We start from the raw sequence: 57,671 nt of genomic DNA, 5'->3' as shown, positions 1-57,671 counted from the left end.
TGGGCCGCCCCGTCGCCAGCCACGCGGGCTTCGCCTATTCCGAAGCCATGGTCGCCCACAAGGCCGAGGCGCCGACCTGGACCTATGACGAGCTGGACCAGTTCCTGACCGCGCCGGGGCGCCATGTCCCGGGCACCAAGATGTCCTTCGCCGGCATCCGCGACACCCAGACGCGCATCAATCTGATCGCCTGGCTGCGTTCGCAGGGTTCGGGCGGCGTGGCCGTGCCAGCGCCCGATCCGGCCCGCCAGCCGGGCGCGGCTCCGGCCGAGGACGCCGCCGGGACGCCCGAAGGCGCGGGGACGGAGGCCGGCGGTCCGGTCGACGACATGGGCCAGCAGGTTCCGGCCACCGGCGCGGCCGGTCAGCCCACGACCCAGGCGACCATGCCGGGACAGCCCGACTCGGACACTACCCAGACGAACAACACCGCCCGCTGATCGCCCGCGGTCGAGTACAGGACGGGCGCCCGCCGGTGCGGGCGCCCGTTTTCTATTGGTGGATGGTCTCGCCGTGCTGGGTGTAGTCCAGCCCCTCGATCTCTTCTTCCTTCGCGACGCGCAGGCCGGTGGTGAACCGGCAGGCCATCAGGCACAGGAAGGTCCCCGCGCCGCTCCAGGCGATGACGGCGACGAGGCCGATGGCCTGGTTGAGGAGGCTGGCGTTCGCGCCGGCCGGGTTGATGGCGGCGGTGGCGAAGACGCCGGTCAGCAGGGCGCCGACGATTCCCCCGACGCCGTGCAGTCCGAAGGCGTCGAGGCTGTCGTCGTATTTCAGGGCGCGCTTGAGCCAGACCGCGCCGGCGTAGCAGGCCGGGCCTGACAGCAGGCCGATGACGAAGGCGCCCTTCGGATCGACCAGGCCGGCGGCGGGAGTGACGCCCACCAAGCCGGCGACGAGGCCGGACAGCAGGCCGAGCAGGGTCGGCCGCCTGTGATCGATCCACTCGACGGCGGTCCAGCCGATCGCCGCCGCCGCGGCGGCGAGCAGGGTGTTGAAGGCGGCGACGGCGGCGATCCCGTCGGCGGCCCAGGCCGACCCGGCGTTGAAGCCGAGCCAGCCGACCAGCAGCAGGCCGGCGCCGATGGCGGTGAGGGCGAGGTTGTGCGGCGCCATGTTGTCGCGGCCGAAGCCGTGGCGGGGCCCGAGCACCAGCGCCGCTACCAGGCCCGCGACGCCCGCGCTGACGTGCACGACGGCCCCGCCGGCGAAGTCGAGCACCCCGAGCGACCCCAGCCAGCCGCCGCCCCAGACCTGATGGCAGATCGGCACATAGACCAGCAGGTGCCACAGGACGAAGAACAGGATCGAGGCCGGGAATTTGATCCGCTCGGCGAAGGCGCCGGCGATCAGGGCGGGCGTGATGACGGCGAAGGTCAGCTGGTAGGCGATCCACAGGAACTCGGGCAGGCCGGGCGCCAGTGCATGGGCGGTCGAGGGGGTGACGCCGTTGAGGAAGGCCGCCTCCAGCCCGCCGATGAAGCCGCTGGCGGCGCCGCCGTCGCCGAAGGACAGGCTGTAGCCGACCGCGAACCAGAGCACGGTGACGATGGCGAAGGCGGCCGTGGCGTGGGCGATGGTGGCGATGACGTTCTTGCGCCGGACCATGCCGCCGTAGAACAGGGCCAGCCCGGGCAGGGTCATCAGCAGGACCAGCGCCGTCGAGGCCAGGATCCAGGCCGTCGAGGCCTCGTTCAGTTCGAGCGGAGCCTGGTGGGACAGAAGGGCGGCGGGCAGTCGGGTCATGGGCGGCGTCCGGGTTCCGGGATCAGAAGGCTCGGCCCGAACCCGCGTTCGATGCCGCGGATACAGAGAGGACCCTATCGCAGCGCAGCAGGCAATTCATTTCGTGTGCGGCGCAATAACTTGCTGTGACGCTGCGTCATCAGGCCCTCGCCGCACTCCAGCCGCACGATTTCCCCTGAAGATTTTTGCATGCGCGAGACGCTACGGTTCGAGGATTACAGAACAGCAATGATTCGCCGCCTTGCCAGCGGGGGTTGAGTGCGTACCACTGTCGGCCGGCGCGGGAGCGCGCCATGTCCTCAGGGGGTTATTCCATGCGCACAGCCCGTTTCGCCTTGCTCGGAGGAGTGGCCTCGGCCGTCCTTCTGGCCACCGCCGCCTATGCCCAGGTCCCCGCGGCCGATATCGCCGCGGCGCCCGCCGCCGCCGCCGCGCAGTCGCGCGAACAGCTGGCCCCGCTGCCGGACGTGGACATCCCCTTCACCAAATTCACGCTGAACAACGGCCTGACCGTCATCGTCCACGAGGACCACAAGGCGCCGATCGTGGCGGTGAACATCTGGTACCACGTCGGCTCCAAGAACGAGCCGCAGGGCCGTTCGGGCTTCGCCCACCTGTTCGAGCACCTGATGTTCAACGGGTCGGAGAACTACAACACCGACTTCTTCAAGGGCACCGAGCTTCTGGGCGCCACCGACCAGAACGGCACCACCAACACCGACCGCACCAACTATTTCCAGAACGTCCCAACCTCGGCCCTGGATTCGATCCTGTGGCTGGAGAGCGACCGCATGGGCCACCTGCTCGGCGCGATCGACCAGGCCCGCCTCGACGAGCAGCGCGGCGTCGTCCAGAACGAGAAGCGGCAGGGCGAGAACCAGCCCTATGGCCGGGTGTGGAACGCGATCACGGCCGCGACCTATCCCGACGATCACCCGTACGGGCATACGGTGATCGGCTCGATGGACGACCTGAACGCCGCCGACCTGCCGACCGTGCAGCAGTGGTTCCGCGACTATTACGGCCCGGCCAACGCCACCATCGTGCTGGCCGGCGACATCACGCCCGAACAGGCGCGCGAGAAGGTCGAGCGCTATTTCGGCGATATTCCGCCCGGACCTCCGGTGACCCAGCCGGTGCAGATGATCGCCCGCATGACCGGCGAGCAGCGCGAGGTCATGTACGACCGGGTCGGACAGCCCCGGCTTTACAAGGTGTGGAACACTCCGCCGGCCGGCTCGGCCGACTCCGACTACCTCGGCATGCTGGCCCAGGTTCTGAGCTCGGGGCGCAATTCGCGCCTCTACAAACGGCTGGTGTTCGACGACCAGATCGCCACCCAGGTGGCGGCGTTCAACTCCGAGAGCGAGATCGGCAGCCAGTTCCTGGTCATGGTCACCGCCAAGCCGGGCCAGGATCTGGAGCGGATCGAGGAGATCGTCGACGAGGAGATGGCGCGCCTGCTGCGCGACGGGCCGACGGCGGGCGAACTGGAGCGGGCGCGCACCAGCGTCGGCGCCGGCTTCATCCGGGGCACGGAGCGGATCGGCGGGTTCGGCGGCAAGTCCGACATCCTCGCCGAAAGCCAGGTCTTCCACGGCGATCCCGGCGCCTGGCGTGAATCCTACCAGCGCATCGTCGCGGCGCGTCCGGCGGACCTGACCAAGGTCGGCCGCGACTGGCTGACCGACGGCAGCTATTCCCTCGAGGTCCTGCCCTTCCCCGATTATGCGGCCCAGGCCACCGGCGTCGACCGCAGCGCGGGTGTGCCGACGCCCGGCCAGGCCCCGCAGGCGGTCTTCCCGACCATCGAGCGGGCGCAGCTGTCGAACGGGCTGAAGATCATGTTCGTGCGGCGCGAGAGCGTGCCGACGGTGAGCATGAACCTGATTCTCGACGCCGGGGCGGTGGTCGATCCGGACGCCAAGGCGGGGCTCGCCCAGCTGACGCCGCAGGTGATGACCAACGGCACAGACGACCTGGACGCGCTCGAGATCAGCGACCGGCTGCAACTGCTCGGCGCCACCCTGGGCGCGGGTTCGGGTTCGAACTCGACCAATGTCTCGATGACCGCCCTGACCTCGCGTCTGGATCCGTCCCTCGATCTCTACGCCGACGTGATCCTCAACCCCGCCTTCCGGGCCGAGGATTTCGAACGCGCGCGCACCCAGCAGCTGGCGGGCATCCAGCAGGCCGACCGCAATCCGGGCGCCATCGCCCGGCGCGTGCTGAACCGCGAGATGTACGGCCCGGCCAACCCTTACGGCCGCCCGACTTCGGGGACGGCGGAGACGGTCGGCTCGCTGACGCCGGCCGACGCCGAGGCCTGGCACGACGCCTGGTTCCGGCCCGACAACGCCACCCTGGTGGTGGTCGGCGACACGACCCTGGCCGAGCTGACGCCGAAGCTGGAGCGGGCCTTCGCCGAATGGCGGGCGCCGGCGGATCCGATGCCGGCCAAGCCGGGACCCGCCGACGCCCAGGAGCCGACCGCCCGGCCGCGCATCCTGATCGTTGACCGCGCCGGACCGCAGTCGACCATCCTGGCCGGCCGGGCCGTGCCTGCCTTCGATCCGACCACGGAGGCGGCGATCGACACGATGAACACCGCGCTGGGCGGCGCCTTCACCAGCCGGATCAACATGAACCTGCGCGAGGACAAGGGCTGGTCCTACGGGGCCGGCGGCGGCGTGCCGTACGGCCGGGGCGAGCGGATCTATTCCGTCAGCGCCGGCGTCCAGTCGGACAAGACGGCCGAGAGCCTGGCCGAGCTGCGGCGTGAGCTGACCGAGGTGGTCGGGTCGCGTCCGCTGACCGACGTCGAGATCCAGGCGGCTCGCGCCAACATGGTCCAGGGCATGGCCGGCAACTGGGAAACCAACGCCTCGATCGCCGGCGAGCTTCAGAACATGGTCGTCTGGGGCGTGCCGGAAAACTATTACGACACCTACGCCGAGCGGGTTTCGGCCATGGACGCGGCGCGGGCGACGGAGGCCGCCCGGGCGATCGTGGGCGAGGGGCCGACCACCTGGGTCGTGGTCGGCGACCGGGCGACGATCGAGCCGAAGATCCGGGCGCTGGGCTACGGCGACGTACAGGTCGTCGACATCCACGGCCGCCCGGTCGAGTAGGCCGTCCGGTCCGGGACGAAGAGGGGCGGGGCCGGCGACGGCGCCGCCCTTTTTCGTGGCTCAGACCCGGTAGAAGTCGCGGTACCAGTCGACGAAGCGGCGCACGCCGACGTCGATCGGGGTCGACTGGCTGTAGCCCAGGGCGGCCTGGGTCTCGGTGATGTCGGCCTCGGTGCGGGCCACGTCGCCGTCCTGGACCGGCATCAGGTTGAGCTCGGCCTTGCGGCCCAGCGCCTCCTCCAGCACCCGGATGTAGCGCATCAGCGGCTCGCGGCGGCCCGCCCCGAGGTTGAGGATGCGCCAGGGGGCGACGCCGGAGGTCGACGGATCGGGATGCCGTGCGTCCCAGGCCGGGTCGACCCTTGCGGGCGTGTCGAGGGCGGCGAGAACGCCGCCGACGATGTCGTCGATGTAGGTGAAGTCGCGCTCCATCTCGCCGTGTCCGTAGACGTCGATCGGGCGGCCCTCGAGGATGGCTTTCGTGAACTTGAACAGCGCCATGTCCGGGCGGCCCCACGGTCCGTAGACGGTGAAGAAGCGCAGGCCGGTCGAGGGGAAGCCGAACAGGTGGGAATAGGAGTGCGCCATCGCCTCGTTGGCGATCTTGGTGGCGGCGTAGACGGTCAGCGGATGGGCGACGCCCTGTTTGACCGAGAAGGGCAGGGCGCCGTTGGCCCCGAAGGCCGAGCTGGTCGAGGCGAAGACCAGATGTTCGGCCTGCACCGCCCGGGCGCCCTCGAGGATGGTCAGGAAGCCCACGACGTTGGAGTCGATGTAGCTCTCGGGGTGTTCGAGGCTGTAGCGCACGCCGGCCTGGGCCCCGAGGTGGACGATGCGGCGCGGCGCGTGCTGGGCGAACAGGGCGGCCATGCCGGGGCGGTCGGCGAGGTCGAGGGTGTGGTGGACGTAGTTCGGTTCGGCCTGCAGCCGCTCCAGCCGGGCCTGTTTGAGGGCCGGGTCGTAGTAGCTGTTCAGGTTGTCGACGCCGATCACCGTCTCGCCGCGCGCCAGCAGGCGTTGCGCGGTGTGGAAGCCGATGAAGCCGGCCGAGCCGGTGACGAGGACGGGGCCGTGGGTCATCCGTCCTCGTTACCGCCGGTGACGCCGAACCGCCAGCGTCAGCGCGCGTACCGCGCCTCGACGGGGGCGTAGCGGTCCCAGATGGCGCGGTCGGCGAGGGAGCGGAGCAGCTTGATGTATTCGGCGTGGGTCCAGGCCAGGGGGGTGGCGGAGTTGGTGCCCTCGCCGGGCCGGTAGTCGTGGGCGGTCGGGTGGCCGACGCCGTCCCAGGCCTGTTCCGGCAGCAGCAGGCCGCCGTTGGCGAAGGACTCCATGCCGCGGACATACGTCTGGCGGATGCCGTTCAGCTGGGCCTGCGTCCAGCCGGCGTCGGCGGAGGGGTGCTGCAGGGCGGCGGCCAGTTCGTAGTGGCCGCGCTCGCCGGTGAAGAAGGGCCACAGCCGCCCGCGTTGCCCGGGGTGCATCTCGCCGCCGACGCCGTAGTTGCCGCCCGTGTCGGTCTGTTCGCCGTAGCCGTCGTTGCCGTAGCGGCGGAAGGCGGGGACGCCGTCGATGTCGTAGCGGACCCGGAACCGGTCCTCGCGGGTCTGGTCGTCGTATTCGGGCAGGCTGGCGAGGATGGAGGGGGCGTCGGGGGCGCGGACGCCGTAGCGGACCAGTTCGAGGAAGCCGCCGTCGACGATCCTGTCTTCCGCATGGGCGGGCTGGCCGTTGTTCTCGCCGATCGGGGCCTTGTCGTTGGGGTTCTCGTTGCGGGTGATGCGGATGAAATAGTCGCCGTCGCCCCATTCGCCGCTGGTCGTGAACATCCGCGTCTCGACCCTGGAGGCGTAGTCGTCGGCGGCGGCCTGGTAGCGGGCGGCGGAGGGCGCGTCGCCCGAGGTGCGGGCGATGTCGGCGGCGACGGTCAGGCCGGTGATGACGGCGGCGGTGGTCGAGGGGGAATAGCCCTCCTGCTCCTCCCAGCGCTCCTGCTGGGTCCAGGGCGGGGTGATCCGGCGATCGTTCCAGAGCAGGCCGATGGTCCCGCCGTCGACGAGGAAGTCGGCGGCCGGCTTGATCATCTCGCCGTACATGCGGCTCATCTCGGCGTCGGGGACGAGTCCGGCCTTCCACAGCTTCCAGCCCAGCATGATAGGCATGGCGGTCTGGTCGAGCTGGACTCCGACCCATTCGATCTCGCCGTCGACGTGGGTCTTCTGCAGGAACCAGCCGGTGGCCCCGGTATTGCCCGGGGTGTCGGCGTCGACCTGGACCTGCGGCAGGTAGCGGAAGGCGGCCAAGGGGGTCTCCTCGTCGCCGAGGGCCAGCAGGGCCATGGCCACCTGGTAGAAGTCGCGCGGCCAGACGGCCTTGTAGCCGGTCGAGGGATTGGTCGCGTCGACGGTGTCGCCCCACGGGTTCGACAGGGAGGCGATCAGGGCGCCGGCGTGGGTGCGGTCCTCCTGCACCTTGAGCATCAGGGCGGAGGCGTAGGCCAGCTTGCCGCCGTCAGTGGACTGTTCGGCGAGGCGGGGGAGCTGGTCGAGGGAGGCGATGTAGTCCTCCCAGCCAATCCGGTCGCCCTCGCCGTTGAAGCGGGCGAGGACTTCGTCGAGGCCGGTCACGAAGGGCCGGGTCGCCTCGCGCACCGCGCCGGGTTCGCTGTCCCCGAAGCCGATGACGAAATCGCGCGACAGGGCCTGCCCGGCGCGGATCGTTGGCAGCGCTCCGGTCAGCATGATGTTGCCGCCCTCGGGGCCGGTGGAGTCATAGACGTGGTCCAGACGGCCATCGGCGAGGTCGGTCAGGCCATCGGAGACGCCGACGAAGCCGACGCTCTGGGCCTCGAAGGCGGCGCTGGCCCAGAGGGCGAGATGGACGTCGCCTTCCGCCGCGTGCAGCACGCTGTAGCTCGTTGAACCGTCCGGCGTCGGTTGGGTCAGAGGCGCGGTCGAATGCCAGCCCCGGTCGCCAACGCCTGTGTTGGCCATGTGCGGTTCGAGCAGCAGGTAGGGCGTGACGTCGCCGCGCAAGGCCCGGATGGTGGCGCGCACCACAAGCGCCTGATCGTCGGGACTGACGTAGATTCGCTTCTCGATCTCGTAACGACCGGCCTTGTCGGTCGTGATCACCCGGTATGCGGGCGACAGCGGGCGGCCGGCGGCGTCGACATGCAGGTATTCGGTGCGGCTGGTAGTGTCGGCCCCTTCGACCGACAGGCCGCCATCGGTGACGACGGCGAAGCGCAGCTGCTTGATCTGGGCCTCGTGGATCAGGCCGTACATGGTCTCGGTCAGGACGCCGTCGGCGATCGAGAACCAGACACGGGAGACGTCGCCGGTCTGGCCGCCGTCGCGGTACTGGCCATCGACATAGGCTTCATAGGACGCGCCCGCGCCGGTCTTGGCGGCGTTGACCCAGGTCGGTTTGTCGCCGGGGGCGCCGGGGGCGACCTGGGCCGCGGCAGGCAGGGCGAGGGCGGCGAGGGCCGCGCCGATCAGCAGGCGGGGGAGGATGCGCATCGGAGACTCTCGTCAGACTGAAGGGCGGAGGAGGAAGGTGAGAGGCACGTCCAGGCGGGCGTTCCAGCTCTTCTCGTTGTGGTCGGCCCCGGGGAAGACCAGCGAGCGGAAGCGGTCGGGGCCCCAGCCGGCGGCGCGGATCGTCTCGTCGATGCGGGTCTGGAACTCGGCGTAGAAGGCGTCGAGCGTCTCGTCGCCGCGGTCGAAATAGAGACGGTGGCCGCCGGCCCGCGGCAGGCCCTCGCGGATGACGCCCGCCCAGGCCGCGACCAGCCTCTCGCGCCATGGGACCAGCAGGGCCGGATCATCGAGTCCCTCGATCTTCAGGGGCCAATGAGTGGAGACGCAGCCCGCCGCGCCGAAGACGAGCGGATACCGCATCAGGGCGTAGAGCGAGATCAGGCCGCCCATGCTGCTGCCCATGATGGCCGTGTCGTCGCGGCCCGGGCGGGTGCGGTAGGTGCGGTCGATGAAGGGTTTCAGCTCCTCGACGAGGAAGCGGAGGTAGCCGCCGGACAGGGGTTCGCCGCCGTAGATGGACTGGACGTCGGCGCGCATGTCGTCGGGAAGGGCGCGGATCAGGTCGGCGGGCACGTATTCGCGCAGGCGCAGCGGGGTGTTGTGGACGCCGACGACGATGGGGGTGCGGATCTGGCCGCTGGCGGAAAGGCGGGCGATGTGTTCGTCGACGCCCCACTCCGAGCCATAGGCGGCGCGTGATCCGTCGAACAGGTTCTGGCCGTCGTGCATGTAGAGGACAGGCCAGCGGTGCGTCGGGTTTTCGTCGTAGCCGGGCGGCAGCCAGACGGTGACGTCGCGCGGCTGGACGTGCGCCGAGGGCATGGCCGGATGCTCGACGAGACGGCCGTGGGTCGGGGCTTGGGCGCGGGCCGCGGAGGCCAGCGGCAGGGCGGCGAACCCGGCCAGCACCGCGCGGCGGTGGAACCCCTCCACCGCTTCGCGGTCCCCCTCCCCACTGGCGTGGGGAGGAGACATCACGTCCCCTCCTTCGGCACCAGCAGGCTGGCGCCGGCGGCGATCAGGAAGCTGACGGCGCCGAGCACCAGCGCCCAGATCGCGTCGCCGCCGAACACGCCCTTGAGGATGGCCCCGAGGATGGTGGCGGCGACCAGCTGGGGCACGACGATGAAGATGTTGAAGATGCCCATGTAGACGCCCATTTTCCGGCCCGGCACGGCGTTGGCGAGGATGGCGTAGGGCATCGACACGATGCTGGCCCAGGCGAAGCCGACGCCGATCATCGGCAGCCATAGCAGGGCCGGATCGCGGATCAGGAAGACGCCGAGGAAGCCCGCCGCGCCGAGCGTCAGGTTGACGGCATGGGCCCCTCGCAGACCGGTCCTCCGCGCCAGCACCGGAATCAGGAAGGCGGCGAGGGCGGCGACGCCGTTGTAGACGCCCATCAGCACCCCGACCCAGTTGGCGCCCTCGCCATAGCCGGCGGAGGTGGGGTCCGGCGAAGCGTAATGCACGGCCGTCACCGCCGGGGTCAGGTAGATCCACATGGCGAAGAGGGCGAACCAGCTGAAGAACTGGACCACGGCCAGACCCTGCATCGTCTTCGGCATGGCGAAGATGTCGCCCAGTATCTCGGTCAGGGTGTTGGAGCGTCCGGCCGCCGCCAGGGCGCCGGCGGCCATCTGCATCAGGCCGAAGGCGACGATGAAGCCGGCGAGGACATAGAGCTCCTTCTGCAGGCCGAGCAGGTTGACCGCGCTTACGCCGAGCACGCCCGCCAGAGCCCAGATCAGCCCGCCCGTGTACCAGGCCCGCTGCGAACGGGCGGGGGCGGGGGCGTGGCCCACGTCGCGCGCGGCCTCGAACGCCTCGATCTGTTCGGGACTGTATTCGCGGGTGGTGAAGACGGTCCAGAGGACGGCGGCCAGCAGGGCGGCGGCGCCGACGTAGAAGGAGATGCGCACCGCCATCGGCACCACCCCCTCGGCCGCGGTGGCGGCGACATCGAACCACTCGGTCAGGATCCATGGCAGGCACGAGGCGAACACCGCCCCGGCGCCGATGAAGAAGCTCTGCATCGCATAGCCGGTGGTGCGCTGCTCCTCGGGCAGGTTGTCGCCGACGAAGGCGCGGAACGGCTCCATGGTGATGTTGATCGAGGCGTCCATGATCCAGAGCATCGACGCCGCCATCCACAGATACGGACTGTGCGGCATGACCAGCAGGGCGAGGGTGGTCAGGATGGCGCCGACGAGGAAATACGGCCGGCGGCGCCCCAGCGGTCCCCATGTCCGATCGCTGAAGTGGCCGACGATGGGCTGGACCAGCAGGCCGGTCAGGGGCGCCGCGATCCACAGGATGGCGAGGCTGTCGACCTCGGCACCGAGGGTCTGGAAGATGCGGCTGGTGTTGGCGTTCTGCAGCCCGAAGCCGATCTGGATGCCGAAGAAGCCGACGCACATGTTCCAGATCGCCCAGCCGCTGAGGCGTGGACGGGCGGAGGCGACGGCGTTCACCGCGTCGGGCGTGACGGTGGTCAACGGCGGCTCCTTCCGAGAGGCACGAAGCGGATGGCCTGGCCGCCGCCGGGGGCGAGGCGCAGGTCCAGCACGTCGGCGGCGGTGACCTCGCGCTGCTCGATGACGATGGCCTCGCGGTTGGTCTTCCAGTGGGCGTCCGGGGCGTCGCGGTAGATCTCGGCGCGGTAGCGGCGGCCGGCCTCGAGGAAGGTCAGCGGCTCGGAGAAGGAGCGCGGCGACTCGTCGGTGATGGAGCCGAGGAACCATTCGTCGGAGTTGCGGTCCTTGCGCACGATGGTGACGTAGTCGCCGACCTCGCCGTTCAGCACGCGGGTCTCGGCCCAGTCGACGGCGACGTCCTTGATGAACTGGAACGGGCCGGGGTTGCGCTCATAGTTTTCGAGCAGGTCGGCGGCCATCTGGATCGGACTGTAGATCGTCACATAGAGGGCCAGCTGCTTGGCCCAGGTGGTGGCGATGCCGTCGGGGCTGCGCGTGGTCATGCCGAAGATGCCGGGCGTGTAGTCCATCGGCCCGGCCAGCAGCCGGGTGAAGACCAGATTGACCTCGTGCTCCGGCGGGTTGCCGGGCTGGCCCCAGGCGCTGAACTCGGTGCCCCGCGCGCCCTCGCGGCTGATCATGTTCGGATAGGTCCGGCGCAGGCCGGTGTCCTTGAACGGTTCGTGGGCGTTGATCGCGACCTGGTATTTCGCCGCCGTCTCGATCACCCGCATGTGGTGGCGGGCCATCTCCTGGCTCTCGTGCCAGGCCAGGTGCGCCTGGCCGTCGGGGCCGGTGACGCGGGCGCCGCCGGCGTCGGCGACATAGCCGGTCTTCACCGAATGCCAGCCGAACCGCTGCATCTGGGCGAAGGCGGCGTCGAGCTGCTTCTCATAGTGGAAGCCGTTGCCGCCGGTTTCGTGGTGGCCGATGATCTCCACGCCCTTCTGGCGGGCGTAGGCGGCGATCCGCTCGATGTCGTAGTCGGGATAGGGCTGGGTGAAGCTGTAGTTCCAGCCGGTCCCGAACCATTCGCCGTCCCAGCCGACGTTCCAGCCCTCGACCAGCACGCCGCCGAAACCGTGCTCGGCCGCGAAGTCGATGTGCTTGAGGGTGTTCTCGGTGGTCGCGCCGTGCTTCGGACCCGAGTTCCAGGTCTTCAGGTCGAGGTGCATCTCCCACCAGATGCCGACGTATTTCATCGGCTTGAACCAGCTGACGTCACCCAGCCTGTTGGGCTCGTTGAGGTTCAGGATGAGACTGGATTCGACCAGGTCGCCCGCCCTGTCGGCGATCTGGATGGTGCGCCACGGGGTGGCGAACGGGGCCTCGCGGACAACGGCGGCGTTGGTCAGGCCGGGGGTCAGCATGGCGGTGAAGCGGCCGCCCTCGGCGCGGCGCAGGTTCATGCCGGCGTAGTCGATCGTCGCCGCCTCGTGGATCGACAGGTGCAGGCCGTCGTCCAGCTTCATGGTCAGCGGCGTCTGTGCCACGCCGACGGCGGAGATCGGCGTGCGGTTGTAGAGATATTCCTCGCGGTTCCACTCGAAGGCCGGGATCCACCAGGCCGTGCCCGGCGAGGCGACGGTGAACTCGGTCAGTTCGGCGCCGATGTTGAGCGTCTTCAGATTGGGCTGGTCGGGGAATTCGTAGCGGAAGCCGAGGCCGTCGTCGTACAGGCGGAAGACCACGTCCATGCGGCGCTCGAGGCCCCACTTCTCGGCCAGGTGGACGCGGAACTCGGTGTAGTGGTTGCGGATGAAACGGCGCTCGCCCCACGGCTGCTCCCAGGTGTCGTCATGCTCGGTCGGGGCGTCGGCGGCGACAGCGAAATTGCGCTCCAGCTTGGCCGCGTCGGTGAGCAGGAAGCCGAGCCGCGAGGGGACGATGACCTGCCGGCCGAGCCGGGAGACGCTGTATTCCGGGCGGCCCTCGCCGGTGACGCCGACCTCGACCGTGATCACCCGGCCGGGCGAGGAGGCGCTGACCCGGCCGTTCGATCCGGCGGGCGCCTGGGCCACCTCCTGCGCCTTCGCCGCGACCGGCACGGCCGCGAGAACGGTGGTGGAGGACAGGAGGGATCGGCGGGTCAGCATCGGGGTACGCTCCGGATAACAGGGCTTGCCAAGCAGGCTTGGCGTGGCGCAGATAACGCAAGGTTTGCAGCAAAATTTGCAGCAGGGCCATCAGCAGGAAACCAGACGTGAGCCGCCGCAATACCCGCCTCGAGGATCTCGCCACTCTGGCGGGGGTCTCGATCTCGACCGCCTCGCGGGCGCTGAACGACAGCCCGGCGGTGAACGCCCGGACCAAGCAGCTGATCTGGAAGCTGGCGCGCGAGCACGACTATCCGTTCCGGCGCTACATGCCGGCCGGTCCGATCGGCGCCGACGGCGTGATCGCCCTGGTGACGCCGCGGCCGCAGGGGCGCGAGGGGCGGCTGAGCGACCCGTTCTTTCTCGAACTGCTGGCCGGGGTCGGGGAGGCGGCGCGCGAGCGCGGCTGCGACGTGATCATGAGCCATTTCTCGCCGACCAGTTACGACGACCTGTCGGCGGCGATGAACACGAGCCGCGCCGATGGCGTCATCTTCCTGGGCCAGAGCACCCTGCACCAGAGCCTGAACCGGCTGGCCGAGACGGAGGGACGGTTCGTGGTCTGGGGCGCGCAGATGCCCGACCAGGCCTATTGCTCGGTGGGATCGGACAATCTGGCCGGCGGCCGGCGCGCCACCCTGCATCTGGCGCGGCTGGGGCGGAAGCGGATCGTCTTCCTCGGGGACCTGGATCCGCCAGAGGCCATGCAGCGCCATCGCGGCTATCTGGAAGCCCTGTCGAAGTCCGGCATCGAGGTCGACCCCGACCTGATCATGGAGGCGCATTTCGAGGTCGAGTCCGCCGAGGCCTCGGTCGACAGCCTGATCCGCCGCGGCGTGGCCTTCGACGGCGTGGTCTGCGCCTCGGACCAGATCGCCCTGGGCGCGGTGCGGGCCCTGCTGCACGCCGGGCTGCGGGTGCCGGAGGACGTCTCGGTGATCGGCTTCGACAATGTGCCGTTCAGCCGCTATGCGCGCCCGGCCCTGAGCACCATCGCCCAGGACACGATGAAGGCCGGCCGGCTGCTGGTCTCCAAGCTGCTCGACAACCCCGGCGACTCCGTTGGCCGGTCGGAGCGGATCCCGACCGACCTGATCGTGCGCGAGAGCTGCGGGGGCTGAGGTCATCCGGTCGCTTCGGCCAGAACCAGGCCGGCCATCGGCGGCAGGACGCCACCCGAGCCTGCCGCGAGGTTGACCGTCTCGACGACGCGCCAGCCGGCCGGCGCCGTCCAGTCCACCGCCTGCTCCGCCAGATTGAACACGCACAGCAGGCGCTCCCCGGCCAGGACGCGCTCGAAGCAGAGCAGTCCCGGGGCGCTGTCCACCAGCCGCATGTCGCCGCGGGTCAGGGCCGGGTGCGCCTTGCGCACGGCGACGAGGCGGCGGGTGAGGTTGAGCATGGAGGCGGGGTCCGCCTCCTGACGATCGACGGCGAGCGCGACGTGCCGCGGATCGACGGGCAGCCACGGTTCGGCGGTCGAGAAGCCCGCGTGGGGCCGGTCCGCCGACCACGGCACCGGCGTGCGGGCGCCGTCCCGACCCAGCGTCTGGGGCCAGTTGGCGATGGCTTCGGGATCGACGAGCCGGTCAAACGGGACATCGGCCTGGGGCAGGGCCAACTCCTCGCCCTGGTAGATGAAGACATTGCCGCGCAGGCACATCAGCAACAGCATGGCCATGCCGGCGAAGGCGGTGAGGTCGCGGCCGCCCGCCCAGCGCGAAATGGCCCGCGGCGCGTCGTGGTTGGAGAAGGTCCATGACGGCCAGCCCTGGCCGTCGCGCCCGTGCCAGGCCTCGGCTCCTTCGCGGACCAGCTGGTCGTTCAGGGCCGGGGCGTAGAGGTAGAGGAAGCCGTAGGCGCTGTTCAGATGGTCGTCGCCGGCGGTGAAGGCCTGCATCTCCCGCTCGGCGTGATCGCCGCCGACCTCGGCCACGGTGAAGCGGCCGCCGTAGCTGTCGGTGAGGGCGCGAACGCGTTTGAGGAAGTCGGCGATCTGCGGTTGGGACTGGTTGAACACCTTGTCCTGGAAGTCGAACGGCCGGGTCCGCTTGCCGCCGGGGGGCAGGGGCGGATTGTCCCGCAGCAGCGGGTCGTGCATCGAGAAATTGATGGCGTCGAAGCGGAAGCCGTCCACGCCCCGGTCGAGCCAGAACCTGGCCACGTCCAGCAGGGCGTCCTGCACCGCCGGCAGATGCAGGTTCAGCTGGGGCTGCTCGGGCAGGAAGTTGTGCATGTAGTACTGGGCGCGCCGGGCGTCCCAGGTCCAGGCCGGGCCGCCGAACACCGACTGCCAGTTCGACGGCGGCGTGCCGTCCGGCTTGGCGTCGGCCCAGACATACCAGTCGGCCTTGGGGTTGGTGCGCGACTGGCGGCTCTCGCGGAACCAGGCGTGCTGGTCCGAGGTGTGGGCGAAGACCAGGTCGGTGATGATGCGCAGGCCCAGCCGGTGCGCCTTGGCGATCAGGGCGTCGAAATCGGCCAGGTCGCCGAAGATCGGATCCACGTCGCAATAGTCGGCGACGTCATAGCCGAAATCCTTCATCGGCGAGGTGAAGAAGGGCGACAGCCAGACCGCGTCGACGCCCAGCGAGGCGATGTGGTCGAGGTGATCGGTGATCCCTTTCAGGTCGCCGACGCCGTCGCCGTTCGAGTCGGCGAAGCTGCGCGGATAGACCTGATAGACCACGGCGCCGCGCCACCATTCGGCGGCGTCGGCGCGGGCCTGCGGGGACTCGAGACTCTGAACGGACAAGCTCAACCTTCGGATACGCAGACGATATAGCCCAGGGCGGGCAGGGAGACGGAGACGGCGCCGGGCGCGGCGGCTCGGGAAGGGCACCGGCCGAGCAGGGCGCGCCAGCCGGAGGACCCGGTTTCGACCGGGACGTTGACGTCGCGCGCTTCGGTTGAGGTGTTGAACACCACCAGCGTCTCGCCGTCATCATCAAGTCTGGAGATGGCCAGGATGCCTGGAGTCTGGTCGGCGATGCGGACCGCGACCCGGCCGCGCCGTAGCCGGACGTCGGCGGCGCGGACCCGGGTCATCTCCGCGATGCGGCGGTACATGTCGGCATTGGTGTCGAACGGGCCGGCGGCCCGGCCGATGCGCCGGTCGTCGGCGTAGGAGGGGGTCCGGGTCTCGAACATGTCCTGGCGCGAGCGTCGGTCGTCGCCATCGCCCGTGAAGCCCTGCTCGTCGCCATAGTAGATGACCGGCACGCCACGGCCGAGCACGACCATGGCATGGGCAAGGGCCGAGCGGTCGAGCAATTCGGCGTCGGAGATGTCGGGCAAGGCGTTGAGGATCAGGTGGCCGATCCGGCCCATGTCGTGGTTGCCGGTGAAGGTCGGGAGGCGGCGGGCGGTCTCCACGCCCCCGGCGTAGATGGCGTCCTCCATCAGCAGATAGCCCATGGCGTCGGGGCGCCGAACGCCGGTGACCATGTCCTGCACCGTGCGCTGGTAGGCGAAGTCCAGCACCGTGGGCAGGCCGTCGACGACCGTGTGCATGGCGGCGGCCCCGCTCTGGAAGTCATAGGTCTCGCCGAAGATGTGGAAGTTCGGGATGCCTCTGGCCCGGGCGCGCTCGAGGATGGCGGGGACGAAGACCTGCCAGAACTCCGGATTGACGTGGCGGGCCGTGTCGATGCGGAAGCCGTCGACGCCGTAATCGTCGATCCAGCTGCCGTAGATGTCGATGAACCCCTGGATGACGCGGGGGTGTTCGGTGAACAGGTCGTCGAGGCCCGAGAAGTCGCCGTCCATCCGGGCTTCGCTGTACCAGGCGCTGTTGCCCCGGTTGTGGTAAAGGCCGACGTCGTTGAGCCAGGCCGGAACCTTGAGCGTCTCTTCGCCGGCCGGGGTGTAGGGGGTGTAGGCGTAGTCCGGTCGGGTCAGGGTCGAGAAGTCGGACCCGGGTTCGCCGCTGAAGCCGGGATTGATCGGCTCGCCCTCGAGCCCGCCGCGGCGCTGGTATGGATAGTCGCCCTTCCAACGGTAGCCGCAGTCGTTGGCCGGGCACTCCCGGTATCTGATGACGTCGGCGGTGTGGTTGATGACGATGTCCAGATACACCTTCATCCCGCGCGCGTGGGCCGCGTCGACCAGTGCGCGGAACTCGTCGTTGGTCCCGAAATGCGGATCGATGCGGGTGAAGTCCGTGATCCAGTAGCCATGGTAGGCGGCGCTCTCGTGTCCCGGCGGCCCCTGCACGGCCTTGTTCACGAACGGGGGCGCGATCCACAGGGCGGTGACGCCGAGGCCCTGCAGATAGTCGAGCCGCTCCGTCAGGCCGCGAAGGTCGCCGCCGTGGTAGAAGCCGGGGTCGGCCGGATCATAGCCGGTCCGGAGCCGGTCGCCCGCGAGGCCGCCCCGGTCGTTGGCGGGGTCGCCGTTGGCGAAGCGGTCGGGCAGCAGGAAATAGATCACCTCATCTTCAGCGGGACGGTCGCGCACGGCGGCGGCGGGGTCCTGGCGGGCCTGGCCTGCGAGGACGGGCGCGGCCGTGACGGCGGATGCGACGCCGGCGCACAGGGCGGCCGCGCAAACCCAATTCGGCCGCTTCCAGCGTCCCGCCATCGTCTCCGTCCCTCCTGGTCGTCCGTGGACAGCATGGCCCGCCGGATCGGTTTGCAAGATTTTGCAGCGGAGATGGCTCATGTCAACTGGCTCACGCAAGCGGTCAAAATTGCGGCGCTGCAAGGATAAAGCCCTTGTGCAGTGCGAAATGGTCAAGCCCGGCCGTCACTTTTCGGACACAGACGAGCGCGGTCTGGAGAGAGGGTGCTTGCATCCTTTCCATAAGTTTGCATAACTTTGCGATGACACCGGACGCTTCGACAGAAAAGCGACGGCCTTAGGGAGAATGACATGCGAACCCAAGTGACTCGCCGTGCCCGTCTGCTCGGAGGCGCCGGCCTCGGCGCCGTCGCCGCCCTGGCCTTCGCCGGAGCCGCCTCGGCGCAGGACGCGTCGCAGCAGGATCCCACCCAGGTCGACGAGATCGTCGTCACCGGCATCCGCGGCTCAATCGAGAGCTCGATCGCCAGCAAGCGCGAGAACTCGTCGATCGTCGAGGTCGTGACCGCCGAGGACATCGGCAAGCTGCCGGATGTCTCCATCGCCGAATCGCTGGCCCGCCTGCCCGGCCTGACCGCCCAGCGCCTCGACGGCCGTGGCCAGGTCATCTCGATCCGCGGCCTCGCGCCGGACTTCACCACCGCCCTGCTGAACGGCCGCGAGCAGGTCTCCGCCGGCGACAACCGCGGCGTCGAGTTCGACCAGTATCCGTCCGAACTGCTGGGCAGCGTGCTGGTCTACAAGACCCCCGACGCGGCCCTGATCGGCCAGGGCATGGCGGGCACCGCCGACCTGCGCACCATCCGGCCGCTGGAATACGGTCGCCAGGCCATCGCGCTGAACGCCCGCTACGAGTGGAACGACTACGGTGCGCTGAACTCGGGCACCGAGGACACCGGCCAGCGCTACAGCGTCAGCTACATCGACCAGTTCATGGACGGAAAGCTGGGCCTGGTGCTGGGCTACGCCCACCTGTCGACGCCGTACCAGGCCGAGCGGTTCAACGCCTGGGGGTATCCGAGCGTCGACCTCGGCGACGACCGGTATGGCGTCGGCGTCGGTCCGGCCCGTGCGCCGCGGCCCGGCTACGCCGAGGAGATCGGCCAGCTCGTGATCGGCGGAGCCAAGCCCTACGTCCAGTCGAGCGAACTGGTCCGCGACGGCTACATGGCCACGATCGAGTTCCGGCCGAACGACCGCTGGCACTCGACCTTCGACGCCTTCTATTCCGAGTTCGACAACACCCAGATCCTGCGGGGCATCGAGTTCCCTCTGCAGTGGGGCGGCAGCGCCGGCGTCTGCGGCACCTCGACCTTCACCTCCGTTGCGACGCCGACGTGCCGTCCCCAGCCGGCGCTCGGGCCCGACACCACGATCGAGGACGGGATCGTCGTCGCCGGCACGTTCGCAAACGTGAAGGGCGTCGTCCGCAACGACGGCAACCGCCGCACCGCCGAACTGACCTCGCTGGGATGGAACAACGAGTTCCAGCTCGACGACAACTGGGCCGCCTCCCTCGACATCAGCTATTCGAAGGCGGACCGGACCGACACCGTGCTGGAGACCTATTCGGGCACCGGCCGCAACGTCGCCGGCGCGGTGGACACCCTCGACTTCGTGACCACGCCCGAGGGCACCACCTTCACCAGCACGCTCGACTATTCCGATCCGAGCCTGATCCTGCTGACCAGCCCGCAGGGCTGGGGCGGGATCCCGGGCGGCCAGGACGGCTTCATCAACAGCCCGTCCATCGTCGACGAACTGCAGTCGATCCGCGGCGAAGTCGGCCGCGACTATGAGGAAGGCCCGTTCAGCCGCTTCTCGTTCGGCGTCAATGTGACCAGCCGCGACAAGGAGCTGACGCTCGAGCGCTACTATTTGTCCCTGGCCGCCAACGTCGCCGATCCGACCCATTCGACCAGCGTGCCGGTGCCGACCCAATTCCTGCTGGAGCCCACCCAGCTGGACTATCTCGGCCTCGGACCGATGATCAGCTACGACCCGTTCGCGCTGGTCGACAGCGGCATCTACGACCTGATCGCCCCGCAGGACGACAACCTGCTGGCGTTCGGCTGGGCGGTGTCCGAGACGGTGGTGACCAGCTACTGGAAGGCCGACATCGACAGCCAGATGTTCGGCATGCCGGTGACCGGCAACATGGGCTTCCAGGTCGTCTACACCGACCAGAGCTCCGACGGCACCGTCGCCTCGGGCGATCCGGCCACGCCGGCGCCGGTCACCGGCGGCGACGACTACACCTACATCCTGCCCAGCGCCAACCTGGCCTTCGAGGTCCGCGACGACCTGTATGTGCGCGTCGGCGTGGCCCGGGAACTGGCCCGGCCGCGGATGGACCAGATGCGGGCGTCGATCAACATCGACTACAACGCGGGCCGCGCCACCAGCACGGACGTCAACCAGTCGCCCTGGGGCGGCAGCGGCGGCAACCCGGAACTGCGTCCGTGGATCGCCAACGCCCTCGACCTGTCGATCGAGAAGTATTTCGGTCGCCGCGGTTACGTCTCTCTCGCCGGCTTCTACAAGGACCTGCAGAGCTACATCTACGACCAGCAGACGCTGACGGACTTCACCGGCTACCCGGTGTCGAGCGGCCCGGAGCCGGCGATCCGACAAGGCTTCATCTCGGCGCCGCAGAACGGCGAGGGCGGGGTCATCCAGGGCGTGGAGTTCGCCGTCTCGGTGCCGTTCGACCTGTTCTGGGAGCCGCTGGAAGGCTTTGGCGTCAACTTCAGCGCCTCGTGGACCGACAGCGACATTATCCCGAACCCCGGCAGCCCCTCGACGCCCCTGCCCGGCCTGTCGGAGCAGGTCAGCAACCTGACCGTCTACTACGAGCGGAACGGCTTCCAGGCCCGGGTCAGCAACCGCTATCGCTCCGAGTTCCTGGGCGAGCTGTCCGGCGTCGGCACCGACCGCATCCAGCGGATGGTCGACGCGGAATCCGTGGTCGACGCCCAGATCGGCTACGAGTTCCAGTCGGGTCCGCTGGAAGGCCTCTCGGCGCTGTTCCAGGTCAACAACCTGACCGACGAGCAGTTCAAGACCTTCGAGAACAACGATGCGCGCCGCGTCATCGACTACCAGCAGTATGGCCGGACCTATCTGGTCGGGATCAACTACCGCTACTGATCGTCCCAACCGATCAGCAAGACTGGACCGCTTCCGGGAGACCGGAGCGGTCCTTTTTGCATCCGGGGCCCGGGCGGAGCCACTTTTGGTTACGGCTTCGGTAAAACGGCTGGACGCGGCCGCGCGACGATGAAACCGTTTGCAACAGCGCCGCGCTCGCAGAGGCGCGGCTACCCCCGGGGAGAGAAATGACCGATACCAATGCGCCGGCGCGGCAGGGCACGACCCTCGCCTTCGCCTATGTGACCACCCTGTTCTTCGCCTGGGGTTTCGCCACCTCGCTGATCGACCCGCTGATCGCGGCCGTTCGCCGGGTGTTCGATCTCAGCACGGCGGAGGCCATGCTGACCGCCTCGGCGTGGTTCATCGCCTACGCGGTCGTTTCGGTGCCGGCGGCGGCGGTGCTGAGCAAACTCGGCTACAGCCGCTCGATCATCTCCGCCCTGGCGGTGATGGTGCTGGGCTGCCTGATCGTGCCCGTGGCCACGATCCTGGACTGGTACCCCGGCGTCCTGATCGCCCTCTTCGTTATCGCCTCGGGCGTGACCCTGCTGCAGGTGGCCGCCAACCCGCTGGTCGCGGCGCTTGGCTCCAAGAAGAGCTCGCACGCCCGGCTGAATTTCTCGCAGTTCTTCAACTCGCTTGGTACGACGGTCGGACCGTATCTCGGCTCGACCGTGCTGCTCACCGGAGGCGTGTTCGCGGCCGGCGCCGTAGTCACCGCCGCGACGCGGGACGAGTCGCTTCGCAGCATCGACTTCGCCTTCCTGGCGCTCGGCGGCTTCTTCGCGGTGGTCGCCTTCTTCATCTTCACGGCCCGCAAGAAGATCAACGCCGCCGCCGCAGGAGCCGAGGAGGCGGGCGGCGTGTCCTCGCCGTTCAAGGCATTCGGTTCACCCTGGGCGCTGTTCGGGGCGCTCGCCATCTTCATCTATGTCGGTTCGGAAGTGGCCATCGGCGGCATTCTGACCAACTTCCTCTCCAGTCCGACCATACTGAACATTCCCGAGGCCGACGCCGGTCGGATGGTCAGCCTGTACTGGGGCGGCGCCATGGTGGGCCGCTTCATAGGGGCGCTGCTGCTGACGAGGGTGCGGGCCGGCGTGCTGTTGACCGTGAATACGGCGGTGGCCGCCCTGCTGTGCCTCGTCGTGACGCAAACGTCGGGAGAGACCGCCGCCTATGCGGCGATCGCCATCGGCTTCTTCAACTCCATCATGTTCCCGACCATCTTCACCCTGACGCTGGAGCGTTCGAGCGCGCCGGCGTCGGCCACGTCGGGCCTGCTGTGCACGGCCATCGTCGGCGGGGCGGTTCTGCCCTACATCGGCGGCCAGATCGCCGACGCCTCGGCGACCTTCAATCCGGTCTTCTACGTCCCGCTGGTCGGCTATGTGCTGTTGACCGTCTTCGCCCTGGCCGCGGCCCGGGCGCGGGTGAAGGACGGTGATGTCGTGGCGGCTCCCGCCTCGCACTGACCGCACCACACTCGCAAACGTGAGGGCCGCCGGGGCATCCCCCGGCGGCCCTTGTGCGTTCCGGGGCTTCGCCCAGGAGGGCGGAGCGGCAGTGAGCGTAGATGGTGCGCGTGTGGATTCTCGGCGTCGCCCTGGCCTTGATCGCAGGCCAGGCCTGGGCGGAGGTGACGGTGACCTTCTACGCCCACCCCGGCGCGCGGGTACGCGGCGGCTACCTGCTCTTCCCCCATGCCTATGTGCATGCCGAAGGCACGGTCGACGCCACCGGCGAGCCGGTCGACTGGTCGGCGGGGTTCACCGCCAGAAGCCCTGGCCCGCAACTGCTGTTCGCCCGCGGCGGGGGCGTGGTGACGGCGCCCGACGCCCGCTATGTCGGGGAGGGGCGGCCGTTTCTGAGGCTGACGGTCGACGACGCCACCTGGCATGCGCTGAAGGCCCGGGCCGAGTGGTGGAACAGTCCGGAAGGCTCGGTCTACGACCTCAGGCGGCGCAACTGCATCACCTTCGTCGCCGACCTGGCGAGGGTGGCCGGGCTACGCACCGCTCGGGAGCCGTCGATGAAGCCGGGAACCTTCCTGGAGGCGACGGCGGCGCTGAATCCGCACGCCGCCTGGCGGGACGAAGTCGAAACGCCATCGGTCGCCGCGACGCCCCTCGTGGTGGTCGCCCGGCCCGCCGAAGGGCCGGCTCCGGGGCCGGTCCGCTAGGCGTCGCCAGACCACATGTTGTTGGCCTTCAGGAAGGCTTCGTGGTCGGGCAGGGCCTCGACCGTGCGCGCGAACACCTCGGAGACGTTGCGCAGGCCGGCGGCGGCGCGCTCCTGATCCTGCCAGGCGTACAGCGGATTGAACATCCGGGGCTCGATCCCCTGGCCGTACATCACCGCCAGCCACGACGCCTGGCTGAAATATTCATCGGCGCCGACCTGGTAGAGCAGCGCCCGGTCGCGGAAGGCCTCGACCCGTTCGGCCAGGCTGTCGGGGATCGGCATCGCCGCCACCTGCCGCCAGAATGGCGTGTCGTCCCTTTGGGACGCATGATAGTGCAGGATCACGAAGTCGCGGATCAGCTCGACCTCGCGGCCCAGCCGGCGATTGTAGGCGGCGATGTTGACCGGGCTGAACGACCGGTCCGGAAAGTGTTGCAGCAGCCGCACCAGACCCGCCTGGACCAGGTGGATGCTGGTCGACTCCAGCGGCTCGATGAAGCCGCTGGACAGACCCAGGCTGACCACGTTGCGGTCCCAGTAGGTCTTGCGGCGGCCGGTCACGAAGCGGAGCAGGCGCGGCTCGGCCAAGGGCTCGCCGTCCAGATTGGCCAGCAGAGTCTCGCGCGCCGCGTCGTCGCTGACGTGGTCGGAGCAGTAGACATAGCCGTTGCCGGTCCGGTGCTGCAGGGTGATGCGCCATTGCCAGCCGGCGTCGCGGGCGGTCGACAGGGTGTAGGCTGCGGCGGGGGCGACCTTGGCGCAGGGGACCGCGACGGCGCGGTCGACGGGCAGCCAGTGCGACCAGTCCTCATAGCCGGCCTTCAGCGCCCCCTCGATCAGCAGGCCGCGAAAACCGGTGCAGTCGATGAACAGGTCCGCGGTCAGGCTCCGGCCATCCTCGAGCGTGATGCTGTCGACGAAGCCGTCCTCCGGGCGCTGCACGACCTCGACCACCTTGCCCTCGACGCGCTCGACGCCGCGGCCCTCGCAGACCCTGCGCAGATATCTGGCGTAGAGGGTCGCGTCGAAATGATAGGCGGTGAACAGGCCGTGGCGGGGCGAGCGGGGGTCAGGATCCCGCGTGCCGACCTTGCCGGCGTCCGCGGCCCGCCAGCAGATCGAATAGTCGCCGAGCGGACCCACCCGGCCCTTCGACTGCAGCGCGAAGAAGGTCTGCTGAAAGTCGGCCAGCGTGAGGCCAGGACCGAAGCTGCCAAACGGATGGGTGTAGCGGTTGCCGATATGGCCCCAGTCCTGGAAGACGATGGCCGTCTTCAGTGTGGCCCTGGTCTCGCGCATGAACTCGGCCTCGTCGAGCCCGATCATGACGTTGAAGTCGCGGATCGGCGGCACCGTTGCCTCGCCGACGCCGACGATGCCGATCTCTTCGGATTCGACCAGGGTGACCTTCGCGTGGGGGCCGAGCGTACGCTGCAACGCCGCCGCGGCCATCCATCCCGCCGTTCCGCCCCCCACGATCAGGATGGTGCGGATCGGCCCGGTCATTCTGTCATCCCCCTCCAAGGCGCCGCAGGCGGGCATCAGCGCGGATGACCAGTCTGTGGGCAATCTTCAGCATATCGGCCAAATGGTGATTTCCCAAACGGCCGCCCCGCGTGCAACGCCGCTGATGTGTCCTTGACGCACCTCCTGTTAGGATCGCCGTGGCACGATGGGCGGCCGAGTCCCGAGACGGCGCCGGGACCGAAATGCGACAGGGGGCGCGGCCATGGCGATCTATCCGGTGATCCTGTCCGGCGGCGCGGGCACGAGGCTCTGGCCGGCCTCGCGGGACCAAAGGCCGAAGCAGTTCCTCAGTCTGGCGGGGGATACGTCACTGTTCCAGGACACCGTCGCCCGGGTCGCCCCGCTGACCGGAGAGGACGGCCGGATCGTGGTGGTCGCTGGCCGCGACCACGCCGCCTCTATCGGCGAGCAGCTGGGCGACGCCGCGGCGGTCCTGCTGATCGAACCCACGGGCCGGGACTCGGCGCCAGCCATGGCGGCGGCGGCCGAATGGATCGCCCGTCGGGATCCGGCCGGGGTGGCCCTGTTCGTCGCGTCCGACCACCATATTCCCGACGCCGCGGGTTTCAGGGCCTCCGTCCTCGAGGGGGCGCGGGCGGCGGAAGCGGGCCGGCTCGTCACCTTCGGAGTGCGACCCACTGAACCTTCATCCGCCTACGGATATATCCAGCCGGAAGGGCCGGGCCTGACGCCAGTCCGCCGGTTCGTCGAAAAGCCAGACCGCCAGAGCGCGGAGGCCTATGTGGCCGAGGGCTACTACTGGAACAGCGGCAATTTCGTCGTCCGAGCGGACGTTCTCTTGGCGGAACTGGACCGGTTCAGGCCGGATGTCCTTCGGGCCGTCCGGGCAGCCATGCCGGATGAAGAGGGGCCGGTGGTGACCCTGAAGGACGCATTCAGCGACGCGCCCCGAATCTCGATCGACTACGCGGTGATGGAGAAGAGCGCCCGGGTCTCGGTTCTGCCGGTCGAGTTCGGCTGGTCGGATCTGGGGGCCTGGGACGCCGTCGCGGCGACCGGCGGCGCGGCCCGTGGCCTGTGGATTGGCGGCCAGGGCGACGGGGCTAATCTGGTGCGAGCGGCGGAAGGCATGGTCATCGCGACCGCGGGCGTCAGCGATCTGGCGATCATCGCCGAGCCGGACGCCGTGCTGGTCTGCCATCTCAGCCGATCCCAGGAGGTGAAGGGCCTTGTGGAGCGTCTGCGCACGCTCTCGCCGACGCATGTTCGTGGCGGCCCGTCACGAGATGCGCTGGGCGATCGCGCCCGCGCCTTCGACGGCTGGATGCGCTTCAACGCCCTGCCGCTGTGGGCGACCATCGGCGTGGCGGAGGACGGCGGGTTTCACGAAGCCATCGCCCGAGACGGCGAGCCCGTCGGCGATTTCCGCCGCGCCCGCGTCCAGACCCGCCAGGCCTGGGTCTACAGCATGGCGGGTTCCGCGGGCTGGACGGGGCCTTGGCGGCGGCTGGTGAGAGACAGCCTTGAACGATTCGAGGCGACCAACAGGCGGGCGGACGGGCTCTATCGAACCCGGGTCTCGGCTACGGGAGAGGTGATCGACGACACCGCCTCGCTGTACGATCAGGCCTTCGCGCTTCTCGCCTTCGCGGCGGCGGCGGAGGCGGACGTCGAGGCGGAGGCCATGAGAGCCCGCGCCGGATGGCTCCGTGAGGCGCTGGCGGGCCTCTCCCATGGGGCCGGCGGCTGGCGCGAGGATGCGGGTCATCCGTATCAGGCCAACGCCCATATGCACTTGCTCGAGGCCTGTCTGGCCTGGGAGGCGGTCGAGCCTCGGGGTCCATGGACGGCGATGGCGGACGGCATCGTGGACCTGGCCCGCCGCGCCTTCATCGACGCCGAGGGTGGCTTCCTGCGCGAATTCTTCGACGCCGACTGGCGGCCAGCGGCCGGCGAGGCCGGGACCCTGGTCGAGCCGGGGCATCAGTTCGAATGGGCGTGGCTGCTGACGCGATGGGGGCGGGCGAGGGCGGACGACTGGTCGGCCGGGGCGGCGAGGCGGCTCTACGAGGCCGGCCGGCGCGGCATCGACGTCGCCCGCGGGGTGGCGATCGATGAACTGGATGACCGGCTGGCGGTCCGTTCGAGCCGAGCCCGCCTGTGGCCGCAGACGGAATGGCTGAAGGCCGCCCTGATCCTGGAGACGGACCTTCCGGCCGGCGAGGCCGCCCGTGCGCTCAAGGCGCTGCGGACCTATCTGCAGCCGACGGGTTTGTGGGGAGACAAGCTGGAGGCGGACGGAGGCTTCGTGGACGAGCCGGCGCCGGCCAGCTCGCTCTATCACATCGCCGCCGCTTGGGCTCAGTTGCGGGAGAGCGGATTCTGCACCGCCGACGCGTAGTCAGAGAAAGGATTTCGGCTCGTGATAGGGTGCCGGGGGTCCGCGGTGGAGCGGAAGCACGGCGACCTCTCCATAGAGTCCGGCGGACTGCAATTTGAGTGGCCGGGGCGCCGGAGTGTGCTGGGCCGGCTGTTCGCTGGGCTTCATGCAATCCTCCCCAATTAACACGCCCGTAGCCTAATGCCTCTTCACCATGCCTGGTCAAGCTAGGGCGTGAGTTAGTCCGCCATGTATTCGGGGGGCGCCGCTGCATGCAACCCGCGCGACGGCCGCGTGTGACAGGCGATCGAACGCGCGGTCGCCACCCACCGACGAGCAGGTACCCCGCGACGAAACGGCTGCCGATGCTGGTGGTCAGGGGAGGAGTTCGCCCCCGGCGGCGCGTTTCGCTTCGATCTCCCGCTGGACCGCCTCCAATGCCACGGCGCGGGCGCCGGCGGAGGCATGGCCGATCTGTGGAAAACGGACCCGCCAGTTCGAAGCGCCGAACCGACGCCAGAATGGCGCAGCGACTGCCGGGTCGTAGCCGGCGCGGGCGGACAGGTAGAGCCCCACCCGGTCAGCCTGCGCCTCGGCGCCGCCTCCGCCGCCCCGAGCTCGCCAGACCCGCTCATTGGCGCGTCTCGCCTCGCCCTCGGCGTCATTCCAGGGCCGGTGGCCCAAAACGTGATGAGCCAGCTCGTGACCCAGGACAAGAGCCAGTTCATCGTCGGTTGCTGCGAAGCTGGCCAGTGCCGTGCTGATGAACAGGCGCCGGCCGTCCGCGCGGGCGTTCAGTTCGTCTGACGGGTCTACCTGAACGTCGTAACCGCAGGCGCGCTGCGGCCGGAGCAGCGCGTCTAGGGTCTCACCGTCCCGCTCCACGCTGACCTGAGTCGGGCCACGGGCGAGGGCGGCGTCGATGATGCGCAGGTTCGCTTCCAGGCCTTCCCATGTCGCGGCACCCTCAAGCTGGCCGACCGAGAGGCTTGCGTCGCCGACCGCCAGTAGAAGATCGCCCGTCCGAACTCCCGCGGCGGCAGCCGGAGAGCCGGGGGGTGCGGCCAGGACGCCGGGCAGGTCGCCGCGAAGTCCGAAGCGCCTTTCGGCATGAGGTCGCAACGCTGGACTATACTGGCGGGCGGAGTGCAGGGCCCAGCCTGCGGAGAGGCGCACGATCGGACAGAGGTCGGCATTAGCCTCGGAAAGTCGCCAAGCGACCCGCGCGACCCTCTGGTCGAGATCAGTGAGCGCCGTGAGACGCAGGGCTTCGTCCGAAGCCACGAGGACAGGCGGGGGTGGGCCAAGGGTCGGGCTACAGGCCGCCCCAGCCCCGACCACGGCGGCGGCGAGCAACAGGCGAGGATGCAATCGACCGGAAGTCATCCGATCCAAAGAACACGATACACTGGAGAAAGACAACGCGGCCCCCAGGCGCGTGATTTTTCGGTTCGTTAACGGGCGCTAATCACCTTGCACGAACGGGGCGTGGAACAGATCGATGAAACTGGACGGCAAGAGCATACTCATCACCGGCGCCGACGGCTTCATCGGCTCGCATCTGACCGAGCGGCTGGTCCGGCGCGGCTGCGACGTGCGGGCCTTCGTCCAGTACAACAGCCTGGGCTCCTGGGGCTGGCTGGACGAGAGCCCGGCCGAGGTCCGACAGAACCTCGACGTCTTCGCCGGCGATGTGCGCGATCCCCACGGCGTCCGCACGGCCATGACCGGCTGCGACGTGGTCCTGCACCTCGCCGCCCTGATCGCCATTCCCTACAGCTACCACTCGCCCCAGACCTATGTTGAGACCAACGTCCTGGGCACGCTGAACATCGTCCAGGCGGCGCGCGACCTGGGCGTCGAGCGGGTGGTCCACACCTCGACCAGCGAGGTCTACGGCACCGCCCGTTTCGTGCCGATAACCGAGGCGCATCCGCTGCAGGGCCAGTCGCCCTATTCGGCGTCGAAGATCGGCGCCGACCAGATCGCCCTGAGCTTCCATGCCGCCTTCGGCACGCCGGTGACGGTGATCCGGCCCTTCAACACCTATGGGCCGAGGCAGTCGGCACGGGCGGTGATCCCGACCGTCATCAGCCAGATCGCCGCAGGCGCGGACCGGATCAAGCTTGGAGCCGTGCACCCGACCCGCGACTTCACTTTCGTGAGCGACACCGCCCGGGCCTTCGAAATGCTGGCCGAATGCGACGCAGCGGTGGGGCAGACGGTCAACGCCGGCAGCGGCTTTGAAATCTCGATCGGAGATACGGCGCGGGCGATCATCGAGCTGATAGGCCGCGACGTGGAGATCGTCACCGATGATCAGCGCCTGCGCCCCGAGGCCAGTGAGGTCGAGCGTCTGTGGGCCGACAGCACCCTCATCCGGTCGCTGACGGGCTGGACGCCCGGGTACGGCGGCGGCGACGGCTTCAGGCGTGGGCTGGGCGAGACCATCGACTGGTTCAGCGACCCGGCCAACCTGGGCCGCTACAAGACCGACCGGTACGTGCTGTGAGCGGCGATCTCGCCGACCGGGTGCTGGCCGCCGTCCGCGCCGCCCTGCCGGACGCGGCGCTGCCCGCCCCCTTGCACGCCCCGGAGTTCCGCGGCCGCGAGTGGGACTATCTGAAGGACTGCCTCGACACCGGCTGGGTCTCGTCGGTGGGAGCCTATGTCGATCGCATAGAACGCGATCTGGAGAGCTTCACCGGGGCGCCCCATGCGGTCGCGGTCTCGAACGGCACCGCGGCGCTGGACGTCTGCTTCCGCCTGGCCGGAGTCGGGCCGGGCGACGAGGTGCTGGTCCCGACCCTGACCTTCGTCGCCACCGCCAACGCCATCACCTATCGGGGCGCCACACCGCATTTCGTCGATTCGGAGGAGCAGACCCTCGGCGTCGATCGGGCGCGTCTGGAAGCCTACCTGCAGTCCGTGGCGAAGGTGGAGAATGAGACCTGCGTGAACACCCGCACGGGACGGCCCATCCGGGCGCTGGTCGTCATGCATGTGTTCGGTCACCCCGCCGACATCGAGGGCTTGGTCGAGGTGGCGGCGCGCTGGAATCTGGTGCTGGTCGAGGACGCAGCGGAGGCCTTGGGCTCGCGCTGGAGGGGCCGGCACCTCGGCGGCTTTGGCCGGCTGGCGGCGCTGAGCTTCAACGGCAACAAGATCGTCACCACCGGCGGGGGCGGGGCGGTGCTGACCGCCGATCCCGACCTCGCCAGGCGCGCCAAACACCTGACCACGACCGCCAAGGTCCCGCATCGCTGGGCTTTCGAGCACGACGAGATCGGCTGGAACTACCGGATGCCCAATATCAACGCCGCACTCGGCTGCGCCCAGCTGGAGCGGCTGCCCGACATGCTGGCCCGCAAGGCCGAACTGGCCGACCGCTATGTGCGGGTCTTCGAAGCGGTCGAGGGCGTGCGCCTGCTGCAGCCGCGCGACGGCGCCGAAGTGAACCACTGGCTCAACGCGGTGGTTCTAGACCGGCCCGACCGTGCGGCGAGGGACCGGCTGCTCCAGACGCTGAACGACGCCGGCTATCAGGCCCGGCCGTTGTGGACGCTGATGCACCGCCTCCCGATGTACGCCGGTTGCCCCCGCGACGACCTGCCAGTGGCGGAGGCGCTCGAGGACCGGGTGATCAACCTGCCCAGCAGCGCGGCCCTGGCGGACAGATGAAGAGCCGTCGCCGGATCTGCGTGGTGACCGGGGGGCGGGCCGAGTACGGCCTGCTGCGCTGGGTGATGCATGACATCCGGGCTGCGCCGGGGCTTGATCTGCAGCTCATCGTCACGGGAACCCACCTCGAGCGACGTTTTGGAATGACCGTTGGGGAGATCGAGGCCGACGGGTTTGCGATCGACGCCCGGATTCCCCTGCGACTGGACGGCGACGCTCCAGGCGACGCCGCGCGGGCCATGGCCCGCTGCCTGACGGGCATGGCTGAAGCCCTTGACCGGCTTTCTCCCGACATTCTTCTGGTGCTGGGCGACCGCTTCGAGATTCTGGCCGCGGCCGAAGCGGCGGTTCTTCACCGGATCCCCGTCGCCCACATCGCGGGGGGAGACATCACCGAAGGCGCCTTTGACGATGCGTTCCGCCACGCCCTGACCAAGCTGTCGGCGATTCATCTGGTCACCCATGACGCCGCCGCCCGCAGGGTGGCCCAGATGGGCGAAAACCCGGAACGAATCCACATAGTGGGCAGTCCGGGGCTGGATCACCTTGTCCGAACCCCCCTGCTGGATCGGTCCGCGCTGGAGGTCGCCCTGGGGGCCCCCCTCGGCGACCGAAACCTGCTGGTCACCTTCCACCCGGTGACCTTGGCCGGAGACAGAGGGCTGCACGAATTCCGGGCCGTGCTGGCGGGACTGGAGGCGCTGCCGCGCGACATCGTGAAATGGATCACCCGGCCCAACGCCGACCCTGGTCACCTCGGGCTTGAGGAACTGCTGGATCGGTGGGCGGCCGCCCGGTCCGACGTGCATGTTTTCGCTTCCTTGGGACAGACGCGCTATCTGTCGCTGATGGCCCAGGTGGATGCAGTGGTGGGGAATTCGTCGAGCGGCCTCTACGAAGCGCCGTCGCTGCGCGTGCCGACCGTTAACGTGGGTGACCGGCAAAAGGGGAGACTGAGCGCCGCTTCCGTCATCCACTGCGAAGCCGATGCGAAAGCTGTCGCTGAGGCAATCGAAGCGGCTCTCGCGCTCGACTGCCGGACGGTGGAGAATCCCTATGGCGATGGGAGGAGCGCGTCCCGCATCGTCTCGATCCTGCAGGCTGCGCCGGACCGCGAAGCCTTGCTGGCCAAACGGTTTTACGGAGGATCGGCGTGACGAACCGTGTTTTCGTGATCGCCGAGGCCGGAGTGAACCACGACGGCTCGTCCGATGACGCGCGGCGCATGATCGACGTCGCCGCAGACGCCGGCGCCGACGCCGTCAAATTTCAGACCTTCCACGCGGATCAGCTGGTGACCCGCCGGGCGGCCAAGGCGGCCTATCAGGCCCGCAACACCGGCCGTGACGACGGCCAGCATGCGATGCTCAAGGCTCTGGAGCTGGATCGCGACACCCATCGGATGCTGGCCGCCCATGCGGCGGCGCGCGGGGTGCGCTTCATGTCCACGGCCTTCGACCTCGACAGCCTCGACTTCCTCGTCGGACTGGACATGCCCGCGGTCAAGATCCCGTCGGGCGACCTGACGTGGGGAGCCATGTTGCTTCGCGCGGCCCGCGTCGGCCGCCCCCTGATCGTATCGACGGGCATGGCCTCGCTGGACGAGATCGGCGAGGCGCTGAAGGTGATCGCCTTCGGCATGGCGCGGCAAGGAACGCCGGCGGGCGCGGCCGATCTGGAGGACGCCATGGCCGACCCGGCGGCGCAGGCGAACCTGCGAGACCGGGTCACCCTGTTGCACTGCACGACCGAATATCCAGCTCCGCTGAGAGCGGTGAACCTGCGCGCCATGGATGTCATGCGCGAGCGCTTCGGGCTTCCGGTCGGCTATTCCGACCACACCTTGGGGACCACGGTGGCGATCGCAGCCGTGGCGCGGGGCGCAACGGTGATCGAAAAGCACTTCACGCTCGACCGCGGACGGACGGGACCGGATCATGCCGCCTCGCTGGAGCCGGATCAGCTTGCCACGATGATCGCGGCCATCCGCGAGGTGGAATCCGCCTTGGGCGCCGCGCGCAAGGAACCCGCCCTCGAGGAGATCGCCAATCGCGAGATCGCCCGGCGCAGCCTTGTCGCGGCCCGGCCAATCGCCGTAGGTGAGATCTTCAGCCTCGACAACCTGACCGCCAAACGACCCGCCGACGGCTTGTCGCCTATGGCGATCTGGCCATTGCTGGGCCGGTCGTCTTCCCGCGACTACGCAGCCGACGAGGCGATCGAGTCATGAGTGCTCGTCCGGTTGTCGTGGTGGGCGCGGGCGGCCATGGCCAGGTCCTCGCCGACGCCCTGCAGGCGACCGGCAAGTCGGTGCTAGGCTATGTCGAGCCTCGGGCGCCCATCGCAACCCTGGTGGCGGGCCTGCCCGTGCTCGGGGGGGACGACTGGCTCACCCTCGACGGGGGCTATGACCTGGTCAACGGACTTGGCGGGGCGGGCGGGACCGAGGGGCGCGGACGCCGCCGGGCCGTGCAGCAGGTGCTTGAGACGGCCGGCTTCCGCTTCATCGGCGTCCGCCACCCGTCCGCCCTCGTCTCACCGGCGGCCCGAATCGAACCGGACGCCCAGTTGCTGGCGCGTTGCGTGGTCCAGACCGGCGCCTGCATCGGCGCCGGGGTCATCATCAACACCGGAGCCATCATCGAGCACGGCTGTCGCGTCGGCGCCTTTAGCCATTGCGCGACCGGTGCGATCCTGTGCGGCGACGTCGCCGTCGGGGAGGATTCGCACATCGGCGCCGGGGCCGTAATCCGTCAGGGGGTGGCGCTGGAGAGCGGCGTCATCGTCGGCGCCGGTGCGGTGGTGCTGGGGGGCGAGCCGGGCGACGGACCGCTGCTCGGCGTGCCGGCGAGACGGAGGGAGGAGAAATGAAGCACTGGGAGAAGGCCCTGATCGGACCGGAGGCGACGTTCCGCGACGCCCTGGTGTCGATCGACGCGACCGGCGCCGGCATGGCCCTGATCGTCGACGGCGAGCGCCGGCTGCTGGGGGTTCTGTCCGACGGCGACCTGCGCCGCGCTCTCATCCGCGGGGCGGGGCTCGAAGACGCCGCCCTGACCGGGGCCAACCGCGAACCCTATTGCATCGACCAGCACCAGGACCGCGCCGCCACCCTGGCCATGCTGCGGGCCCACGGTCTGCGCCAGTTGCCCGTGCTCGACGCCGCGCGGCGAGTCGTCGGCCTGACCACGGTTTCCGACTTCCTCAACATTCCGATCCGCAGCAATACGGTGGTCATCATGGCCGGCGGCAAGGGCGAGCGGCTGGCCGAACTGACCCGCGACACCCCCAAGCCGATGCTCAAGGTCGGCCCGCGGCCTATCCTCGACACCATCGTCGGCAACCTGGCCGGACAGGGTTTCCGCAATTTCTGGCTGGCCGTGAACTACAAGGCCGAGCAGATCGAGCGCCATTTCGGGGACGGCTCGGCGCTTGGCCTCGACATCCGATACCTGCGCGAAGCGAAGCCTTTGGGCACCTGCGGGGCCCTCGCCCTCCTGCCGCGGCAGGACCAGCCCCTCATCGTCACCAATGGCGACGTCCTGGCCAAGGTCGACTACGGCCATGTGCTGGAGTCCCACCTCGAGGCGGGCGCGGACGCCACGGTGGTGGTGCGCGACTACGAGATGCAGGTGCCGTTCGGAGTGATCAACGCCGAGGCGGGCCAGATTCTGCGCATCGATGAAAAGCCGACCCAGAGTTATACGATCAGTGCGGGGGCCTATGTCCTGTCCCCCGGCGCCCTCGGCAAGGTCCCGGCCGATGCCTACTACGACATGCCGACGCTGATCGCCGATCTGATCGCCGCCGGGATGTCGGTCCGCCAGCAACGCGCCGAGGGGTATTGGATGGACATCGGCCGCCCGCCGGATTATGCGCAGGCCAACGCGGATTTTGGCGCGGTTTTCGAGACCTAGCAGGGCGGGACCCTTTTTGGACGCAGTGGGTGGATAGCGAGGTCGCTCTCTGACCAGGTCGCGTGTCGCGGTCCGGGCGCCGATCACATCATCGATAGCGAGCCATGTTTCTCAAGCTTCTGAAGCGCCGGGCGCCAGTCAGGGCGCCTGCATCTCCCCAGGTGCCCGCGGGTACGGTCGTCTGGGCCGTCGGCGACATCCACGGTCGCGACGACCTTCTGGCTCCGCTGGTGGAGGCGATCCGTGCCGATCTGCGGACGATGGACGCACAGCGCAAGACCGTTGTCTTTCTTGGTGACTACGTGGATCGAGGCCCCGGCTCACGCGCCGTGCTCAAGCGGCTGGCCGGTCTGCCGGCCGACGAGGGGGTGGAGTGGCGCTTTCTCAAGGGCAATCACGAGGAAACCATGGCCCGGTTTCTTGAGGATCCCTCGGTCGGCGCCCAATGGTGCGAGTACGGCGGGGACGCCACCCTGCAGTCCTACGGGCTTCGTCCGCCCGACATGAAACACCGGGCCGAGGCCTGGAGACACCTTGCGTCGGATCTGAATCACAAACTTGGCGCGGACGAGCGTGACTTCCTCGCGAGGCTCGAAATGCGGATCTCGGTGGGAGATTATTTCTTCGCCCACGCCGGCGCCCGACCCGGTGAGCCGCTGGAAAGCCAGGCGGACGAGGACCTGCTCTGGATTCGCGGTACGTTTCTTCGGAGTCAGCAAGAGTTCGAGAAGGTCGTCGTTCACGGGCACACGCCGGCCGCGGAAGTGCATGCGGACAGGCGCCGCATCGGAATTGACACCCGCGCCTACGAATCCGGGGTGCTCACGGCCTTGCGCCTGAGAGGGGGCGAGCGGCGGATTCTCCAGGCGGTTTCCGCCGCACCGGTCGTCTCCGCTGATGGGCGATGCGAAGCGTCAGCACACGACGTAGGTCTGCGATGGGCCGACGTCCCGGCCTTCGCGGATCTTCCGATAGAAGGCTGACCGCACACGGAACCCCTTGGCGTCCCGACTTGTGGCCCGGCGCGACGCGCCCGGACTTCAGGTATCGGTTGGCGCGAATGTCGGGGAACCTCCGAGCAACCGTAGCATGTTTTGGTGTTCCGGGTCACCACGAGTTGAACCGGCGCCGCTTGTCGTTTCGGGAAGCCGCGTTACGGTAGCCGACCAAAATCTCGTCGGTTGGGCCGTTTTCATGTTCGATTCCTTCTCGCGGAGCTTCGGCTCGACCTGGTCGCAGCTTGCCGATGACGGCGACACGCCGACGGTGGACCGGCCCGTTGATCCGTCGTTCGGCGCCATAGCCAGCTACCAGATCTGCGGCTGCTGCGGACGCTTTCATGGCGCGACGGACGGCACGGATGGCGGCGGGCAGGGCGTCATCCTGAACGCCGACGACCGCGGGACGTTCGGCCCCAACGGCAAGCCTTCGCTCGATCCGACCGATGCGGGCGCCCAGATCACGCGCTCCAACACCAGTTGGGCTGCGGGCCTCGGCCAGGCGGCGGTCGTGACCTACGCCTTCCGCGCCTCGGTGACGACAATGCCGACCGACACCACCGGCTTCACCCAGTTCAACAATTCGCAGATCGCCGCCACCGAACTGGCGCTGGCCGCCTGGTCGGACGTGGCCAACATCACCTTCAATCGCGTCAGCGACATCGGCAGCCAGTATTCCAACAACGCCACCATCCTGTTCGGCAACTACTCGAGCGGACAGGACGGCGCGGCCGCCTTCGCCTACCTGCCCGGCGGCATGCCCGGGGAGACCGGCTCCGGCGCCGTGCAGGGCGACGTCTGGATCAACAGCTCGCTGTCGTACAATTCCTTGCCTGTCATGCAGGCCTATGGCCAGCAGGTCCTGCTGCACGAGATCGGCCACGCCATCGGCCTCAGCCACCCGGCGGCCTACAACGCCAGCGCCAATGGCGTGATCACCTATGCCGCCAACGCGACCTATTTCGAGGATTCGCGCCAGTACACGGTGATGAGCTATTTCAGCGAGCAGCAGACCGGCGCCGATTTCCGCACCAACGGCGTGGGCAACAACCGCTATTCGGCGGTTCCCCTGCTGGACGACATCGCCGCAGCCCAGCGCCTGTACGGCGCCAACATGACGACGCGCACGGGCGACACGACCTACGGCTTCAACTCCAACGCCGGCCAGGTGTGGTTCAACGCCAACAACAGCTCCAGCGCCCTGATCTTCGCGGTCTGGGACGCTGGAGGCACCGACACATTTGACTTCTCCGGATATAGCGTGGCCCAGACCATCGACCTGCGGCAGGGCGCCTTCTCCAGCGTCGGCGCCCTGGTCGGCAATGTGGCCATCGCGCTCGGCGTGGTGATCGAGAACGTCATCGGCGGTTCCGGAGTCGACACCATCCGCGGCAACTCGGCCGGCAACCGGATCACCGGCAACGGCGGCAACGACGTCATCGACGGCGGCCTGGGTTCCGACACGGTGGTCTTCTCGGGGACCCGAGCCAGCTACACCGTCACCTGGAACGGCCAGGTCGGCACGGTGACCGGTCCGGACGGAACCATCACCCTCCGCAACGTCGAATTCCTCCAGTTCTCGGACCAGACCATCGCGGCGGCGCCGACGGGCGGGCTGCTGGTGGGTGGCGACATCACCAATGAGACCATCAGCGGCACGGTCTTCGGCGACACCATCGGCGGGCTGGGCGGCGCCGACACGATCAACGGCATGGCCGGCACGGACACGCTGGATGGTGGTTCGGGCAATGACGTCCTCAACGGCGGAGACGACGGCGACTTCCTCATCGGCGGCCTGGGCAACGACGCGCTGAACGGCGGAAGCGGCGCCGACATCGCCGACTATTCCGGCGCCGGGGCAGGCGTGACGGTGAATCTCTCGAACGGAACCGCCATCGGCGGGGCGGGCATGGACACGCTCACCAGCATCGAGGAAGTGCGCGGCACGACCCATGCCGACACCCTGACCGGGGACGGCTTCGCCAACATCCTGCGCGGCGGCGGCGGCATCGACACCCTGAACGGCGGCGGCGGGGCCGACCAGCTGTTCTCCGGCGCCCCCGGCGAGGGCGGCGGCGCCCCGGATATCGTCAAGCCGTTCGGCACGGCCAACAATTCGATCGCGACGGCGGTCTCGCTGGCGGGCGGGTTCGATCTGGGCACGCGCAGCGATGTGGCCGACTCCACCACCATTCCCCACGCCACGGTCGTGGCGACCAGCCACGGGGGAATGGAATACTACGCCGTCACCGTCGGGGCGGGCGAAACGGTCGTGTTCGACATCGACAACGCCTCGTTCGACAGCGTCCTGCGGATCTTTGACGCGGGCGGCAACCAGCTGGGGCAGAACGACGACTCCGCCAGCGACGGCGGGCCGTCCACCGATTCAGGCATCAGCTTCACCTTCTTCGCCGCCGGCACCTACTATGTGCAGGTTTCGGAGTGGCAGTCGGGCGCCGACGCCACCCTCGTCACATCGCCGCCGCCCGCGGGCGGGACCTACACCCTGCACGTCTCGGTTCCGGGCGCGCCGGTCGAGCCGCTGCTCTTCCTCGGCGCGACCATGAACGGCGACGCGGGGGCGGACGTCCTCAACGGCGATGTCGGCCGCGACACCCTGAACGGCGGCGCCGACGACGATCTGCTGACCGGCGGTGGCGAGAACGACACCATCGACGGCGGCGCGGGCACGGACACGGCGGTCTTCAGCGGCAATCGCGCGGCCTATACCGTCAGCGTCAACTCGGGCGTCACGACGGTCACCGGCCCGGACGGGACCGACACGATCAGCAACGTCGAGCGCCTGCAGTTCGCCGACGGGCTGTTCGACGCGAGTGGGACCCCGCTGGGCGGCGGTCCGATCGACGGAACCGCGAATGCGGACAACCTCGGCGGCACGACCGGCGCCGACACGATCAACGGCTTGGGCGGCGACGACGTGATCACCGGCGGGCTCGGCGACGATACGATCGACGGCGGTGCCGGCACGGACACGGCCGTGTTCTCCGGTACGATGGCCGGCTCCGCGGTTTCGACCGTCGGCGGCGTGACCACGGTGACCGGCCCGAACGGGACCGACACCCTGACGAACGTCGAGCGGCTTCGGTTTTCGGATGGCACCCTGATCGTGGGCGCCGCCGGCGGGCAGTATTTTGGAGGCACGGCGGGCGCCGACAACCTGGTGGGCACCGCCTTCAATGACGAGCTGGAGGGCTTAGGCGGAGACGACGTCCTGGATGGCGGTGCGGGTGCGGACACGATGATCGGCGGCGCCGGGAACGACCGGTACTACGTCGACCATGCCGGCGATGTGATCGTCGAGGCCGCGGGCGGGGGGACGGACGTCGTACGCGCCTCGGTCAGCTACACCCTTGGCGCGGGGGTGAGGGTTGAGGAGTTGACGACGATCAACTCCGGCAAGACGGACGCCATCAACCTGGGCGGCAACGAGCAGAACAACGCGATCACCGGCAACGCCGGGGTGAACACCCTGGACGGGGGCGGCGGCGACGATGTCCTGTCCGGTCTCGCCGGCAACGATATCCTGAACGGCGGCGCGGGCGCCGACACCCTCGACGGCGGCGCCGGGCTTGACACTGCCGTCTTCAGCGGCAATCGCGCGAATTACACCATAACCACCAGCGGTGGGGTCACCACCCTGGTCGGGGCGGACGGAACGGATCGGTTGACAAACGTCGAGCAACTGCAATTTGCGGACGGGCTCTTTGACCTGAACGGAGACCCTCTGCCCGCTCCCGAGATGGCCGACGAAAGCAACGTCCTGCCTCTTGGAAAGGGGGCGGACGCATGGGCCCTTCCTGCCATGGAGGAAGACGAATTTCTGCTGGGCGACCTCTGGGCGTTCGCTTTCGGCGATGGCGAGAGAAATCATGATGCCAATCCGCTGGCCGCCCCGTCAGATCCTCTTGCGCCGCTCTATGATGGCGAAGACCACTTGGTCCCGATGCCGGCCAGTTTCCCGGTGTTCTCCGGCTCGGGCGACTGGATGCTGACCCTGCCCGCGGAGTTCGGGCCCGGCATCGGGGAGCCAGACATCAAGATCAGCAAGGTCGGCTACTTGTTCGAGTGACGGGCACCTCGGCGGCAGGAAGCGAGGAAGAGACCGTCTATCGCGGCTGACCCGTCTCGGGCATGCATCTGTTTGGTCGAGGATCCGTTCGCTTCGCCCTGAAGCCGGTCCGGGCGCCGATCACGCCTGACGTCAGACGGGGTTCTGGCGACCTTGGACCCGGTCCGGGCGCTGGGCCAATTCCAGCAAGGCGCAGCAAAGAGCGAAGACTACCGCGAGCGCCAACGTTCGAAGAGGATAATCGCTGATCGAATGTAGGAGAAGGACGCCTATGCCGATGCTGGCTCCGCGCTGAAGGTCGCGCTCGCGCGACGGCGGACCGCGCCAGGCGCTCCAGCAACGTCGAGCATACCACGCAAAGAACACGACTAAGATGATGGCGCCGACCCAGCCGGTCTCCAGCCAGAGCTCAAGGTATTCGTTGTGAGCCTGATTGAAGAACGTCCCGTCGAGTTCGCCTAGCGGCTCCACAGAGCGGTATACCGCATCGAAACTGCCGACGCCGGATCCGAGAGGCAGATAGGTCTCGGCGGTCTCGGCCACGAACGGCCAACGTTCGAACCTCGTCTCCGGCGCCCCCTGCGTGTCGAATCGCGCGAGAATCGGCGATAGGCCCAGAACGGCGACGGCGGTAAGCGCGGCCGCAATCACGCCGATGACGATCAACAGCTGCCGACTGGGCCGACCCCTTCCAGATGCAATCCAGGCAGCCAGCAGACTGGCTATCACGACGGGGGGGAAAAGAACGATGCCTGCTCTGGAGCGAATGGCTGCGAGGGCTACGACAACCAAGGCCGAGAACAGGGCTCCGAGCCACAGTGGTAGGGTTCGCGGGTCCGACCGGCGCAGAGCAGCCGCACCCCAGATGATCGGGAACGGCAAGGCGGTCAGGACAAAAGACGCCAAGTGGTTCCGATTGGCGAAGAAGCCGGCCACAGACCCGGCGCCCGTGGTAGCCCACAGGTACAGTTGCGTGCCGCCGTTCACTAACTGGGCGGTTCCAAGGAGAACTCCAGCTAATGCTGCGGCGATGCAGAGCCGCACCAGCCGCGCATGCTGAGGCTGGTCCAACGTCAGCGTTGCGGTGAACATTGCGAGCGGAGGAGCAAGCGCGAGCGTGGATTGCCACGTTTTTTCAGGTGTGAGGCTCAGGGGGCTCCAACCAGGTTCGACACCGGCCAGTTGTAACGCAAGCCCCAGTTGATCACGCCCTGGAAGCGCCAACCAGACCGCTGGAGGAAGGGGTATTAGCTGAAAGGCCAGAAGGCCGATGATCCCAGCGACCAGTCCGATGGCTAGTCGATGGTCGCGCCACGACCCGGTCTGGATTAGTCGAGTGGTCGCGAGGACCAGGACTGGCAGTGCCGCCAATTCCACAAGAGCCAGCCGCAGGGCATGCTCACGACTGGCTCCGCCAAAAGCAAAAGCAAAGGCCAGCAGAACCACCGACGCAATAGCGGCGGCATCCCACTGGCCTTTCCAGAGCTTGTTTGGCACGCGCTACGTCAGTGAATCGCCGAACGCCGCGCGACCCGTCCTGACTTAGTCGCTTTCCGAGTCGTCGTCGCTAGCCACCACGATCGTGGCGACCAGAACCGCCGTGCCGATCAGAAGAACGGGAAGCGGGATGCCCGCGAACTCGGAGCTGACGTCGGCGCGGGCGCCGATGCGGTCGCCAACGCGGGCGACGGCCGAATCATTGGCTGCAGCAGCTTGTCCGGCCACCAGCAGGAGGCCAACCGTCACGGCGGCGATGGTCTTACGCATGAAAAATCCCCTCAATTCAGGTTATCTAAACGGGCTGACCCGCCTCTATCCCAAAACCGTATAGGCGGCGGAGGTTTCAAAAGCAATGCGAAATTCGCGTTTTGACTGGCCCCTTGCCTTCCAGATCAACGATTGCGGGAGATCGCTACACGGTCGAACCACGCGATGGTCGAAGCGCGGCGGTCGCCGCCGCGGGTTTCCAGTCGGACCCACACCGCTGGGCAGGGAACGGGCACGGTGAACGTTTGCGTCACTGTCGACCAATGGGCTCCCGGACTGTTTTCCTTCCCGCCGGGGATAGAGGCCAAGGTCCGCCCTCCAGTCAGGCAGGTAAGGGTCCAGACGAGTCGGTCGGCCGGATCGCCCGCCTCGGTCCTCGCGGAGGCCGTGAAGCGATATGAGCCCTCGGGTAGCAGTGCCAACTGCTCGACAATCCGGCCTGAGGCGCGGCCGTCGTAGTCCACCCGGAGCGCGCGATTCTTCGGATTGGCGTCGTCCGCCACGATTTCGGCGGCGACGCCGGCCTTTTGCACCAGGCGCCACTGGAACGGTTCTGGCGCATCGGGCTCGGAGAAGTCGCCGTTGGTCAGGAGGAAATCGGCGGGGGGGCGCCCCACCCGGTTTCGCACAGTGCGCAGGGCGTCAACATAGCCGCGGTTCAGCAGGCTCCGGTAAAGGTTCTGCAGTTCGGAGTTGGACAGTGGCGACCGGGTTTGTTCGAGCAGGATCGCGAGATTTGCGGCGAGCTGTAAGCCCTGTGGGTTTTCTCTCAGGCTGCGGAGATACGCGAGGCGCCAAGGCGGGTTCGCCGCCAAGAGATCGGCGAGGACGGGTAGTGACCGCTGTGGGTCCTCAACGCCAGCCACCGTGAACAGGCGGAAGACTTCAGGCCGGATGTCATCCCTTCGCCGCACCAAGGTGTCTGCATGGGCAAAGGCAGACGTGTAATCGCCGCGCTTGAGGCGACGTTCAACGAGCCAGGCATGTGTCGGGTCGTCGCGCAGGCTCCAGTTGCCCGCCAATGTTAGGATGTCGTCGGCCCGTTCCTCACGGCCGGCTCGGGCTTCGCTCAGGCCGATCACACGCAGGGCCCGGACGTCGAAGGGAGCCCGGGCCAATGCGTCCCGTGCCAGGAAACCGGCGTTGTCATTGCGTCCCGCCAGCAACTCGGCTTCCGCCGCCCGACGTAGAACCAAGGGGGAAGTCGGAGCGAGTCGAACGGCCGTCTCGACGGGCGCCCGCTGAATGATGGGCTGGATCAGAACCTGCCACCCCAGCAGCACCGCCCCGGCAATCAGCGCATAGGGGGCGACACCCTCGGCGACGACGCGCCTACGCGGTCCGGCGGAAGCCTTCACCCCGTCCCTCAACCCGGCTTGCCCTTCCTAGTCTTTCCGTCCCTGCCTTCCTCAGCACCGTAGTGGTAGTCGTAGGCGTAATCGTAGCCTCCGTAGGAGGTGGCCTTTGCATTAAACTTGGTCAGAACCGCTCCCAGTGGGTGAGCGTGACCGACCTGAAGCCGCTTCAGCGCTCCGCGAGCTTGGCCGCGACGGGTTCCGCGCGATTCCAGAACGAACAGAACTCCGCTGACGGCGCCCGCGAGGAGGGGGGAGTCCGCGAAACCGAGTACCGGAGGGCCGTCAATCACGACATGATCGAACCTGTTGCGGCTTTCCGCGAGGAACTGGCGCAGCCGTTCGCCGCCCCAGAGCTCCGCAGGGTTCGGCGGGAGCGGGCCGCACGGAATAAAGTACAGACTCTCTTGGCGCGTGCGCTGGACCACCGAGGCGAGATCCGCCGAGCCGGACAGCAGGTTGCTCATTCCGCGATCGTTCTCGACGCCCAGGACCCGGTGCATCGAAGGATTGCGGAGATCGCCGTCAACCAGCAAGACCCGCTTGCCGACGCGGGCGAGGCTCAGCGCGACCGCGTAGGCCGTGGTGGACTTCCCTTCGGCCGGCCGGGCGCTGGACACCAGCAGACTGCTGGGCGCACCGTCGGGTGTGGAGAACTGAAGCGCGGTCCGGAGAGAGTAGTAGGCTTCCGAGAAACCTGACCTGATATCGGCCAGCGCCTCCCCCGTCGTCTGCCCTTTCTCAAGCAGCGGCACAACGCCGAGCACCGGGATGCCGAGCTTCTTCTCAACGTCCTCGGGAGTCGCCACGCTCTCGTCCAGCGCTTCGAGCACCAATGCCGTGATCACGCCGAGGCCAAGCCCCAGCAAGGCGGCAAGGGCCATGTTCAGGAGCATATTGGGTTTCGACGGCTCGCGCGGCGGCGTCGCCGGATCCACGATAGAGATATTGTTGGCTGTGACGCCGCCGGTCACGCCAACCTCCTTATAGCGCTGCAGAAGCGCTTCATACAGGGTACGCGTGGTGTCGAGCTCGCGCTGCAGGATATTATACTGGATCGAGCGGTCGCGGAGGTCGAGAACATCCCCCTTGAGGGCGTTCACTTGGGCCTGGAGGGACCGCTCCTGATTGGCGGCGACCTGATACTGACTGCGGATCGACCCGCGAATGTTGCCCGCGATTGTACGGATCTGACTATCAGCTTCCTCGATCCGCGCCTTCAGTCTCACCATTTCCGGATAATCCGGCTGATAGAGGCTGAGTTTCTGCTGGTACTCGGCATCCAGAATGGCGCGCTGCTCGGTCAAGCGCTGGATCGTCGGATTCTGCAGCACCTCCGGCAGGGTCATGAGTTCCGATGAACTTGCCGAACGCCAGCGCTCTTGGGCGGCTACACGTTCGGCGCGAGCGTCAGCCAGCGCACTGTTGAGGGCCACGAGGTTGTTAGAGGTCAGGGATTGCGTTCCGCTGCTGGATTCGCCGTCGCGGGGCTCGCCGACATTGATGATCTGCTGGTTGGCCGCATAGGCCACCAACTGCCGTTCGGCCGCCTCCAGGCGCTCCTTGGTCTGGACGATCCGCTCCTCCAAAAATTCTCGGGCGTACTTCGAGCTCTCAAATCTCCTGTCCAGGTTAGACTGGATGAAATTCTCAGCGAAGCCGTTGGCGATGCGAGCCGCAACCACAGGATTGGGGTTGTTATAACCGATCGCAACCAGCCTGGAGCCGCGTACGGGAGACACGCTGAGATCGGCCTGCAGCGCCTTCAGCGCCGCGGCCTTGCGGCGAGCCGCCTGTTCGGCGGCGGTGCCGCCTCCTTCGGGCGCCTCTACGCCGATCGCCTCCAGCGCCTGATTGGAGCTCGCTAGCCCCAGGCTCTCAATGACCCGCTCGGCGAGCGACCGGCTGCGTAGCAGGCCGTACTGGGTTTGGAAGAATTCCTCACCCTGCATCAGGTTCTCGCGGGGGGTCACGTCTTCCGTTTCGACGATCCGCGCCGACTCCCGGTCGATCTGCAGGGTGGCTTCCGCAGTGTAGATGGGCGTCATCAAAAGCGTGACCGTCGCCCCTATCACGAGGGCTCCCAGGAAGCAGCCGATTATCAGGAAGCGGTACTTGAGCGCGAGCCGCCAATAGGCGGCCAAGTCGACGGTCGGCTGAGGCTCGGCCTGGTCCACCCAACCCAGATCGTCGCCGTGGTGCGCCGGCGTGACCTGCGAACGCCGGTGGTCCTCATCGAAACTATTGTCGCCCGACATTCCTAAAATCCGTTACAGAGTTCCGGCTTTCGCCGCATACAATCCAGGTGAGCTGATATCGCAAAGCTTTGACTGGCGCACATTATTTGAGAGCCCGACCCCACCCCGCCCCATGGTGAACTGCGGAGATCGAAGGCGAGCGCCCGTCTGGCATCAGAAGAAGCGGAATACCGCGAGCGCCGGCACCGCCCCGACTATTTCACGAAGCGCGCTGTTGAGGCGCGATGTGTCGACGACGATGACGTCATCGCCCAGCACTTGCGGATCCGGCGCTCGACCCTGCCTGATCGCTTCGAGGTCGAAGAGCGCCACGGCGCGTCGTCCGTCGATCGTTCGAAACACGGCGACCTTCTTCAGGTCCGCGACACGGCTAGGTCCTTCGGCCATCGCCACAGCCTGCAGAAGGGACGTGGAACCGCGCATTTCATAGACGCCGGGCTTGGTGACAGCGCCGTCGACGGTGATCTTCTGACTTGCGGCCTCGGTCACCGTCACCGTCACTTGAGGATTTCGGAGGTACTGCTGGGACAGACGCTCTGCGATGTCGATCGCCATCTCGCCAGCCGTCCGATCCGCCCCGCGCACAGCGCCAATCAGCGGCAACTGGATGTTGCCCGAGGTATCGATGACCAGGTTATCGAAAGACAGGTCGGGAACCTGGAAGACCCGGACATTGATCTTGTCGCCGACGCCGATCCTGTATTCGCCCTCATAAGGCGCGGGCCCGGGCAGCGACTGCAGATCGGCGGGGGCCGCGGCGGTCATGTCGGACAGATCCATGCGCGAGCCCCCGCAGCTCGCCAAGAGGGCGGTCGAAAGCACGACAATCAAAGGAGAGTGGCGCATCATGGATTCTGGTACCCGGGAAAACAAAACGGTCTTGTGAGTTTGGCGGTGGAGAGCGCGAGAGCCGGCGACCGGTGCAGCTGGCGCACACAAAGGAGGACGTAGCGTTGTCCCGCACGGCACCTTCGCGGTCAACTCCAGCTGCTTGGCGTACTGTCCGGATGACTCGATCCGTGATTTGGGCGACATTCATTTCAGCGGCGGTACTGGGAGCGGCCACACTCATGGCGCGCATGACACACTTCCGAATCGCCGTTGACCGGGTTTGATATCCCTATCAAACGTCACGGCGGATGCTGGATTACACGTTCCGCCAAGGCCCGCCAGCCTGTGCATGACGACGGCGGCGGGTCCGGTGTTGCGGAAGATGAGGAGACATAGCAGGGATGCTGACGCGAACCGCGAAGTTTGGCGCGCACATAGTAACGGTGTTCTGCGCGTTCTTGATCGCATATGAACTGCGACGCGCCCTTCCTCTCAGCTGGTGGGTCGAGCATCCGGACGCATCACGCGTCTTTGGTTGGGCGGCGCTTTACGCCGGGGCGGCCGGCTTGGTCGAAATCATTTCCCGGACAGAACACGGAGCATGGAGGTTCACGTCCGCCCGGGAAGCCATAGCGCTCCTCCGCAACATGACCCTGACGGTGCTTCTGTTCACGGTTCTGATCTTCTTCCTCGACAGGGGAATCCGGCTGCCTAGGTCTGTGCTGCCGCTCGCATGGCTGCTCAGCTTCTTGATGCTTGTGGGACTGCGGCTGGGCTGGCGGCTCTTTTATGACCGCTCGCTGGCTGCGAGCGCCTTTCCCGCGTGGTGGCGTCGCTCGCCCTCCGACAAGATCCCGCTCCTCGTCGTGGGCACGCTGGCCGAGTCCGACCGACACATCCGCCACCTGCTAACAGACGCCGCCTCGCCATATCGGCCAGTCGCCATCCTGTCTCCCGTTAAGCAGGAATCGGGACTGAGGCTTCACGACATACCTTGCGTCGGCTCGCCAGCCCGGCTTGAGCGGACCATCCCAAGCCGGCGCTCGTCCGATGGGAGCACCCCCGCGGCGGTGCTTTTCCTAGCGGACCCGGTCACCGATTTTCAGTTGTCGATGAACCTCATTGGGCGGTTGCGCCAGGCTGGACATCCCCTGCTGCGGCCCATGTCCATCAAGTTCCTTGAGGATGAAGAGAAAAGCACTGGCAGCCGGCTCCAGGAGATTCGCCTTGAGGAGTTTCTTCCGCGCGCTCCGGTCTCGCTGAATCCCGAACCGCTGCGGGCGCTGGTGGCGGGCAGGAGAATACTGGTTACCGGCGCTGGGGGCAGCATCGGCTCGGAGCTCTGCCGGCAGCTCGCGACGCTCGGTTGCGCGCATCTGACACTCGTCGATCATTCCGAGTTTCTCCTGTTCGGAATCGATCGGGAGATCGAACGGATTGGTCCCCAGGTAACGCACCGGGCCCTGCTCGCGGACGTGCGGGACCTGTCACGGCTCACGGATGTATTTCAGCGGGAACGGCCGGATCTGGTCTTCCACGCAGCCGCCCTGAAACATGTGGCGATGGTTGAGGACAATCCGGCCGAAGGCGTCCTGACGAATGTGTTCGGGACATGGAACGTACTGCAGGCCGCCGTTGGATGCGGGGTCAAGCAGATGGTGTTGATCTCTACCGACAAGGCGGTCGCTCCAACCAGCATCATGGGTGCGACGAAGCGGATCGCCGAGACACTTCTGGAGCTGCAAAGCTATTATCCGACGCGGGTGTGCGCGGTTCGGTTCGGCAACGTGCTCGGGTCGGCAGGTTCAGTCATTCCGATATTTCAGCGGCAGATCGCCGAAGGCGGACCGCTAACGGTTACAGATCCCGAAGTGAATCGTTATTTCATGACTATACCCGAAGCGGTTCAACTGGTTCTTCACAGTACAGCGCTTTGCACCGGAGGCGATGAACGCAAGGCGCGGAAGTTTCTCCTGGAAATGGGCGAGACCGTGAAGATTGTCGATCTTGCGCGGCAGATGATCGCTCTGAGCGGTCGCGCTGAGGGGGAGATCGAAATCCAGTTCACGGGCCTGAAGCCGGGAGAAAAGCTGACGGAAGTGCTGTTCGAGGAGAACGAGGAAATCACCCCGTGCAGTGAAGGGATCATGGAAATTCAGGCGCCGACGTCTGAAACCAAGCTGACTATCAGTGCCTTGGAGCGGCTTAGGGATGCCTCTCTTGCGGGTGACGACGAAGTCGTGAAGGCGATGGTTCGGTCCATTATTGCGGACTTCCGAGCGGAGACTGCGGCCGCGTGATCAGCGGGCCGCCGGGAATCCCCGGCCGCCCACATGTGCTGGTGGAGAAGGGGCGGCGATGGCGCGATGGTCGGCTGCCGCGTAACGGCACCCTGAAGCGCGTCCGACTTGCCGGATGCCGCCCACGCGAGTCTTGAGCAAGTGCGGGCCACCAGGAGGCCGCTTTGGGTCCGGAGCCGCGACTGCGACATCAGGCGCAGGTCGCCGTCTCAGGGGATCATGAGACCCATGCATGGATGCCCGCGTCAGCGGGGGCTGCGGCGCCTGACCAGATCGGGAGCGGAAGCGGAAGCGGAAGCGGAAGCGGAAGCGGAAGCATAACCGGGTCTCCGCCAAGCAGCGGCGCCTCGCGCCGGGATGGAAGGGCCGCGCCGGAATGGCAGATTCAATCTGAAGCTGGACGAGAGCAGCCCCCGGCTCGACGCTGCAAGCAAGGCGCAGAAAACCCAGAAGAACGAAAAGCGTAGTCCCTGGTGCGCCAGCCCGTAGAACACGAAGGGCGCGAGATAGAGGTAGGGAAGGATCTTCGTATAGCCCGTCAGCGACCCCAGGAAGATCAGGAAGGCGACCATTCCCAGCAGCCCGTAAGAAAACAGAACTGTACCGATCGTGGAGTGCAGCTCCCGGTCGATGCTGCTGAACCGCTCATGATATCCTTCTCCTGCCCCCACGGCGACCAACGTCGGGTTGTCGGTGATCCGGTCATATCCACGGACTTCAAGCTGCGATTTTTCGGACGCACGGGCGAACCGCCGCTCGAGCTTCTCGATCGCTTCCATCTGCTGAAAGCGATGCTCCAAGCTGCGCTGTGCCGGGCTTGGCACCAGCATCACTACGGTTCCGGCGAGAAGTCCGGCCACAAGTACGGCCATGGTGCGCCGCGGCGCGTGCCGGGCGAAGTGAACGACGGCCAAGAGGGCGATAGCCAGTATCGTCGATCGGGAAAGTGAAACGAACGCTATGTAGAGGGCACCCGACGTAAAGATGAGTTCCAGCAGACCTGCTCGCGCCTGGCGCGCCAGAAAGAATATGCCGAGCACGCAGAGGGCCCAGTAGCCGAGCTGATTCGGATTCTGGAAGGTTCCCGATGATCGAGCCGCCTCTCCGACGTGGGACATGACCACGAATATCTGGATCGCGACAGCAATGAACAGCCCTATCGTCAGCGACCGCTCGATGGAGCTCCTGTGCTTCCCGACCACAGACAGCACGAACAGGAAAACGATCGCATTGAAACCGTAGAAGGCGATGGTCTGCAGGAAATCCATATTCTGGCTGATCGACAACCAGACCAAGTTCACCACGATAACCAGGCCCAGAAACGCGATATAGGGGCGGACCGAACCCATGGTCGCTGTCAGGTATTGGCGGCGAATGAAGAAGGGAGCCAGGGCGATGAGCCCGAGGTCGGCCGGCTGAGGCAGCCCACTCTGGCTGAGATAGAACATCTTCCCGATTATGTAGGCGACCAAGACAATAACCCCCGGGGCCCAGCCGATCCGGCGGAGACGGGATCTCGCGGGCGCCGGAAAGTGGGGACTCAGGGGCATTCAGCCTCCTCCAACAGGGTCTGCTCCCAGGCTCTCTCCACGATCAGAGAGGCCGAAATCGTTCGTATAGCGCAAGCACGGTGCTCTCAAGCTGTAGTCGTTTGCGGATCATCCGCCATTGCAGCAGATTCCAGAGGACCAAGGTGCCTGCCGCGGAAACGGCGGCTCCGATAAGTCCGAACAGGGGAATAAGCGTAGCGGCTGCTGCGACGTGGGCGATGCCGGCGATCGTCAGGCTGCGTGCGGTGTCGCGCTCAAACCCGGTCATGTTCAGCAATGCGTTGACCGAACCGAACCCGGCGTTGATGACCTGACCCACAGCCACGATCGCTAGGGCCGCCCCCCCGTCCCGAAAGCCGTCTCCGAAGACGAGCGCCAGTAGCGGTTCTCCGAAGGCGATATAGATCAGTGCGACAGGCGCGGCCATGGCCAGACTTGCGCAGGCGCTCAGGGCGACGAGACGCTGCAGCTTGCCTCGTTCGCCCAACGCGTTCAGCCTCGCGAAGCGTGGGGCCACAACCATGTCGAGCGCAGCCTGGCCCAGCACTAGGACAAGGCCCCCCTGCATCACCACTTGGAACACGCCGGCCGCCGTGGGATCGCCAGCGGCCCCCAGCACCAGCACGCCAATGTTCTGGTTCAGCAGGCTCATGCCCGCTATGAGGCTGAGGGGCAGGGTGCTCATGATCCATGCCCTGCTGTCGTAGGTCGGGGCGACGGCGCGGTCGATGACCCCCGGAGGACGGGCGCGCCACAGCATGCCGGCGCCGACGATGAAGGCCAGGAGCGCGGCCCCCACATGAATAGCCATGGCATCGCCGGCGGAAAGCCGGACGCCCAGCGCCAGCCCCAGAACCGCAACAGCGGCGGTCAACAGGGCGGGACGGATGATCTGGTAGGGTAACTGCCCCAGCACTGGCCTTTGCAGTCCCCTGAGCGCCGCACCCCGCAGGGTGCCCACGGCGATCAGCGGGATCAGCAGCACGGCCCAGGCCAACACCGCCGGTTGGCCCGGGGCGAGATGGTCGGACCAGAGCACAGCCGCAGCCGCTCCCAGAATGGCCAGCCCCGCGGAGATGGCGCCTGCAGCCTTGGTCGACCACAGCCACACCCCCTTCATACGCCCCCAATCCGCACGGCCGTGGGCGATGGCGGTCTCGCGGGTTACGAGCGTGGGCAGGCCCAGGTGCGCCGGAACGGCGACCACCAGAATGATGGACAAGGTGTAGGCATAAAGGCCGTACTCGGCCGGCCCAAGCCCCCTCGCCAGCACGACGGAGCTGAGGACTGCCAGAAGCGCCGTAGCTATTCGGACAAAGACGCTACCCAGACCGCTCTGGACCAACCGGCTGCTGAATGCCGTGCCCACCCACGCACGTAGCCGGCGCGCCCCGCTATCTCTGTCAGACACAGGTCGAACAGTTCAGTCGTTGAACGGGATCGAGAACATCGCGTGGTGCTCCTCCCGCAGGAAGAATGTATTCAGATTGTCCTTCACGCCCGGGGTAAAGGAGTGCCCGTCAAACTTGCACGGCGAATATCCATGCTCCGCCAGGAAAGCCACTTCAATATCCAGCTCCGGCCGCTCAAGCAAGATGATCGGGTGGTGCCGTGAAATCGTCTCGACCATGCCGCGCAGGGTGAATATTTCAGCGCCTTGGACGTCGATCTTCACAAAACTCGGTGTGAGATTGAGATCGTCTATGCGGATAGCGGGGACATTGACCTCATCGACGTGAAGATGCGCCGGATCGAATCCGAATAGCTTGTCCGGCCCAAGCCAGCTCGCCGCAGCGTCGTATTGGGTGGAGGCAAGTCCATCGAAAGAGAAGTTCTTGTAACGCGGAATGTACAGCCGCAACGTTCCCGCCGCATCCGAGGCGGCGGCCTGTATGACGGTCAGCCCCGGGTCCTTGGTGGCGCGCCTTTTCAGTTTTTCCGCCAGCGTGGGGATAGGTTCAACACAAACTATCTTGAAGTTGCGGAACATTCGAACGGACGAGATGGTCTGACCGCGGTTCGCTCCAATGTCGAGAAAGAGGAAATCCTCGTCTGTACCGGGCCATTTAAGGTGCTTCAGAGCGGCGAAGTCGAGCTCATGAGGCTTGCCGACCAGGCTGCGCCGCCAAACCTGGACCGCATACTTGGCGTCCACCAGCATGGGAAAGTTCACCTTGAGTGAACGGACGGCCTTGGTGGCGATTTGCCGAGAGAGCATAGATTCGACCTTATTGGGGCGTTTCAGCGAGCGTTTTTATTTCACCTCGCCTGACGCTTGGCAATCATTCAGCTGAGATCAGGGCGGGCGATCTGTTCTGGTGGAATGGAACGAGCAAATCCTTCCAGCATGCGATCAAGATAAAGCTGGGTCGTTCCCGCCACATGCGGCGTAATGAGCAGGCGGGGCGTGCGCCACAGGGCGCTGGAGGGGGGCAAGGGCTCTTCTTCGAAGACATCCAGGGCCGCGCCACGCAGCCGGTGGTCCACCAGTCTCTCCCTTAGCGCCGTCTCGTCGAGAATTCCGCCCCGGGCCACGTTGATGATGACACAGTGATCCGGCAACAGCCCCAACTGATCGGCTCCAAACGCTCCCGCGGTCTCGTCCGTGAGGGGCGCGGCGATGACCACGGCGTCAGCCCGCGGCAGCACATCGTGCAGCCGCCCGGCCGGCCAGGTCTCATCAAACGGCTCGATGGACCGCCCCGAGCGTGACACCCCGATCAGACGTACGCCGAACGGGCGCAGACGTCGGGCCGTCGCTTCGCCAATCCGTCCCGTCCCGAAGATCACGACCGTGGAGCCGGTCAGTTCCCTCAGCCATCTCCGTTCCCATCGCCCCTCGCGCTGGCCGGCGAGAAGCAGGTCGAAATCCTTGGCGAAGTGCAGGAGGGCGGCGGTGACGTACTCCGCGATGGTGTCAGCATTGACTCCCGACGAGGTTGTGAAGCGCAGATCGGGCCGGGAGGCGATGAAGGAATCGAGCTGGTCTGTGCCGGCCCCTTGGAAATGTATCCAGCTCGCCTTGCTCGCGCGATTCAGCAAGGGCTCCGCCCACGCTGCCGCAGGAGCGATGATCCAGTCCGCCCTGGCGTCGTCCGAATGCGGCGTCCCGTCCGAAAATCTCAGTGAGACCTCCGGAAGCCTCGATGCGACGAAGTTCTCCACCTGCGGGCTGTGGATAGCGAGAATCTCTCGCTTCTGGACGTAGAGCAGATGAATCATGGGGCTGTTTGTTCCGCAGCGATTCGTGAGACCGCCTCAACCAGCGCACGTCGATTTGCTTCCAGCACCGAGCAGGGCTGCTCGCGGAGCCGCGCTATGTAGGCGCGAAGGTCGCGGATCATCTCACCGAATAGATCCGGGTCCGTGCGGGCTGCGTCCCGGAACGTTCGAGAAAGTATGACAGCGGTGGAGCCGAGACGAACATGCTCCGACAGGATCAGCTCCGCGGGGACAGCGCCGGTGCCCAGCGCGCCTACGCCGCCAAAGCCAAACGGCACGCCCGCGCCTGCGCACTCGCGACAGAAGTGATCCACCAGACCGCCCGCCAGCGATTCCATCAGGAAATCGAGACCAAGCCCGAGTGAAAGGTCGTTGAGGCCAAGATGGGCTTCCTTAGGCGCATCGGCGGCCGCCAACATGGTCCGGAGCCGGCCCAGCGCAGCCGGGGTTTCGAAAAGCCCTACGGTGCGCAGGCGCCCGTCAACCAGCCTGGCCAGCTCGGACAGCTCGCGAACACTGCGAAACATCGGCAACATGACGAGGTCGCAGCCAAGCCCGACCACGGCGTCGACCTCGTCCGCGGAGGCCGGTGAGACCGGATTGATCCGGACAAGAAGCTCAGTAGCGGCGCCGGCAGGGATCTGCTTTCGCGCGTCCGCCACGTCGGCGAGGCCATGGCTGCTGAAGTGGGCGTTCAATCCAGCCTGCCGCTCGAGCTTCCCCTCCACCTCCAGATCGATGAAAACGCGATCGATGCCGTGCGCCACACAGGCGTCGATCATGCGGGCGTCGTCCGGAATCAGAAGAAACTTCATGGAGGGGTCTGATCCTCATGACTGATGAAGTTTCTCCAGTTCTTCCTAGGGTCGCCGTAGACGTCCGAGGCCCGGAAGACGACGGCGAACGTCCGGAGAAAGATCTTCAGATCGCCAAGGAGCGTGATCTTGTCGGCGTACCTTGAATCAAGTGCCAGCTGATCGGGCCAGGCAAGCTCGCGCCTGCCCGATACCTGGGCCAACCCGGTTATGCCCGGGCGGACCCGGAACCGCCCTTCCTGATCCCGGCGTATGGCTGTCAATTGCGCGGGCACAATGGGCCGCGGACCGATCAGACTCATCGAGCCGGCGAGAATGTTGAAGAGCTGCGGCAACTCATCGAGACTTGTGGCGCGGATTATCCGGCCAACGCGCGTGATCCTTGGATCGCTTTCGGAGTAAGCACTTGCCGCGGCTGTCTCGGGCGGCGCCTTTGTCCGCATGCTTCGGAACTTGATAATACGGAAGGGGCGCTTGTCTTTGCCCACCCGGGTCTGCCTGAAAAGCGGCGAGCCGGGGTCGTCGAGGAAAATGGCGAGCGCGACCGCCAGAAGGACGGGGGAGAGCGCAATGATCAGGATCAGCGCTGCACCAATGTCGAACGCGCGCTTGCCCAATCGGACGTACACGTCAGTCATGATCCATGCGGTCCCGCAAGCTGCATAATGTCCAGCATCTGACGGTTGACCTTGTGGACATCGTACCGTTCCTCGGCCAGGCGGCGGCTCTCCCGCCCCATCGCGGCGATGAGCGAGGGATCGTCGACAAAGCGGCGCATGGCTCGGGCAAGGCTATCGACATCTCGCGGCGGTACAAGCCAGCCGTTCACACCCTCTAGCACCGTCTCGCGACAGCCTGGTGCGTCCGCGGTGATGATCGCGCGACCGCAACTCATCGCTTCGAGCACGGCCCTGGGCGTGCCTTCGCCGTAGAAGGAAGGCAAGATGAAGACGCTGGCGCGCGCGAGCTGGGGCAAGACGTCGTCGACGCCGCCCACGATCTCGATCACGCCGCGCCGACGCCAGTTCTCGATCATCTCGACAGGCAGCGAGCCCGGCAAATCCGGATCATGCGGCCCCACCAGCACGAAGCGCGCCTTGGCGCCATCGGCCTGAAGCTGTTCTGCCGCCGCGACGAACTGCTCAACGCCTTTTGAGGCCAGCAGGCGGCTGATCATGACGAAGGCGGGCGAGCCTGCCGGAAGCCGCTGGACGGGGAAGCGCTCAAGGTTGATCCCCGAACCGTTGACCACGACCGCGTTTGCCGACGGTGACATGAGCCCGTTCTGCCGGAAGGTCTCGAGGTCGTCGCGGTTCTGGAAGATCGTCGCCCGGCTCAGCGCGGTTGCAACGCGATACAGCCGCTCCTGAGCGAAGCGCGTCAGCATTAGCCTGAGGCCGCCGCCGCCGGCCCGGTAATAGCCAAGGCCGGTCACCATGCCGTAGTGGCGCGGGACTCCGGCGAGACGGGCGGCGATCGCGCCGTAGATCACCGGCTTCGCATTATAGGAGAAGACCAGGTCCGGCTTCGCACGCCGCATTATGCTCACTAATGCCCCGATGCTTCTCAGATCGGAGAGCGGCGACAGGCCGGTTCTCGACAGCTGAAAGACCTCATGCGGCACCTTCAGACGTTCGATCGCGGAGGACCAGTCCTGCCGCGGCACGACAACCTGCACCTGATGACCCTGCGTCCTCATGGCCTCGATCAGATCCGCGCGATTGGCGACAGCTGAACGGACATTGCCGGCGATGATGAGTATTTTCACTGTCTTGCCTGCGCGCCGCGGTTCAGGCCCTTGAGAGGACGAAGCGGGAATAGCGCTCCCGCTCCGTCAGAACCTGGTCGAGATAGGTCACCGGCAGGGGTGCCGCCTCGGGCGAGACCGTCGACGCGAATCTGAGCAGTGACTCGGGCATCGCATCCGAGGTCAGGTCCACGCAGCGCCAAGCCTCGTCGATAGACCTGTAGAAACGTGGCATCTTGGTTACCGCAAAGCGGCGGGCGTCGGCCACAACCGGTAGCGACAGGACCTGGCGATGCAGCGCCCGACCGACCACGCCCACGTGGAGCTTGGTCGTGATTATCAGGTTCATCTCGTCCAGGCGGGAGAGCAATTGCTCGACGTTCTCGTAGGGGATGACCCTCACGTCCGGCCAACGCTCTCGCGCAAATGCTTCGGCCTTGCGGGCGGAAGCCGGACGCTCCCCCGCTTTGACCTGATCGTAGATGAAGCAGATTTCGGCGCCCTTCAGTCCATTCTGCAGGGCCGCGTTCACCAGCGTGGCAATGCCTTCGCGCCAGGTCTCTCCGCCGACGGCATGCAGGTGAAGACCGATTCTCGGAGGTTCGCCGCTCCGAGCCTGCTGAACGGTGCGTCGGGTCAGCTCCAGCGCAACATCAGGGCAGACGTTCACCTTTCCGGCGCTGACGCCGTACCGAATGGCGAACTCGCGGGAATCCGGGTTGCGGACCGTCGCGTGTTCTGCGGTCGACAGCAGTCTCACGGCGAAGGCCCGATAGAACGGATTGGAGATTGGGCCAAACTCGACGCTGCTGACGCAGTGAGGCACGCCGTGCCGCCTCGCGAGCGCGAGAGCAGAGCCGTAGAGAAGTTGATTGCGAACGCCCCATGCGCCGTTGCGAAGCCATTCGTGCAGTGCCCCACGCCCCGTCGCCTTCTCGCCCAGATAGCCGCCGCCAATGAAGCCAACGCCGCGGAGCCGGGTTCCATCCGCAAGTGCTGAAGCCTCGTCGGTCCCGTGCATCACCACATGCAAGCCAGGGTCCGCTTCCTGGGCCCAGCGAGTATAGATCTGCTGCAGCAATTCATCCCCGAAGTTCTGGATCCCATCCACTGCAGCTGCGCCGCAGATCACCAGTGTGTCATCTTGGGTGGTTGTCATGCTGATAGCTTTCCGGGAACGGGCGAGGGCAGGTCAGTGCACAGTCGAGTGGCCAATCAGCCGCGCCCGATCGAGGTGTAGCGGAAGCCGCGCGCCCGCATGTCCTCGGGCCGGTAGACATTGCGCAGATCGACCATGACCGGCTGGCGCAGCAGGCGTTTGACCCGGTTGAGATCGAGCGCCCGGAACTGGTCCCATTCGGTCAGGATGACCACCGCGTCGGCGCCCTCGACCGCGTCGTAGGGCCCCTCCTTGAACACCACGTCGGGCAGCAGATGGGCCGCCTCTTTCATGCCCTCGGGGTCGAACGCCTGGACCGTCGCGCCCATGGCGATCAGGGCCGGGGCCACGTCCAGCGACGGCGCGTCGCGCATGTCGTCGGTGTTCGGCTTGAAGGTCAGACCCAGCAGGGCGACGGTCTTGCCCGCCATTTCGCCGTCCAGCGCCGAGGACACCCGCGCGGCCATCGCCTTCTTGCGGGCGTCGTTGACCTCGACCGTGGTTTCGATGAGCCGCACCGGCGAGCCGGCGTCCACCGCCGTGCGCACCAGCGCCAGGGTGTCCTTGGGGAAACAGGATCCGCCGTAGCCCGGGCCCGCGTGCAGGAATTTGGAGCCGATCCGGTTATCGAGCCCAATGCCGCGCGCGACCTGCTGCACATCGGCGCCGACCTTTTCGCACAGGTCGGCCATCTCGTTGATGAAGGTGATCTTCATCGCCAGGAAGGCGTTGGCCGCATATTTGATCAGTTCCGAGGTGCGCCGGCCCGTGAACAGGATCGGCGTCTCGTTCAGGTTCAGCGGCCGATAGAGTTCGCGCATCACATCGCGGGCGCGCTCCTCCTCCGTGCCCACCACGACCCGGTCCGGCCGTTTGAAGTCCTCGATCGCCGCGCCCTCGCGCAGGAATTCGGGGTTGGAGACCACGGCGAAGTCGGCGTCGGGTCGGCGCGCCCGGATGATGGCCTCGATCTCGTCCCCCGTCCCGACCGGCACCGTCGATTTGGTGACGATGACGGTGAAGCCCTCGATCAGGCCGGCGATCTCCTCGGCGGCGGCATGGACGTAGGACAGGTCGGCATGGCCGTCGCCGCGACGCGACGGGGTGCCGACGGCGATGAACACCGCGTCGGCCGAGCGGATGGCCTCGGCGCCGTCCAGGGCGAAGGACAGCCGCCCGTCGCGCACATTGGCGGCGACC

40 protein-coding genes (1 of these 40 running past the window's edge) are annotated in these 57,671 nt (G+C 67.3%); 16 read left to right on the top strand and 24 right to left on the bottom strand.

Going from position 1 to position 57,671, the window contains the following annotated elements:
• A protein-coding gene (locus VEA62_RS10650; RefSeq protein WP_324821435.1) for a cytochrome c family protein crosses the window boundary here: on the top strand, positions 1 to 440 show its 3' portion. It extends 310 nt beyond the left edge of the window; only the last 440 of its 750 coding nucleotides appear in the window; its start codon lies off the left edge, out of view; its stop codon occupies positions 438 to 440.
• A 52-nt stretch (positions 441 to 492) separates the two neighbouring features.
• On the opposite strand, the gene VEA62_RS10645 is transcribed toward VEA62_RS10650, so the two are convergent.
• Positions 493 to 1,746, bottom strand: coding sequence for an ammonium transporter (locus VEA62_RS10645; RefSeq protein WP_324821433.1), 1,254 nt, complete (start codon positions 1,744 to 1,746; stop codon positions 493 to 495).
• A gap of 314 nt (positions 1,747 to 2,060) precedes the next feature.
• Between VEA62_RS10645 and VEA62_RS10640 the strand changes: the two genes are divergently transcribed.
• Entirely contained in the window at positions 2,061 to 4,877 is a 2,817-nt protein-coding gene (locus tag VEA62_RS10640; protein WP_324821431.1) for a pitrilysin family protein, read from the top strand.
• 60 nt (positions 4,878 to 4,937) lie between these two features.
• Here the strand turns inward: VEA62_RS10640 and VEA62_RS10635 are convergent, their stop codons facing one another.
• The 5 genes from VEA62_RS10635 to VEA62_RS10615 form a co-directional block, all read right to left on the bottom strand.
• Positions 4,938 to 5,957, bottom strand: a complete 1,020-nt coding sequence (locus VEA62_RS10635) for an NAD-dependent epimerase/dehydratase family protein (protein WP_324821429.1) — start codon at positions 5,955 to 5,957, stop codon at positions 4,938 to 4,940.
• A gap of 38 nt (positions 5,958 to 5,995) precedes the next feature.
• The gene (locus VEA62_RS10630) at positions 5,996 to 8,401 is read right to left on the bottom strand and encodes a glucan 1,4-alpha-glucosidase (protein WP_324821427.1); all 2,406 of its coding nucleotides are present in this window, start codon (positions 8,399 to 8,401) and stop codon (positions 5,996 to 5,998) included.
• A 12-nt stretch (positions 8,402 to 8,413) separates the two neighbouring features.
• Positions 8,414 to 9,397, bottom strand: a complete 984-nt coding sequence (locus VEA62_RS10625) for an alpha/beta hydrolase (protein ID WP_324821424.1) — start codon at positions 9,395 to 9,397, stop codon at positions 8,414 to 8,416.
• Positions 9,397 to 10,842 carry an MFS transporter gene (locus VEA62_RS10620; protein ID WP_324821534.1) on the bottom strand — a complete coding sequence of 482 codons (1,446 nt, stop codon included), beginning with the start codon at positions 10,840 to 10,842 and terminating at the stop codon, positions 9,397 to 9,399. The genes VEA62_RS10625 and VEA62_RS10620 overlap by 1 nt, the downstream gene beginning before the upstream one ends.
• A 74-nt stretch (positions 10,843 to 10,916) precedes the next feature.
• Positions 10,917 to 12,995, bottom strand: a complete 2,079-nt coding sequence (locus VEA62_RS10615; RefSeq protein ID WP_324821422.1) for a glycoside hydrolase family 97 protein — start codon at positions 12,993 to 12,995, stop codon at positions 10,917 to 10,919.
• A 74-nt stretch (positions 12,996 to 13,069) separates the two neighbouring features.
• Here VEA62_RS10615 and VEA62_RS10610 point away from each other — a divergent pair, with 74 nt between their 5' ends.
• Positions 13,070 to 14,116: a LacI family DNA-binding transcriptional regulator gene (locus tag VEA62_RS10610; protein ID WP_414641888.1), complete on the top strand. Its 1,047-nt coding sequence runs from the start codon at positions 13,070 to 13,072 to the stop codon at positions 14,114 to 14,116.
• Positions 14,117 to 14,118: 2 nt separating this feature from the next.
• On the opposite strand, the gene VEA62_RS10605 is transcribed toward VEA62_RS10610, so the two are convergent.
• Positions 14,119 to 15,750, bottom strand: a complete 1,632-nt coding sequence (locus VEA62_RS10605; protein WP_324821419.1) for an alpha-glucosidase family protein — start codon at positions 15,748 to 15,750, stop codon at positions 14,119 to 14,121.
• Between the two features lie 2 nt (positions 15,751 to 15,752).
• Positions 15,753 to 17,576, bottom strand: coding sequence for an alpha-amylase family glycosyl hydrolase (locus tag VEA62_RS10600; RefSeq protein ID WP_324821417.1), 1,824 nt, complete (start codon positions 17,574 to 17,576; stop codon positions 15,753 to 15,755).
• A gap of 291 nt (positions 17,577 to 17,867) precedes the next feature.
• Here VEA62_RS10600 and VEA62_RS10595 point away from each other — a divergent pair, with 291 nt between their 5' ends.
• From VEA62_RS10595 to VEA62_RS10585, 3 genes are all read left to right on the top strand, one after another.
• A complete protein-coding gene (locus VEA62_RS10595; RefSeq protein ID WP_324821416.1) occupies positions 17,868 to 20,726 on the top strand; it encodes a TonB-dependent receptor in 2,859 nt (952 codons plus the stop codon).
• Between the two features lie 188 nt (positions 20,727 to 20,914).
• The gene (locus VEA62_RS10590) at positions 20,915 to 22,204 is read left to right on the top strand and encodes a sugar MFS transporter (RefSeq protein WP_324821414.1); all 1,290 of its coding nucleotides are present in this window, start codon (positions 20,915 to 20,917) and stop codon (positions 22,202 to 22,204) included.
• 101 nt (positions 22,205 to 22,305) lie between these two features.
• Positions 22,306 to 22,911, top strand: coding sequence for a hypothetical protein (locus tag VEA62_RS10585; RefSeq protein WP_324821412.1), 606 nt, complete (start codon positions 22,306 to 22,308; stop codon positions 22,909 to 22,911).
• Here the strand turns inward: VEA62_RS10585 and VEA62_RS10580 are convergent.
• Complete coding sequence (locus VEA62_RS10580) at positions 22,908 to 24,419, bottom strand: tryptophan halogenase family protein (RefSeq protein WP_324821410.1); 1,512 nt, start codon at positions 24,417 to 24,419, stop codon at positions 22,908 to 22,910. The genes VEA62_RS10585 and VEA62_RS10580 overlap by 4 nt on opposite strands.
• Positions 24,420 to 24,642: 223 nt before the next feature.
• Between VEA62_RS10580 and VEA62_RS10575 the strand changes: the two genes are divergently transcribed.
• Positions 24,643 to 26,802 (top strand): AGE family epimerase/isomerase, encoded by a 2,160-nt coding sequence (locus tag VEA62_RS10575; protein ID WP_324821408.1) that lies wholly within the window; start codon positions 24,643 to 24,645, stop codon positions 26,800 to 26,802.
• Positions 26,803 to 27,156: 354 nt separating this feature from the next.
• Here VEA62_RS10575 and VEA62_RS10570 read toward each other — a convergent pair whose 3' ends face one another.
• The gene (locus VEA62_RS10570) at positions 27,157 to 27,903 is read right to left on the bottom strand and encodes a M48 family metallopeptidase (RefSeq protein ID WP_324821406.1); all 747 of its coding nucleotides are present in this window, start codon (positions 27,901 to 27,903) and stop codon (positions 27,157 to 27,159) included.
• Positions 27,904 to 28,282: 379 nt separating this feature from the next.
• On the opposite strand from VEA62_RS10570, the gene VEA62_RS10565 reads away from it, so the two are divergent.
• The 8 genes from VEA62_RS10565 to VEA62_RS10530 all read left to right on the top strand — a co-directional run bounded on the left by VEA62_RS10565 (position 28,283) and on the right by VEA62_RS10530 (position 39,467).
• The gene (locus VEA62_RS10565) at positions 28,283 to 29,293 is read left to right on the top strand and encodes an NAD-dependent 4,6-dehydratase LegB (RefSeq protein ID WP_324821404.1); all 1,011 of its coding nucleotides are present in this window, start codon (positions 28,283 to 28,285) and stop codon (positions 29,291 to 29,293) included.
• Positions 29,290 to 30,462 (top strand): LegC family aminotransferase, encoded by a 1,173-nt coding sequence (locus tag VEA62_RS10560; RefSeq protein ID WP_324821402.1) that lies wholly within the window; start codon positions 29,290 to 29,292, stop codon positions 30,460 to 30,462. The genes VEA62_RS10565 and VEA62_RS10560 overlap by 4 nt, the downstream gene beginning before the upstream one ends.
• Positions 30,459 to 31,619, top strand: a complete 1,161-nt coding sequence (neuC, locus tag VEA62_RS10555; protein ID WP_324821400.1) for a UDP-N-acetylglucosamine 2-epimerase — start codon at positions 30,459 to 30,461, stop codon at positions 31,617 to 31,619. Before VEA62_RS10560 ends, neuC begins: the two co-directional genes overlap by 4 nt.
• Positions 31,616 to 32,692, top strand: coding sequence for an N-acetylneuraminate synthase (neuB, locus tag VEA62_RS10550; protein WP_324821398.1), 1,077 nt, complete (start codon positions 31,616 to 31,618; stop codon positions 32,690 to 32,692). The genes neuC and neuB overlap by 4 nt, the downstream gene beginning before the upstream one ends.
• Positions 32,689 to 33,333: a NeuD/PglB/VioB family sugar acetyltransferase gene (locus VEA62_RS10545; protein WP_324821395.1), complete on the top strand. Its 645-nt coding sequence runs from the start codon at positions 32,689 to 32,691 to the stop codon at positions 33,331 to 33,333. The genes neuB and VEA62_RS10545 overlap by 4 nt, the downstream gene beginning before the upstream one ends.
• Entirely contained in the window at positions 33,330 to 34,379 is a 1,050-nt protein-coding gene (locus tag VEA62_RS10540; protein ID WP_324821393.1) for a nucleotidyltransferase family protein, read from the top strand. The genes VEA62_RS10545 and VEA62_RS10540 overlap by 4 nt, the downstream gene beginning before the upstream one ends.
• Before the next feature lie 104 nt (positions 34,380 to 34,483).
• Positions 34,484 to 35,362, top strand: coding sequence for a metallophosphoesterase family protein (locus tag VEA62_RS10535; RefSeq protein ID WP_324821391.1), 879 nt, complete (start codon positions 34,484 to 34,486; stop codon positions 35,360 to 35,362).
• A 211-nt stretch (positions 35,363 to 35,573) separates the two neighbouring features.
• A complete protein-coding gene (locus tag VEA62_RS10530) occupies positions 35,574 to 39,467 on the top strand; it encodes a M10 family metallopeptidase C-terminal domain-containing protein (protein ID WP_324821389.1) in 3,894 nt (1,297 codons plus the stop codon).
• Between the two features lie 132 nt (positions 39,468 to 39,599).
• Here the strand turns inward: VEA62_RS10530 and VEA62_RS10525 are convergent, their stop codons facing one another.
• From VEA62_RS10525 to VEA62_RS10505, 5 genes are all read right to left on the bottom strand, one after another.
• The gene (locus VEA62_RS10525) at positions 39,600 to 40,964 is read right to left on the bottom strand and encodes an O-antigen ligase family protein (protein ID WP_324821387.1); all 1,365 of its coding nucleotides are present in this window, start codon (positions 40,962 to 40,964) and stop codon (positions 39,600 to 39,602) included.
• A gap of 45 nt (positions 40,965 to 41,009) precedes the next feature.
• Positions 41,010 to 41,234 carry a hypothetical protein gene (locus VEA62_RS10520; protein WP_324821385.1) on the bottom strand — a complete coding sequence of 75 codons (225 nt, stop codon included), beginning with the start codon at positions 41,232 to 41,234 and terminating at the stop codon, positions 41,010 to 41,012.
• Positions 41,235 to 41,359: 125 nt separating this feature from the next.
• Complete coding sequence (locus VEA62_RS10515; RefSeq protein ID WP_324821383.1) at positions 41,360 to 42,592, bottom strand: hypothetical protein; 1,233 nt, start codon at positions 42,590 to 42,592, stop codon at positions 41,360 to 41,362.
• Positions 42,593 to 42,600: 8 nt separating this feature from the next.
• A complete protein-coding gene (locus VEA62_RS10510; RefSeq protein ID WP_324821381.1) occupies positions 42,601 to 44,847 on the bottom strand; it encodes a GumC family protein in 2,247 nt (748 codons plus the stop codon).
• 153 nt (positions 44,848 to 45,000) lie between these two features.
• A complete protein-coding gene (locus tag VEA62_RS10505; protein WP_324821379.1) occupies positions 45,001 to 45,627 on the bottom strand; it encodes a polysaccharide biosynthesis/export family protein in 627 nt (208 codons plus the stop codon).
• Positions 45,628 to 46,079: 452 nt separating this feature from the next.
• Here VEA62_RS10505 and VEA62_RS10500 point away from each other — a divergent pair, with 452 nt between their 5' ends.
• A complete protein-coding gene (locus VEA62_RS10500) occupies positions 46,080 to 47,978 on the top strand; it encodes a nucleoside-diphosphate sugar epimerase/dehydratase (protein ID WP_324821377.1) in 1,899 nt (632 codons plus the stop codon).
• A gap of 245 nt (positions 47,979 to 48,223) precedes the next feature.
• On the opposite strand, the gene VEA62_RS10495 is transcribed toward VEA62_RS10500, so the two are convergent.
• The 9 genes from VEA62_RS10495 to VEA62_RS10455 all read right to left on the bottom strand — a co-directional run.
• Positions 48,224 to 49,426 carry a hypothetical protein gene (locus tag VEA62_RS10495; protein WP_324821375.1) on the bottom strand — a complete coding sequence of 401 codons (1,203 nt, stop codon included), beginning with the start codon at positions 49,424 to 49,426 and terminating at the stop codon, positions 48,224 to 48,226.
• 145 nt (positions 49,427 to 49,571) lie between these two features.
• The gene (locus VEA62_RS10490) at positions 49,572 to 50,897 is read right to left on the bottom strand and encodes a polysaccharide biosynthesis C-terminal domain-containing protein (RefSeq protein WP_324821373.1); all 1,326 of its coding nucleotides are present in this window, start codon (positions 50,895 to 50,897) and stop codon (positions 49,572 to 49,574) included.
• Positions 50,898 to 50,951: 54 nt separating this feature from the next.
• A complete protein-coding gene (locus VEA62_RS10485; protein WP_324821371.1) occupies positions 50,952 to 51,689 on the bottom strand; it encodes an FkbM family methyltransferase in 738 nt (245 codons plus the stop codon).
• Positions 51,690 to 51,814: 125 nt separating this feature from the next.
• The gene (locus VEA62_RS10480) at positions 51,815 to 52,750 is read right to left on the bottom strand and encodes a D-2-hydroxyacid dehydrogenase (RefSeq protein ID WP_324821369.1); all 936 of its coding nucleotides are present in this window, start codon (positions 52,748 to 52,750) and stop codon (positions 51,815 to 51,817) included.
• Positions 52,747 to 53,565, bottom strand: a complete 819-nt coding sequence (locus tag VEA62_RS10475; RefSeq protein ID WP_324821367.1) for an aldolase/citrate lyase family protein — start codon at positions 53,563 to 53,565, stop codon at positions 52,747 to 52,749. The genes VEA62_RS10480 and VEA62_RS10475 overlap by 4 nt, the downstream gene beginning before the upstream one ends.
• On the bottom strand, positions 53,562 to 54,203 hold the full coding sequence (locus VEA62_RS10470; protein WP_324821365.1) for a sugar transferase: 642 nt from the start codon (positions 54,201 to 54,203) through the stop codon (positions 53,562 to 53,564). The genes VEA62_RS10475 and VEA62_RS10470 overlap by 4 nt, the downstream gene beginning before the upstream one ends.
• Entirely contained in the window at positions 54,200 to 55,333 is a 1,134-nt protein-coding gene (locus tag VEA62_RS10465; protein ID WP_324821364.1) for a glycosyltransferase family 4 protein, read from the bottom strand. The genes VEA62_RS10470 and VEA62_RS10465 overlap by 4 nt, the downstream gene beginning before the upstream one ends.
• Before the next feature lie 22 nt (positions 55,334 to 55,355).
• On the bottom strand, positions 55,356 to 56,471 hold the full coding sequence (locus VEA62_RS10460) for a polysaccharide pyruvyl transferase family protein (protein WP_324821362.1): 1,116 nt from the start codon (positions 56,469 to 56,471) through the stop codon (positions 55,356 to 55,358).
• Positions 56,472 to 56,527: 56 nt separating this feature from the next.
• Positions 56,528 to 57,671, bottom strand: a 1,144-nt coding sequence (locus tag VEA62_RS10455) for a UDP-glucose/GDP-mannose dehydrogenase family protein (RefSeq protein ID WP_324821360.1), incomplete at its 5' end; no start/stop codon positions are given.

Source organism: Brevundimonas sp. (assembly GCF_035627475.1).
GTDB lineage: Bacteria > Pseudomonadota > Alphaproteobacteria > Caulobacterales > Caulobacteraceae > Brevundimonas.
This window is presented reverse-complemented; position numbering and strand designations above follow the sequence as displayed.

Coding starts and splice junctions, on each gene's coding strand:
- VEA62_RS10545 (WP_324821395.1), top strand. CDS start 32,689: ATGAGTGCTCGTCCGGTTGTCGTGGTGGGCGCGGGCGGCCATGGCCAG.
- VEA62_RS10645 (WP_324821433.1), bottom strand. CDS start 1,746: ATGACCCGACTGCCCGCCGCCCTTCTGTCCCACCAGGCTCCGCTCGAA.
- VEA62_RS10535 (WP_324821391.1), top strand. CDS start 34,484: ATGTTTCTCAAGCTTCTGAAGCGCCGGGCGCCAGTCAGGGCGCCTGCA.
- VEA62_RS10510 (WP_324821381.1), bottom strand. CDS start 44,847: ATGTCGGGCGACAATAGTTTCGATGAGGACCACCGGCGTTCGCAGGTC.
- VEA62_RS10640 (WP_324821431.1), top strand. CDS start 2,061: ATGCGCACAGCCCGTTTCGCCTTGCTCGGAGGAGTGGCCTCGGCCGTC.
- VEA62_RS10625 (WP_324821424.1), bottom strand. CDS start 9,397: ATGTCTCCTCCCCACGCCAGTGGGGAGGGGGACCGCGAAGCGGTGGAG.
- VEA62_RS10475 (WP_324821367.1), bottom strand. CDS start 53,565: ATGAAGTTTCTTCTGATTCCGGACGACGCCCGCATGATCGACGCCTGT.
- VEA62_RS10530 (WP_324821389.1), top strand. CDS start 35,574: ATGTTCGATTCCTTCTCGCGGAGCTTCGGCTCGACCTGGTCGCAGCTT.
- VEA62_RS10460 (WP_324821362.1), bottom strand. CDS start 56,471: ATGACAACCACCCAAGATGACACACTGGTGATCTGCGGCGCAGCTGCA.
- VEA62_RS10615 (WP_324821422.1), bottom strand. CDS start 12,995: ATGCTGACCCGCCGATCCCTCCTGTCCTCCACCACCGTTCTCGCGGCC.
- VEA62_RS10520 (WP_324821385.1), bottom strand. CDS start 41,234: ATGCGTAAGACCATCGCCGCCGTGACGGTTGGCCTCCTGCTGGTGGCC.
- VEA62_RS10590 (WP_324821414.1), top strand. CDS start 20,915: ATGACCGATACCAATGCGCCGGCGCGGCAGGGCACGACCCTCGCCTTC.
- VEA62_RS10630 (WP_324821427.1), bottom strand. CDS start 8,401: ATGCGCATCCTCCCCCGCCTGCTGATCGGCGCGGCCCTCGCCGCCCTC.
- VEA62_RS10565 (WP_324821404.1), top strand. CDS start 28,283: ATGAAACTGGACGGCAAGAGCATACTCATCACCGGCGCCGACGGCTTC.
- VEA62_RS10470 (WP_324821365.1), bottom strand. CDS start 54,203: ATGACTGACGTGTACGTCCGATTGGGCAAGCGCGCGTTCGACATTGGT.
- VEA62_RS10500 (WP_324821377.1), top strand. CDS start 46,080: ATGCTGACGCGAACCGCGAAGTTTGGCGCGCACATAGTAACGGTGTTC.
- VEA62_RS10595 (WP_324821416.1), top strand. CDS start 17,868: ATGCGAACCCAAGTGACTCGCCGTGCCCGTCTGCTCGGAGGCGCCGGC.
- VEA62_RS10620 (WP_324821534.1), bottom strand. CDS start 10,842: ATGTGCGTCGGCTTCTTCGGCATCCAGATCGGCTTCGGGCTGCAGAAC.
- VEA62_RS10600 (WP_324821417.1), bottom strand. CDS start 17,576: ATGGCGGGACGCTGGAAGCGGCCGAATTGGGTTTGCGCGGCCGCCCTG.
- VEA62_RS10585 (WP_324821412.1), top strand. CDS start 22,306: ATGGTGCGCGTGTGGATTCTCGGCGTCGCCCTGGCCTTGATCGCAGGC.
- neuC (WP_324821400.1), top strand. CDS start 30,459: ATGAAGAGCCGTCGCCGGATCTGCGTGGTGACCGGGGGGCGGGCCGAG.
- VEA62_RS10485 (WP_324821371.1), bottom strand. CDS start 51,689: ATGCTGGTGGACGCCAAGTATGCGGTCCAGGTTTGGCGGCGCAGCCTG.
- VEA62_RS10635 (WP_324821429.1), bottom strand. CDS start 5,957: ATGACCCACGGCCCCGTCCTCGTCACCGGCTCGGCCGGCTTCATCGGC.
- VEA62_RS10505 (WP_324821379.1), bottom strand. CDS start 45,627: ATGGATCTGTCCGACATGACCGCCGCGGCCCCCGCCGATCTGCAGTCG.
- VEA62_RS10575 (WP_324821408.1), top strand. CDS start 24,643: ATGGCGATCTATCCGGTGATCCTGTCCGGCGGCGCGGGCACGAGGCTC.
- VEA62_RS10540 (WP_324821393.1), top strand. CDS start 33,330: ATGAAGCACTGGGAGAAGGCCCTGATCGGACCGGAGGCGACGTTCCGC.
- VEA62_RS10580 (WP_324821410.1), bottom strand. CDS start 24,419: ATGACCGGGCCGATCCGCACCATCCTGATCGTGGGGGGCGGAACGGCG.
- VEA62_RS10480 (WP_324821369.1), bottom strand. CDS start 52,750: ATGATTCATCTGCTCTACGTCCAGAAGCGAGAGATTCTCGCTATCCAC.
- VEA62_RS10495 (WP_324821375.1), bottom strand. CDS start 49,426: ATGTTCTATCTCAGCCAGAGTGGGCTGCCTCAGCCGGCCGACCTCGGG.